Annotated in this window: 53 protein-coding genes and 5 tRNA genes (1 of these 58 running past the window's edge); 18 read left to right on the top strand and 40 right to left on the bottom strand. The window is 55.9% G+C overall.

Going from position 1 to position 57671, the window contains the following annotated elements; genetic code table 11:
- The 6 genes from uvrD to CMQ96_RS25560 all read right to left on the bottom strand — a co-directional run.
- A protein-coding gene (gene uvrD / locus CMQ96_RS25585) for a DNA helicase II (protein ID WP_004127467.1) crosses the window boundary here: on the bottom strand, positions 1-792 show its start. The gene continues 1371 nt to the left of window position 1, outside the view; only the first 792 of its 2163 coding nucleotides appear in the window; the start codon lies at positions 790-792; the stop codon falls past the left edge of the window.
- Between the two features lie 77 nt (positions 793-869).
- Positions 870-1586 (bottom strand): 5-amino-6-(5-phospho-D-ribitylamino)uracil phosphatase YigB, encoded by a 717-nt coding sequence (yigB, locus tag CMQ96_RS25580; RefSeq protein ID WP_004133252.1) that lies wholly within the window; start codon positions 1584-1586, stop codon positions 870-872.
- Positions 1586-2488, bottom strand: coding sequence for a tyrosine recombinase XerC (gene xerC, locus CMQ96_RS25575; protein ID WP_004133253.1), 903 nt, complete (start codon positions 2486-2488; stop codon positions 1586-1588). Before xerC ends, yigB begins: the two co-directional genes overlap by 1 nt.
- Positions 2485-3192: a DUF484 domain-containing protein gene (locus CMQ96_RS25570; protein ID WP_004133256.1), complete on the bottom strand. Its 708-nt coding sequence runs from the start codon at positions 3190-3192 to the stop codon at positions 2485-2487. Before CMQ96_RS25570 ends, xerC begins: the two co-directional genes overlap by 4 nt.
- Positions 3189-4013, bottom strand: a complete 825-nt coding sequence (gene dapF, locus CMQ96_RS25565; protein WP_004127458.1) for a diaminopimelate epimerase — start codon at positions 4011-4013, stop codon at positions 3189-3191. The genes CMQ96_RS25570 and dapF overlap by 4 nt, the downstream gene beginning before the upstream one ends.
- Before the next feature lie 25 nt (positions 4014-4038).
- A complete protein-coding gene (locus tag CMQ96_RS25560; RefSeq protein WP_024360622.1) occupies positions 4039-4242 on the bottom strand; it encodes a lipoprotein in 204 nt (67 codons plus the stop codon).
- A 138-nt stretch (positions 4243-4380) separates the two neighbouring features.
- On the opposite strand from CMQ96_RS25560, the gene cyaY reads away from it, so the two are divergent.
- A complete protein-coding gene (gene cyaY, locus CMQ96_RS25555) occupies positions 4381-4701 on the top strand; it encodes an iron donor protein CyaY (protein WP_082238006.1) in 321 nt (106 codons plus the stop codon).
- Positions 4702-4781: 80 nt separating this feature from the next.
- Here the strand turns inward: cyaY and cyaA are convergent, their stop codons facing one another.
- Entirely contained in the window at positions 4782-7331 is a 2550-nt protein-coding gene (cyaA, locus tag CMQ96_RS25550) for a class I adenylate cyclase (RefSeq protein WP_024360623.1), read from the bottom strand.
- 346 nt (positions 7332-7677) lie between these two features.
- Between cyaA and hemC the strand changes: the two genes are divergently transcribed.
- The 4 genes from hemC to hemY are packed head-to-tail and all read left to right on the top strand — an operon-like array spanning position 7678 to position 11747.
- On the top strand, positions 7678-8619 hold the full coding sequence (hemC, locus tag CMQ96_RS25545; protein WP_064342054.1) for a hydroxymethylbilane synthase: 942 nt from the start codon (positions 7678-7680) through the stop codon (positions 8617-8619).
- The gene (hemD, locus tag CMQ96_RS25540) at positions 8616-9356 is read left to right on the top strand and encodes a uroporphyrinogen-III synthase (protein ID WP_024360625.1); all 741 of its coding nucleotides are present in this window, start codon (positions 8616-8618) and stop codon (positions 9354-9356) included. Before hemC ends, hemD begins: the two co-directional genes overlap by 4 nt.
- Positions 9357-9377: 21 nt before the next feature.
- Positions 9378-10547, top strand: coding sequence for a uroporphyrinogen-III C-methyltransferase (gene hemX, locus CMQ96_RS25535; protein ID WP_098067522.1), 1170 nt, complete (start codon positions 9378-9380; stop codon positions 10545-10547).
- Between the two features lie 3 nt (positions 10548-10550).
- The gene (gene hemY, locus CMQ96_RS25530; RefSeq protein WP_004133271.1) at positions 10551-11747 is read left to right on the top strand and encodes a protoheme IX biogenesis protein HemY; all 1197 of its coding nucleotides are present in this window, start codon (positions 10551-10553) and stop codon (positions 11745-11747) included.
- 459 nt (positions 11748-12206) lie between these two features.
- On the opposite strand, the gene CMQ96_RS25525 is transcribed toward hemY, so the two are convergent.
- The 19 genes from CMQ96_RS25525 to trxA form a co-directional block, all read right to left on the bottom strand.
- A tRNA-Pro gene (locus tag CMQ96_RS25525) sits at positions 12207-12283 on the bottom strand.
- 45 nt (positions 12284-12328) lie between these two features.
- Positions 12329-12415: transfer RNA gene (locus CMQ96_RS25520), tRNA-Leu, on the bottom strand.
- 22 nt (positions 12416-12437) lie between these two features.
- Positions 12438-12513 (bottom strand) — tRNA-His (locus CMQ96_RS25515).
- 55 nt (positions 12514-12568) lie between these two features.
- Positions 12569-12645: transfer RNA gene (locus tag CMQ96_RS25510), tRNA-Arg, on the bottom strand.
- Between the two features lie 102 nt (positions 12646-12747).
- On the bottom strand, positions 12748-14133 hold the full coding sequence (locus CMQ96_RS25505) for an amino acid permease (RefSeq protein WP_004133272.1): 1386 nt from the start codon (positions 14131-14133) through the stop codon (positions 12748-12750).
- A gap of 240 nt (positions 14134-14373) precedes the next feature.
- Complete coding sequence (wecG, locus tag CMQ96_RS25500; RefSeq protein ID WP_004133273.1) at positions 14374-15114, bottom strand: lipopolysaccharide N-acetylmannosaminouronosyltransferase; 741 nt, start codon at positions 15112-15114, stop codon at positions 14374-14376.
- Between the two features lie 11 nt (positions 15115-15125).
- Positions 15126-16472, bottom strand: a complete 1347-nt coding sequence (gene wzyE / locus CMQ96_RS25495) for an ECA oligosaccharide polymerase (RefSeq protein ID WP_004133275.1) — start codon at positions 16470-16472, stop codon at positions 15126-15128.
- A complete protein-coding gene (locus tag CMQ96_RS25490; RefSeq protein ID WP_024360627.1) occupies positions 16469-17548 on the bottom strand; it encodes a TDP-N-acetylfucosamine:lipid II N-acetylfucosaminyltransferase in 1080 nt (359 codons plus the stop codon). The genes wzyE and CMQ96_RS25490 overlap by 4 nt, the downstream gene beginning before the upstream one ends.
- The gene (wzxE, locus tag CMQ96_RS25485) at positions 17545-18795 is read right to left on the bottom strand and encodes a lipid III flippase WzxE (RefSeq protein WP_049086028.1); all 1251 of its coding nucleotides are present in this window, start codon (positions 18793-18795) and stop codon (positions 17545-17547) included. The genes CMQ96_RS25490 and wzxE overlap by 4 nt, the downstream gene beginning before the upstream one ends.
- A 1-nt stretch (position 18796) precedes the next feature.
- Positions 18797-19927 (bottom strand): dTDP-4-amino-4,6-dideoxygalactose transaminase, encoded by a 1131-nt coding sequence (gene rffA / locus CMQ96_RS25480; protein WP_024360629.1) that lies wholly within the window; start codon positions 19925-19927, stop codon positions 18797-18799.
- A 4-nt stretch (positions 19928-19931) separates the two neighbouring features.
- The gene (gene rffC, locus CMQ96_RS25475; protein ID WP_049131541.1) at positions 19932-20606 is read right to left on the bottom strand and encodes a dTDP-4-amino-4,6-dideoxy-D-galactose acyltransferase; all 675 of its coding nucleotides are present in this window, start codon (positions 20604-20606) and stop codon (positions 19932-19934) included.
- Positions 20584-21465, bottom strand: coding sequence for a glucose-1-phosphate thymidylyltransferase RfbA (rfbA, locus tag CMQ96_RS25470; RefSeq protein ID WP_004133281.1), 882 nt, complete (start codon positions 21463-21465; stop codon positions 20584-20586). Before rfbA ends, rffC begins: the two co-directional genes overlap by 23 nt.
- A gap of 18 nt (positions 21466-21483) precedes the next feature.
- Positions 21484-22551 carry a dTDP-glucose 4,6-dehydratase gene (gene rffG, locus CMQ96_RS25465; RefSeq protein ID WP_049086030.1) on the bottom strand — a complete coding sequence of 356 codons (1068 nt, stop codon included), beginning with the start codon at positions 22549-22551 and terminating at the stop codon, positions 21484-21486.
- Positions 22548-23810 (bottom strand): UDP-N-acetyl-D-mannosamine dehydrogenase, encoded by a 1263-nt coding sequence (wecC, locus tag CMQ96_RS25460; protein ID WP_004133284.1) that lies wholly within the window; start codon positions 23808-23810, stop codon positions 22548-22550. The genes rffG and wecC overlap by 4 nt, the downstream gene beginning before the upstream one ends.
- Entirely contained in the window at positions 23807-24937 is a 1131-nt protein-coding gene (wecB, locus tag CMQ96_RS25455; protein ID WP_024360631.1) for a non-hydrolyzing UDP-N-acetylglucosamine 2-epimerase, read from the bottom strand. Before wecB ends, wecC begins: the two co-directional genes overlap by 4 nt.
- A gap of 56 nt (positions 24938-24993) precedes the next feature.
- Complete coding sequence (gene wzzE / locus CMQ96_RS25450; protein WP_064342049.1) at positions 24994-26040, bottom strand: ECA polysaccharide chain length modulation protein; 1047 nt, start codon at positions 26038-26040, stop codon at positions 24994-24996.
- Positions 26041-26061: 21 nt separating this feature from the next.
- Positions 26062-27156: a UDP-N-acetylglucosamine--undecaprenyl-phosphate N-acetylglucosaminephosphotransferase gene (wecA, locus tag CMQ96_RS25445; protein ID WP_004127391.1), complete on the bottom strand. Its 1095-nt coding sequence runs from the start codon at positions 27154-27156 to the stop codon at positions 26062-26064.
- Between the two features lie 242 nt (positions 27157-27398).
- Complete coding sequence (gene rho, locus CMQ96_RS25440; protein ID WP_002883293.1) at positions 27399-28658, bottom strand: transcription termination factor Rho; 1260 nt, start codon at positions 28656-28658, stop codon at positions 27399-27401.
- Positions 28659-28987: 329 nt separating this feature from the next.
- Complete coding sequence (gene trxA, locus CMQ96_RS25435) at positions 28988-29317, bottom strand: thioredoxin TrxA (protein WP_004097507.1); 330 nt, start codon at positions 29315-29317, stop codon at positions 28988-28990.
- Between the two features lie 341 nt (positions 29318-29658).
- Between trxA and rhlB the strand changes: the two genes are divergently transcribed.
- The 5 genes from rhlB to CMQ96_RS25405 all read left to right on the top strand — a co-directional run bounded on the left by rhlB (position 29659) and on the right by CMQ96_RS25405 (position 35416).
- Positions 29659-30924: an ATP-dependent RNA helicase RhlB gene (rhlB, locus tag CMQ96_RS25430; protein WP_024360632.1), complete on the top strand. Its 1266-nt coding sequence runs from the start codon at positions 29659-29661 to the stop codon at positions 30922-30924.
- 125 nt (positions 30925-31049) lie between these two features.
- Positions 31050-32558 carry a guanosine-5'-triphosphate,3'-diphosphate diphosphatase gene (gene gppA / locus CMQ96_RS25420; protein ID WP_162685363.1) on the top strand — a complete coding sequence of 503 codons (1509 nt, stop codon included), beginning with the start codon at positions 31050-31052 and terminating at the stop codon, positions 32556-32558.
- Between the two features lie 18 nt (positions 32559-32576).
- Positions 32577-33497 (top strand): LysR family transcriptional regulator, encoded by a 921-nt coding sequence (locus CMQ96_RS25415; RefSeq protein ID WP_004133290.1) that lies wholly within the window; start codon positions 32577-32579, stop codon positions 33495-33497.
- A gap of 136 nt (positions 33498-33633) precedes the next feature.
- Positions 33634-34632: an amidohydrolase family protein gene (locus CMQ96_RS25410; RefSeq protein ID WP_004133291.1), complete on the top strand. Its 999-nt coding sequence runs from the start codon at positions 33634-33636 to the stop codon at positions 34630-34632.
- Positions 34633-34693: 61 nt separating this feature from the next.
- On the top strand, positions 34694-35416 hold the full coding sequence (locus tag CMQ96_RS25405; RefSeq protein WP_004133293.1) for a DUF554 domain-containing protein: 723 nt from the start codon (positions 34694-34696) through the stop codon (positions 35414-35416).
- A 35-nt stretch (positions 35417-35451) separates the two neighbouring features.
- Here CMQ96_RS25405 and CMQ96_RS25400 read toward each other — a convergent pair whose 3' ends face one another.
- Positions 35452-36237: a GntR family transcriptional regulator gene (locus tag CMQ96_RS25400; RefSeq protein ID WP_049086033.1), complete on the bottom strand. Its 786-nt coding sequence runs from the start codon at positions 36235-36237 to the stop codon at positions 35452-35454.
- A 220-nt stretch (positions 36238-36457) separates the two neighbouring features.
- On the opposite strand from CMQ96_RS25400, the gene CMQ96_RS25395 reads away from it, so the two are divergent.
- Genes CMQ96_RS25395 through CMQ96_RS25385 form a run of 3 tightly spaced genes read left to right on the top strand, consistent with a single transcriptional unit; the run spans position 36458 to position 39854 of the window.
- Positions 36458-37474 (top strand): ADP-ribosylglycohydrolase family protein, encoded by a 1017-nt coding sequence (locus CMQ96_RS25395; RefSeq protein WP_004133296.1) that lies wholly within the window; start codon positions 36458-36460, stop codon positions 37472-37474.
- An 18-nt stretch (positions 37475-37492) separates the two neighbouring features.
- Positions 37493-38908, top strand: coding sequence for a cytosine permease (locus CMQ96_RS25390; protein WP_098067521.1), 1416 nt, complete (start codon positions 37493-37495; stop codon positions 38906-38908).
- Positions 38892-39854 (top strand): PfkB family carbohydrate kinase, encoded by a 963-nt coding sequence (locus CMQ96_RS25385; RefSeq protein ID WP_098067520.1) that lies wholly within the window; start codon positions 38892-38894, stop codon positions 39852-39854. Before CMQ96_RS25390 ends, CMQ96_RS25385 begins: the two co-directional genes overlap by 17 nt.
- Positions 39855-39857: 3 nt before the next feature.
- Here CMQ96_RS25385 and rep read toward each other — a convergent pair whose 3' ends face one another.
- The 4 genes from rep to CMQ96_RS25365 all read right to left on the bottom strand — a co-directional run bounded on the left by rep (position 39858) and on the right by CMQ96_RS25365 (position 44179).
- Positions 39858-41876, bottom strand: coding sequence for a DNA helicase Rep (rep, locus tag CMQ96_RS25380; protein WP_024360636.1), 2019 nt, complete (start codon positions 41874-41876; stop codon positions 39858-39860).
- A gap of 102 nt (positions 41877-41978) precedes the next feature.
- A complete protein-coding gene (gene pnuC / locus CMQ96_RS25375; protein WP_049131533.1) occupies positions 41979-42701 on the bottom strand; it encodes a nicotinamide riboside transporter PnuC in 723 nt (240 codons plus the stop codon).
- The gene (locus CMQ96_RS25370; RefSeq protein ID WP_032711118.1) at positions 42701-43450 is read right to left on the bottom strand and encodes a nucleoside phosphorylase; all 750 of its coding nucleotides are present in this window, start codon (positions 43448-43450) and stop codon (positions 42701-42703) included. Before CMQ96_RS25370 ends, pnuC begins: the two co-directional genes overlap by 1 nt.
- Positions 43451-43474: 24 nt before the next feature.
- Positions 43475-44179 carry a Crp/Fnr family transcriptional regulator gene (locus CMQ96_RS25365; RefSeq protein WP_049086036.1) on the bottom strand — a complete coding sequence of 235 codons (705 nt, stop codon included), beginning with the start codon at positions 44177-44179 and terminating at the stop codon, positions 43475-43477.
- A 194-nt stretch (positions 44180-44373) separates the two neighbouring features.
- Here CMQ96_RS25365 and ppiC (CMQ96_RS25360) point away from each other — a divergent pair, with 194 nt between their 5' ends.
- Both ppiC (CMQ96_RS25360) and ppiC (CMQ96_RS25355) read left to right on the top strand, forming a co-directional pair.
- Positions 44374-44655: a peptidylprolyl isomerase PpiC gene (gene ppiC / locus CMQ96_RS25360; RefSeq protein ID WP_004127352.1), complete on the top strand. Its 282-nt coding sequence runs from the start codon at positions 44374-44376 to the stop codon at positions 44653-44655.
- Between the two features lie 52 nt (positions 44656-44707).
- The gene (gene ppiC / locus CMQ96_RS25355) at positions 44708-44989 is read left to right on the top strand and encodes a peptidylprolyl isomerase PpiC (protein ID WP_004127351.1); all 282 of its coding nucleotides are present in this window, start codon (positions 44708-44710) and stop codon (positions 44987-44989) included.
- A 100-nt stretch (positions 44990-45089) separates the two neighbouring features.
- On the opposite strand, the gene ilvC is transcribed toward ppiC (CMQ96_RS25355), so the two are convergent.
- Positions 45090-46565 (bottom strand): ketol-acid reductoisomerase, encoded by a 1476-nt coding sequence (gene ilvC, locus CMQ96_RS25350; RefSeq protein ID WP_004133304.1) that lies wholly within the window; start codon positions 46563-46565, stop codon positions 45090-45092.
- A gap of 163 nt (positions 46566-46728) precedes the next feature.
- On the opposite strand from ilvC, the gene ilvY reads away from it, so the two are divergent.
- Positions 46729-47619, top strand: coding sequence for an HTH-type transcriptional activator IlvY (gene ilvY / locus CMQ96_RS25345; RefSeq protein ID WP_098067519.1), 891 nt, complete (start codon positions 46729-46731; stop codon positions 47617-47619).
- A 58-nt stretch (positions 47620-47677) separates the two neighbouring features.
- Here the strand turns inward: ilvY and ilvA are convergent, their stop codons facing one another.
- From ilvA to ilvL, 6 genes are all read right to left on the bottom strand, one after another.
- Positions 47678-49222 carry a threonine ammonia-lyase, biosynthetic gene (gene ilvA / locus CMQ96_RS25340; protein ID WP_098067518.1) on the bottom strand — a complete coding sequence of 515 codons (1545 nt, stop codon included), beginning with the start codon at positions 49220-49222 and terminating at the stop codon, positions 47678-47680.
- A gap of 2 nt (positions 49223-49224) precedes the next feature.
- On the bottom strand, positions 49225-51075 hold the full coding sequence (ilvD, locus tag CMQ96_RS25335; RefSeq protein WP_024360642.1) for a dihydroxy-acid dehydratase: 1851 nt from the start codon (positions 51073-51075) through the stop codon (positions 49225-49227).
- Positions 51076-51135: 60 nt separating this feature from the next.
- On the bottom strand, positions 51136-52065 hold the full coding sequence (locus tag CMQ96_RS25330; RefSeq protein WP_004097473.1) for a branched-chain amino acid transaminase: 930 nt from the start codon (positions 52063-52065) through the stop codon (positions 51136-51138).
- A gap of 16 nt (positions 52066-52081) precedes the next feature.
- Entirely contained in the window at positions 52082-52339 is a 258-nt protein-coding gene (ilvM, locus tag CMQ96_RS25325) for an acetolactate synthase 2 small subunit (protein WP_004107599.1), read from the bottom strand.
- Entirely contained in the window at positions 52336-53982 is a 1647-nt protein-coding gene (gene ilvG / locus CMQ96_RS25320) for an acetolactate synthase 2 catalytic subunit (RefSeq protein ID WP_024360643.1), read from the bottom strand. Before ilvG ends, ilvM begins: the two co-directional genes overlap by 4 nt.
- Positions 53983-54121: 139 nt before the next feature.
- Positions 54122-54220 (bottom strand): ilv operon leader peptide, encoded by a 99-nt coding sequence (gene ilvL, locus CMQ96_RS25315; RefSeq protein WP_001311244.1) that lies wholly within the window; start codon positions 54218-54220, stop codon positions 54122-54124.
- Between the two features lie 349 nt (positions 54221-54569).
- On the opposite strand from ilvL, the gene CMQ96_RS25310 reads away from it, so the two are divergent.
- Positions 54570-56090: a YifB family Mg chelatase-like AAA ATPase gene (locus CMQ96_RS25310; protein WP_098067517.1), complete on the top strand. Its 1521-nt coding sequence runs from the start codon at positions 54570-54572 to the stop codon at positions 56088-56090.
- A gap of 23 nt (positions 56091-56113) precedes the next feature.
- Here the strand turns inward: CMQ96_RS25310 and CMQ96_RS25305 are convergent, their stop codons facing one another.
- Positions 56114-56452: a DUF413 domain-containing protein gene (locus CMQ96_RS25305; protein WP_004097464.1), complete on the bottom strand. Its 339-nt coding sequence runs from the start codon at positions 56450-56452 to the stop codon at positions 56114-56116.
- A 118-nt stretch (positions 56453-56570) separates the two neighbouring features.
- Between CMQ96_RS25305 and hdfR the strand changes: the two genes are divergently transcribed.
- The gene (gene hdfR, locus CMQ96_RS25300; RefSeq protein ID WP_024360645.1) at positions 56571-57392 is read left to right on the top strand and encodes an HTH-type transcriptional regulator HdfR; all 822 of its coding nucleotides are present in this window, start codon (positions 56571-56573) and stop codon (positions 57390-57392) included.
- A gap of 82 nt (positions 57393-57474) precedes the next feature.
- On the opposite strand, the gene CMQ96_RS25295 is transcribed toward hdfR, so the two are convergent.
- Positions 57475-57550, bottom strand: a tRNA-Trp gene (locus tag CMQ96_RS25295).
- Positions 57551-57671 lie beyond the last annotated feature (121 nt).

Below are 57671 nucleotides of genomic sequence, written 5' to 3'. Positions count from 1 at the left end.
GATGTTCTCCACCTGCGCGCCGCGCCAGCCGTAAATGGACTGATCGTCATCGCCGACGATCATCACCTTGCCGGTATCGCCCGCCAGCAGGCGGATCCACGCGTACTGAATGTTGTTGGTATCCTGGAATTCGTCGACCAGGATATTGGTAAAGCGCTCGCGGTAGTGCTGCAGAATATGCGGCTTATTCAGCCACAGTTCGTGCGCGCGCAGCAGCAGCTCGGCGAAATCCACCAGCCCCGCCCGATCGCAGGCTTCCTGATAGGCCTGATACACCTTCTGCCAGGTCTGCTCAACCGGGTTGCCGTAGCTCTGAATATGGTGCGGGCGCAGGCCTTCGTCTTTCTGGCCGTTGATGTACCACATCGCCTGACGCGGCGGCCACTGCTTCTCATCGAGGTTCATCGCCTTAATCAGGCGCTTAAGCAGGCGCAGCTGGTCTTCGCTATCGAGGATCTGGAAGTCCTGCGGCAGGTTGGCGTCAAGGTGATGGGCGCGCAGCAGCCGGTGCGCCAGGCCGTGGAAAGTGCCGACCCACATACCGCCCTGGGTGGTGCCCATCAGTTGACCAATACGATGGCGCATCTCCGCCGCCGCTTTGTTGGTAAAGGTCACCGCCATAATGGAGTAAGGGGAACAGTTCTCAACGCTCAGCAGCCAGGCGATGCGGTGTACCAGCACGCGCGTCTTACCGCTGCCCGCTCCTGCCAGAACCAGCATATTCGTACGTGATGCCGCAACGGCTTCACGCTGTTTGTCATTAAGGCTGTCGAGCAGGTAAGAAACGTCCATTGGCACCGCCGGAAATGAGACGCCCGGCAACGTGCAGTTCACCGGGCTACTGTTAATTTATACAGAACTACTGACGATTATATCAGCGAGGTCAGAGATGCCAACCGTGAAATTTCGATGTGCGGCAGCAGACGGCTGTCGGCGGTGCGCATCAGGTCTGCGCCCTGCGGTTTGATCCAACAGGCCTGCATGCCGCAGCGAATGGAGCCCGCCACGTCGGTCGTCAGATCGTCACCGACGTGCAGAATCTGCGCCAGCGGCAGCTCCAGCCGCTCTGCCGCCAGATGATACATATCGGCAAAAGGTTTAGAGCGCCCGTCCGGACCCGCGCGCAGCACGAAGCGGAAGTAGTCGCTCAGGCCAAAAAGTTCCGGCCGGGCATTACCGTTGGTAATGGCCACCAGCGGCCATTTTTCCGCCAGCTTCGCCAGCGTATCGTGCGTCTCTTGCGGGACGTCGATCAGGCTGCGCCAGTGGGCGAAGTTGGCCATCGCTTCATCCGCCCCCGTTTTCGCCAGCGCCGCAGAAAGCCCGGCGTTGAGCATCCCCAGCTCCAGCGCGCGGCGGCGCCACTCGGTGACATCGTGGTAAATTTCCGGCTCTGAGGCCAGCAGCGTCTGGCGCAGCCGGTTGAGTTCGCTGGCGTCAAATTGACTCAGCGACGGATGGTAGCTGCGCACAAAGCTCAGCGACTCATGCAGCGTCCGGTCAATCACCGGGCGGTTGTCATAAAGGGTATCGTCCAGGTCAAATGTCAGTGCTGAAATCTGGCCCAGAGGTCGGTAAAAACGCATTATTTCCCCCGTTTGGCGCGCGGATGCGCCGCATCGTACACCGACGCAAGGTGTTGAAAATCAAGATGGGTATAGATTTGAGTGGTGGAAAGGTTCGCATGCCCCAGCAGCTCCTGCACTCCGCGCAGATCGCCGCTCGACTCCAGCATATGAGTCGCGAAGGAGTGGCGCAGCTTATGCGGATGTACGTGACTGTTGAGGCCCTGCTTAACGCCCCATTCGGCAAAGCGCTTTTGCACATTGCGCGCTGAAATTCGCTTGCCCAGTTTCGATAAGAACAGGGCGTCTTCATCGGCGCCGAACAGGCCGCGCAGGTCGAGCCAGTGCTCAATCCACGCCACCGCGTTGCGGCCAATCGGCAGGCGGCGCTCTTTGCTGCCTTTGCCCATCACCCACACCTCGCCGGATTCCAGATCGAGGTGCTTAATGTCGAGATTCACCAGCTCCGAGAGACGCAGCCCCGCGCCGTACATCACTTCCAGCATCGCCCTGTCGCGTACCGCCAGCGGATCGTTAAGATCGATATCCAGCAGCCGGTTAACGTCGTCGACATCGATATTTTTCGGTAAATGGCGCGGTGTTTTCGGCGCCGAAATCCCCTTTGCCGGATTAGCCGCCAGTTCACCCTGGCTCACCAGCCAGTCAAAGAAGCTGCGTAATGCGGAGAGGCGTAACGCCAGGCTCGCCGGCCCCAGCCCCTGACGACGGCTGCGTACCGCCAGGCTACGGACCTGGGCGGCATCGCACTGCTGCCAGCTTTTCAGCCCGGCGTTTTCCGCCAGCGCGATAAGCGTCTCGAGCTGACGGCGGTAGTTCAGCAGCGTTATTGGGCTAAGCTGACGCTCGACGCCGAGATAGCGTAAAAAGCGCTCTACGGAAGGCAACAGCGGTGAGGCGTTCATGCGCGCTCGATCCAGCGCTCCAGCAATCCCGGGAGCATCGACGCAATTTCCTGCAACAGCTGCGTTCCCTGACCTTGCTGATAGTGCTGGGGATCGCGACTGCTGAACAGCATCACGCCGGGCGCTTCATCACCCCCCAGCAGCGACATCGCCACCGAGCCAACGGCTTTTGCTTCCGGCAGCGCCACCAGCAGTTCCGGACCGTTCAATGGGCCAAGATAGTGGCGCTGCTGGCCAAGCCGCTGGATGCGAATGGGCTCAAACGCCTGACGGCTTATCGCCAGATGGGTGAATTTAGAGGGCGCGCCGAGCCGCCAGCTGTCGGGAAACAGGCGCACCGTCGCGCCCGCCAGCCCTAGCTCGCGCGCCCAGCGATGAAAGCGGTTCAGCATTTCATCAAGGCTATCGGCCGCCGCCAGCCGCGTCTGGAGATCAAACAGGCGCTGAAACAGGCTTTCGTTCGCCGTCGCCTGCGCCATCAGCAGCGACATATTCTCTTCCAGCACGTTGATATGATTCCGCGCCCGCGCCATATGCCATTCCACCAGCGAGACCGAACCACGTACCGGATGCGGAACCGACATGTGCTCCACCAGCGCCGCATTACGAATAAAGAATTCAGGATGTTGCAACAGATAGTCCACCACTGCGCGATCGTTCAGCACGCTGGTGATTTCCTGCTGTTCTTCCCCGACTTGTTTCATAAATGAATAAATCCGTCATAGACATGTGCCGCCGGGCCAGTCATATACAACGGTTGGCCCGGACCTTTCCAGGCGATATCAAGACGCCCGCCGGGTAATTCCACGCGGACCTCCTCGCCCAGTAAACCCTGCTGGATACCTACTGCCGCCGCCGCACAGGCGCCGCTGCCACAGGCCTGCGTTTCACCCGCGCCGCGTTCATACACGCGCAGACGAATATGGGAGCGGCTGACCACCTGCATAAAGCCGATGTTCGCCCGCTCCGGGAAGCGCTCGTGGTTTTCCATCACCGGACCGAGCGTTTCCACCGTCGCGGTTTCCACATCATCGACCTGAATAACGCAGTGCGGATTACCCATCGACACCACGCCGCACAATACTGTCTGTTCAGCGGCGCGCATGATATAGGTCTTTTCCGCTTTGTTCGCGCGAAACGGCACCTGCGACGGTTCGAAGTTCGGCTCGCCCATATTCACGCGCACCAAATCGTCTTCCGTCACGCTTAATACCATACGGCCATTTGACGTACTCACGCGGATATCACGTTTATTGGTCAGGCCTTTCAGGCGCACAAAGCGGGCGAAACAGCGCGCGCCATTGCCGCATTGCGCCACTTCGCTACCGTCTGCATTGAAGATGCGATAGTGGAAATCGAGCTCTGGATCGTAGGGCGGCTCAACCACCAGCAGCTGATCGAAGCCCACGCCAAGATGCCGATCCGCCAGGCGGCGAATCAGTTCCGGGGAGAAAAAAACATTCTGAGTTACCGCGTCAACGACCATAAAGTCATTGCCAAGGCCATGCATCTTAGAGAACTGCATCATCTACTCCAGCAGCGCGGAACTGTCAGTAATTCACCTGGGTCGGACCACCGCTATCGCCGCGATCGTTACGATCCGGCGTAGAGCTCTGGATACCGCTATCAACCGGTTTAGTCGGCGGAGGCGCCGTTTTATCCGCTGGTGGGAAATAAAGCGGCCCTTTCAGGCCACAGCCGGTCAGGCTGAGGACCGCTAATAAAACGGCAAGCGCTGGGAAAACGTTTTTCATGGATAGTTGCCCGTAATTCATTCTTTCTGCTTTCTATCATCGCAGGAGAAGACGTAAAAGCAAGCGTTTAGCATCTCACTGCGCGCGCTTTTGTTTCGCGCTATACTGCCGCCACTATCAAAAAAGCGGGAAAGAACCATGAACGACAGTGAATTCCATCGCCTGGCAGATACCCTGTGGATGACTATCGAAGAGCGCCTCGACGTCTGGGATGGCGACAGCGATATCGACTGCGAAATCAACGGCGGCGTGCTGACTATCAGCTTTGAAAACGGCAGCAAAATTATCATTAACCGTCAGGAGCCGCTGCACCAGGTGTGGCTGGCAACGAAGCAAGGCGGCTACCATTTCGACTTGAAAGGCGACGAGTGGGTGTGCGATCGCAGCGGCGAAACGTTCTGGGATCTACTGGAACAGGCGGCGACCGCGCAGGCCGGTGAAGCGGTGAGTTTTCGCTAAGCGCGCGTGATTCGAGTTCCCCGGATTACGGCTGACGCCTTATCCGGGCTACATAACCCTCTACCGCACGCTACCCTTTCTCAAGAATAGTGCTGCAGCATCGGCGATGATGCAGCATCCTGACCGGCTGAAGCGGTGGCGGCGGCAATCACCTGGCTGCGGAACGGGATCACCTGTTCGCGACCGTCGACGTCGACGATTTGATAAAACTGCGGCAGGTTAAAGTTGATAAAGCTGGAGCCGTAGGTAAAGCGGTCATGCGACGAAGAGTAGAAGCGGCTGACATCGCGCACCAGCTCCTCTTTGCTGCCCTCGCAGTGGTGATACACCTCGGCGCGGTTGCTCTCATCAAGAATATAGATGTTAAATCCGTTATCGTTATCCGCATCTTCAAAGAAGAACTGAATGATCCCTTCGCTGGCAAAACCATCCACCACCTGCGGCAGCCTGACGTGGTTGGTTTCCACCTGCACCGACAGACCATGCAGTTTGTTATGCGAAATCGCGCCGTAGAATTCGATGGCGTTTTCCAGCTTCTGTACCGAGACGTTAAGGCGCTCGAAGAACAGCCCCCAGGTCTGCCCGGAAACGCGCAGCGCTTTAAAGCGGCCGGTGTCCTGACGGGTGCTGGAGAGGCGTAGCTCAACGCATTCAGAAACCAGCTGCTGCACGCGAGTACGGATCAGGCCGCGCAAATGCTGGCTATAGCAGAAGACCTCCACGCTATCCGGCGGCGCGGCGTCCTGATGCATCTTGCCGAGAATCGTTTTCAGCGCTTCGATCATCGCCTGCTCGCCGTTAAAGTGCAGCGTTCGCACCTCGTTCCACGAGTTGCGGTACAGCAGATCGATGCTGCCAATCAGGCACTTTTGCTCTTCGCCGAAGCTGAAAACATCGAGCTTACGGAAGTCAAAATGCACCACCTGATTGCGGAAGGCCGCCGTCGGGTCATATTCGAGATTGACGATAATCGCCAGATGGCGAATTTCGCACGGGCTATACAGCGCTTTCGGCGTCGGGGACGGCAGGCGCAGCGGGAAGTGGTGCGCCACGTCAGCGACCATCTCCTGCAGTTTAGCCAAATCGACAATGCCGTTGCCCTTAATAAACAGGCGAGTGCGTGACGTCAGCAGGCCGTTAAACCAGGCCCAGGCCACCAGCTTATTAAGATAACGGTTATATTCCAGCGGCTGGTGGCTGATGATCGACTCCATATCCGGCGCGCGGTTATAGACATACCAGCCGGTACGGTTGGCACGGCCCGGCGGCACGTGGATAAAGGTCAGATTCGGCTCAGACAGATCCGGCGAAATTTGCGGGTTGACCAGGGTCACTTTCCCCGGCAGCGCTTCAAAGGCGGCGTACAGCTTACGCGTCAGCACGCCAATATCCTGCGGACTGGCGGAAACGCTCAGGTTATTGCGGCGCGCAAAGCGAATCAGGTTACGATAGCTCTGCATCATCGCATCAAGCAGCTCGTTATGCGCTTTACGGACTTCGTCAATCTTCCAGTTGGCCCGGTTATCGAGCATCATCAGACGCTTTTCATCCCAGCCCCACTCTTTCACCAGGTGGCTGACGACTTCGCGACGCCAGCCGACGCAGGCGCGCTCGCGGCTCAGCTTCTCGCAGACTTTTAAATAGAAACATCGACGCACCAGATCGAGGCGCGTTTCATCTTCGATAGCCTGCAGATAGACCGTTACGCGCTCCAGCATCATGCAGTAAGGGTCGAGGCCAAACGATACGATTTCACCGTCATGCAGGCGCTGCTTGATATCTTTTGCCAGCAGGCGGTTGTTGGGATACTCCCAGGAGTACGCTTCCAGCAGCAGCGTCTTCAGCACCGCTTTATAGGGTGAGTCGATGCTTTTATACAGCTGCCACAGGCTGGCGCCGAAGTACTCTTCCGCCGACAGGGAACTCAGGCCGCCGAGATCCAGCCATTCGTTCGGCGTCAGCACGCCCTGCGCGTAGAGGCTCATCACGTAATCATCGTAATGCTCCTCTTCCTCGCACGGCACCATATTCCACAGAATACGCTTCCCGGCAAGGCGCACCGCGGTGCGGTAAAACTCATCCAGCAGCAGGATGTGTTGAGTTGAGCCGCAGTCTTCACCGCCCAGGCTGCCGCTTTCGTTATGGCGGAAGCGGTTTTCGTCGATCAGGAAGAAACTCACCTCAACGCCCAGCGACGCCGCCCAGCTTTCCAGCAGGCTACATTTGCGCTGCAGCAGCTGGCGCTCTTCGCTATCCAGCCACGACTGATGGCAAACCCAGATATCCAGGTCGGAAGAGCAGCTTTGGCCGACGGAAGAAGTACTGCCCATGGAGTAAAGGCCGGTGATCGGCAGCTCGCCTTTCGGCGGTTCCTGGGTCAGCATTCCACGATTGAGTTCAAGCTCGTCAAGGTAGTGACGTTGGGTTTCATCAGGCGTGTAGAGGCAAATGCCACGGGGAACGTTACCGTCAAGGTAACCCGGCATCAGCGGATGATGATAATGTAGTAATGTCGGCAGTAGACTGTAAACCTGCTGGAAAGCGGGTCCCATGGCAGCAAGGGCGCGATCCACGCGCAATTGGTTGATGGCATCCAGTCTCTGTTTCAGTGTCTCAATATAGAGGTACAAGACATATCGCCTGATGTTCAAAAACCCGACGTACAATAGTACGGAGAGTTTCAGTATTTCAACAAAAACCGTCACCATTCGTCGTCGGTGTGGTTGTGATGAGCTGCTGACTGACAAATGGTTTAAAACGTGATCAATCTAACACCTTGCTGATTGACCGTAAAGAAAGATGCGCTACATACAAGTGTAGCACCCTTTACTACGTGTAAATTCTTCACTACGTTTGCGGCAACCCGCAAACGCATGAAAGGCTAAAATGATGGCCGCGACCCTTACCCCCACAAAACTAACATCCCTAAGACAACAATGTTAGGATGGTTAGTGGTCGACTATGACGGTAACAAGCATGTTAGACAAAGTTTTGAGAATTGCCACACGGCAAAGCCCGCTTGCGCTATGGCAGGCACATTATGTGAAAGAGCGTCTGGAAGCCTGTCATCCGGGGCTTTCCGTTGAACTGGTGCCGATGGTCACCCGCGGCGACGTGATCCTTGATACGCCCCTTGCAAAAGTGGGCGGCAAGGGGCTCTTTGTGAAAGAGTTAGAGCTGGCGATGCTGGAAGGTCGCGCCGATATTGCCGTCCATTCCATGAAAGACGTGCCGGTGGAATTTCCCGCAGGACTGGGGCTGGTGACCATTTGTGAACGGGAAGATCCGCGCGATGCGTTTGTCTCGAATCACTACGCTTCCATTGATGAACTGCCGCACGGCAGCGTCGTAGGCACATCAAGTTTACGCCGCCAGTGTCAGCTGGCCGCAGCGCGGCCGGATCTCACCATCCGCTCCCTGCGAGGCAACGTTGGCACCCGTTTAAGCAAGCTCGATAGCGGCGAGTACGACGCGATCATTCTTGCCGCCGCAGGGCTTAAACGTCTGAATCTGGAAGCGCGTATTCGTCAACCGCTGTCACCGGAGCAATCTCTGCCCGCCGTCGGCCAGGGCGCTGTCGGCATTGAGTGTCGCCTTGACGACGAATGGACCAAAGCGCTGCTGGCCCCGCTGAACCATACGGAAACGGCCATACGCGTACGCGCTGAACGGGCGATGAACACCCGGCTTGAAGGCGGTTGCCAGGTGCCTATCGGCAGCTATGCCGAACTGATCGACGGTGAACTATGGCTGCGCGCGCTGGTTGGCGCGCCGGATGGCTCGCACACGGTACGCGGCGAGCGGCGCGGTCGTCCGGAAGATGCCGAAACGCTGGGCGTCTCCCTTGCCGAAGAACTCCTGGATAACGGCGCGCGCGACATTCTCGCCGTCGTTTACGCAGGAGAAGCGCCACGATGAGCATTCTGGTTACCCGTCCGCTGCCGCAAGGCGAAGAGTTAGTCAGCCGCCTGCGCGCGCTGGGACGCGTGGCCTGGAGCTTTCCGCTCATCGAGTTTACCCCAGGCCGACAGCTCCCTGAGCTGGGCAGCCAGTTGGCAAGCCTGGCGGCGGGCGATTTACTCTTCGCGCTATCCCAGCACGCCGTTGAGTTTTCCCACTCTCGCCTCCAGCAGCAGGGGCTGCGCTGGCCCGCTGCGCCCGACTATTTTGCCATTGGCCGCACCACCGCGCTGGCCCTGCATAAAGTCAGCAATCGACAAGTTCGCTACCCGTTAGATCGGGAAATCAGCGAAGTCTTGCTACAATTACCTGAATTACAAAACATTGCGGGGAAAAAAGCGCTCATCCTGCGCGGCAACGGCGGACGAGAATTACTCGGCGACACGCTTCGCGAACGCGGTGCCGATGTCACTTTTTGTGAATGTTATCAACGTAGTGCGAGGCACTATGATGGCGCAGAAGAAGCAATGCGCTGGCAGTCTCGCGGGGTTTCGACGCTGGTTATTACCAGCGGCGAGATGCTGCAGCAGCTCTGGATGCTAATACCACAGTGGTATCGCGAACGTTGGCTCCTGAGCTGTCGCATTTTAGTTGTCAGTGAACGTCTGGCCGAACAGGCCAGGGAATTGGGCTGGCAGGATATCCAGGTTGCCGATAGCGCCGACAACGATGCGCTGCTACGCGCATTACAATAACTCTCAACATTGGAAGCCATAATGACGGAACAACAGAATCAATCCGCCGTGGTTGAAGAGACCAGGGAGGCCGTGGACACGACGCCACAGCCAGAAAATAACGTAGAAAAGAAAAACGGCGGCAGTAAAACCAGCCTCGCTCTGAGCGCCATAGCTATCGCTATCGCCCTCGCCGCTGGCATAGGTCTTTATGGCTTGACGAAGACCCAGGCGGCCCGCCAGAGCGAAGCCAGCGCCGGGCTATCCAGCCAGATCGCCGCGCTGCAAAAAGCGCAGGAAAACCAAAAAAGCGAGCTTGAAGGCATCATTAAGCAGCAGGCCGACCAGCTGACGCAAGCGCAGCGTCAGCAGGATGCTCTGGCGAAGAAGCTGGAAGAAGTGCAGGAGAAGGTCGCGGTCATTTCCGGCAGCGACGCAAAAACCTGGCTGCTCGCGCAGGCTGATTTCCTCGTGAAGCTGGCCGGACGTAAGCTGTGGAGCGATCAGGACGTGACGACCGCCGCCGCGCTGCTGAAAAGCGCCGATGCCAGCCTGGCCGACATGAACGATCCAAGTCTGATTAGCGCCCGTCGCGCCATCACCGACGATATAGCCTCGCTCTCCGCCGTAAGTCAGGTGGACTATGACGGCATCATTCTGAAGGTTAACCAGCTCGCCAACCAGATCGATAATTTACGTCTGGCGGACAATAATGACGATGACACCCCGATGGATTCCGATAGCGATGAGCTGTCCAGCTCCATTAGCGAGTGGCGGGTAAACCTGCAAAAAAGCTGGCAGAACTTTATGGACAGCTTTATTACCGTTCGCCGCCGAGATGAGACCGCCGTGCCGCTGCTGGCACCAAACCAGGACGTCTACCTGCGCGAAAACATTCGCTCGCGTCTGCTGGTCGCGGCGCAGGCCGTTCCGCGTCATCAGGAAGAAACCTACAAACAGGCGCTGGATAACGTCTCAACCTGGGTTCGCGCCTACTACGATACTGAAGACGCGACCACTAAAGCCTTCCTTGAGGATGTGGATAAGCTCAGCCAGCAAAGCATCACCATGAACGTACCAGAGAGCCTGCAGAGCCAGGCGCTGCTTGAGAAGCTCATGCAGACGCGCGTTCGTAATCTGATGGCGCAGCCGGCTGAAACCCAACCCAGCGCACCGGCTCCAGCCCCTGTCCCTGCGCCACAAGGAGAGTAACGCATGTTGAAAATTCTCTTACTCTTCGCGCTGCTGCTTGCCGGGATCGTTGTTGGCCCGATGATCGCCGGTCATCAGGGCTACGTCTTGATCCAGACCGATAACTACAACATTGAAACCAGCGTCACCGGGCTAGCGATCATCATGATCCTCACCATGGTGGTGCTGTTTGCCATTGAGTGGCTGCTACGGCGTATTTTCCGCACCGGCGCGCATACCCGCGGCTGGTTCGTGGGCCGCAAACGTCGTCGCGCCCGTAAGCAAACCGAGCAGGCGCTGCTGAAGCTGGCGGAAGGCGATTATCAGCAGGTTGAGAAGCTGATGGCGAAAAATGCCGATCACGCTGAGCAGCCGGTTGTGAACTACCTGCTGGCGGCAGAAGCCGCTCAGCAGCGAGGGGATGAAGCTCGCGCCAACCAGCATCTGGAGCGCGCCACCGAGCTCGCCGGCGACGACCTGATTCCTGTCGAAATCACCCGCGTACGTCTGCAGCTGGCGCGTAATGAAAACCACGCCGCCCGCCACGGTATCGACAAGCTGCTGGAGATCACGCCGCGTCATCCGGAGGTCCTGCGCCTCGCCGAGCAGGCCTACATTCGTACCGGAGCCTGGAATTCGCTGCTGGATATCATTCCGTCAATGGCGAAAGCCGACGTCAGCGATGAAGAGCACCGCGCCGAACTGGAACAGCTGGCGTGGATTGGTCTGATGGATAAAACGCTGGCCGACGGCGGCAGCGAAGGTTTGCGCGGCTGGTGGAAAAACCAGAACCGTAAAACCCGCAGCCAGGTGGCGCTACAGGTGGCAATGGCGAATCGCCTTATCGAAAGCGACGACCATGATACCGCGCAGCAGATTATTATCGATGGTCTGAAAAAGCACTACGACGACCGTCTGGTCATGCCGATCCCGCGGCTGAAAACCAATAATCCGGAACAGCTGGAAAAAGTGCTGCGTCAGCAGATTAAAACGGTCGGCGACCGCCCGCTGCTGTGGAGTACGCTGGGACAATCGCTCATGCGCCACGGCGAGTGGCAGGAAGCCAGCATTGCGTTCCGCGCTGCGCTCAAGCAGCGCCCGGATGCGTTTGACTACGCGTGGCTGGCCGATACCCTCGACCGCCTGCATCAGCCGGAAGAAGCGGCGACGATGCGTCGCGACGGCCTGCTGTTAACCCTGCAAAACAACCCGCAGCAATAATGCGATTCTCGCCTCCGCCGGGGGCGAGAATCTCTTCTCTTCCCGCCTGAACGCTTTCCGATCCCTGAAAAGAAAAAAACGCCTGCTCTGAAACCAGAGCAGGCGTTAAAACAGGTCTGTTTGACAACAAATTGGGTGCTTCACTCAACGTAGTGTCCATGGTGTTTGATGAGGCTTGCGCGACATCTGTCAGTGGACGATAAGCACCGTAAACGGCTCTGCATCATTCCTGAGTTTATGAGGCACTAAGGCGAACATAAGAGATGGAATGAGCATCTACCCGGTTATTATCGCATAGGATCGGTAGAAAATGCATCTACCCGAACAGGGAATTGGGACTATTCTGGAGAATAAATAGCATTGTGATTAGCGGAATATTATTTGCGATATCAGGAAGATAAAAGAGTTTTTTTTGCAAAATCAGAAAACAAAAAACCCCGCCGAAGCGGGGTTCAAAATTGGTCGGCGAGAGAGGATTCGAACCTCCGACCCACTGGTCCCAAACCAGTTGCGCTACCAAGCTGCGCTACTCGCCGATGTACTGCTTTTTTGAATTTTTAGTTCAATTCTTTATAAAGTCGTGGTGCGAGGGGGGGGACTTGAACCCCCACGTCCGTAAGAACACTAACACCTGAAGCTAGCGCGTCTACCAATTCCGCCACCTTCGCAATATCACAACTTTCTAAATAATGGGGTGGCTAATGGGATTCGAACCCACGACAACTGGAATCACAATCCAGGGCTCTACCAACTGAGCTATAGCCACCACTGCAAATCTTTTACGCGGTATTGAAACCACCGCAGCTCCAGCACCGGGTAAATGGTGCGCCCGACAGGATTCGAACCTGAGACCTCTGCCTCCGGAGGGCAGCGCTCTATCCAGCTGAGCTACGGGCGCTTAGCGCCGTTGCGGGGTCGGATAATACGGACTTCCTACCCCGCTGTCTAGTGCCTTTTTAAAGAAAATTATCGTTTGCTCATGCTTTGTGCGTTTTGTTGCTTATTGCGCCACATTATCAACATTTCCGCGTCGACCAAGGCCAAATACCTTATAAATAAGCGTCACGGCGGCAAGGAAAATTATTCCGACAAAGAGCGACATACGCGTATCGTCGTTAAATCCCATACCTATTAGCACGCAAACCAGGAACGCCATGGTCAAATAGTTTGCCCACGGGAACAGCAGCGAGCGAAACGGATGGCTGGCCATGGCTTCTTTATGCACGAGACGAAAACGCAGCTGGCTAATCAGAATCACAAACCACGGTACCATGCCCGGCAGCACGCTGGCGCTGTAGACGTAGACGAAAACCCGCTGTGGATTAGGGATAATGTAGTTCAGGCACGAACCGACCAGCAGAATCAGGATCGATAGCGCCACGCCCGCCGAGGGTACGCCGTTGCGCGAGACTTTGGCGATGGCCGCAGGCAGCTGACGATTCCTTGCCAGCGCGTAGAGCATGCGTCCGCAGCTGTACATTCCGCTGTTACAGCCGGACAGCGCCGCCGTGAGTACTACAAAGTTAATAATACCTGCCGCCGCGGTGATGCCGATTTTGGCAAAGGTCAGCACGAACGGACTGCCGTTGGAGCCAATCTGATCCCACGGGAAAATAGTGACGATCACGAAAATCGCCCCCACGTAGAAAATCAGGATTCGCCACAGCACTTTGCCTACCGCGCTGCGCAGCGTGACCTGCGGGTTCTTCGCTTCACCGGCCGTAATGCCGATAAGCTCGACGCCCTGGTAGGAAGCGACCACGATACACAGCGCCGTCAGGAAACCCTTCCAGCCGCCGGCGAAGAAGCCACCGTGCTCGGTCAGATTGCCAAAGCCAATAGCGTGTCCGCCGTTGCCAAAGCCAAAGAAAATAACGCCCAGCCCCACCACGATCATCACAATAATGGTGGTGACCTTAATCATGGCGAACCAGAATTCAATTTCGCCGTACAGACGTACCGCCGCCAGATTCGCCAGCGCTACCAGCCCAACCGCGATAAGCGCCGGTATCCACTGCGCCATCTCCGGGAACCAGAACTGGACATAGACCCCGATCGCCGTAATCTCCGATATCCCGACCGCCATCCACATAAACCAGTAGGACCATGCGGTGAGATAGCCGAAAAACGGGCTCATATAGCGGTGGGCATAAACGGCGAACGAGCCGGTTACCGGTTCAAGGAACAGCATTTCGCCCATCGAACGCATGATAAAGAAGACAAAGAGCCCGGCAATAATATACGCCAGCAGAACCGAAGGTCCGGCCCACTTGAGCGTACTTGCCGCGCCCATAAATAACCCCACGCCAATCGTGCCGCCAAGGGCGATTAGCTCAATGTGTCGCGCCTCCAGTCCCCGCTGAAGTTCCGCTTTTTTCTCAGTCATATAACCTCTTGTGTTTGCCCTGCTCCGGGTTTAAGCGCATCCCAACCAGGATGTGTCTATACCGGTTATTTTTATGAATGAATAAAATGGAATAGCCCTGCCTGCGCGACGGTAAACTGACCGTCGCGTTTTAAGCATGCGAATGGTTAATGAATTTGAGGGAAATGGCAAATAAAGTATCAGGCGAGTGAAGACATTACACAGAATACCCAGGTAAACCCGCCCGCTTGCAGTGGAATGTCACAGCTTACCGGTGTAATACCAGCGTAAATAGCGCAGCAGGCGCGCCTGCCTTTTTATGCGGCTCGGCTGCGAAACCAGTCGATAGAACCACTCCAGACCCAGGTCCTGCCAGAACTTCGGCGCCCGCTGCACGTGGCCAGTAAAGACGTCGTAGGTACCGCCCACGCCCATATACAGCGCCTGCGGATAAACGTCCCGACAGTCGCGCATCAGGATTTCCTGACGCGGCGAGCCCATCGCCACCGTGACGATCTTCGCCCCGCTATCGCGGATACGCTCAAATAGCGCCTGACGCTGGTCAGCGGCAAAATAGCCGTCCTGGCTTCCAACGATATTCACATTCCAGCGCTGGCGAAGCTGCTGCTCCGTTTGCGCCAGTACCTCGGGCTTGCCGCCGATCAGAAATACCGGCGTTCCCTGAGCGCCTGCGCGCGCCATCAGGGCTTCCCATAAATCCGCGCCGGCGACGCGCGACACTTGCGACTGAGGATATTTTTTACGTAATGAGCGAACTACGCTGATGCCGTCAGCGTATTTGAATTCTGCGGCTTCGATCAGCGCCCGAACGTCGGGGCTGTCTTCTACCGCCAGCATCTTCTCTGCATTAATCGCCACCAGCGTCCCCGTACGGATCTCGCCGTCGGCGTACAGATAATCCAGAGCGTGTTGCATATCGCGCCAACCAATGAGTTGTAGCCCTCTCAGCAGATACAACGGCGCGGATGTGGTCTCAGTCATGTACACCCTTATCAGACTTGAGGTTGCGTCAGCGGTTTAGCCCGCTTGTGAATCAGCCCCACGCTATCCAGGAACCAGTACAGCAGTTTTGCCGCCAGCAGGCAGATCCCAAAGATGACGAGGAAAAAAACCACGCGGGAACCAAATGAATCCAGCCCTTCACGCGCCAGCACGATCATGTTGAAGATAGCGCCAAAACAGAAACTGTGCAGGATCGCCGCTTTATAGCGGTTCGTCTCCCGGTTGCCAAGCTCGTACAGCCAGTCAAACCATTTAATGATCAGCCCAACCGCTACCGCTCCCAGCGGCACGAACCAGACGCCTCCCATCACTACCAGCGAGCCAATCAGGGTCGGCGAAATCGCCAGGCCAGAATGGTTATTCAGCACGTCCCAGGTGAAATAGTTCGCGGTATTGAGCACCATTGTCGGCCGACCGTGCCACAACCAGCTGGGGATAAAGACATAGAAATCCCGGACGATGGGCGCCAGTCCCTGAAACTCAATCTTGTCGTAGTTTTGCAGCAGCAGGGCCAGGTTCTCCCACGGCGAGAAGGTGTCGCGGGTCAGATAGAGGAAAGTATAAAACGCCTCATCGCCGCTGACGTTCATACCGTAGCGTTTGAGCGCCAGCCAGAACATACCGACGATGCCCAGCACGCCCGCCGCCGCCAGCATCCACAGGCTGATCCAGCCGCGAATGATGCCGATAAACAGGAAAATGGCAAAAGCGATGATAATGTTCGCCCGGGTGCCGCCAACGATGGCGTAGGTCAGCAGGCCAAAGGCGACGGTGCTAACGAGGAAGAATATCCACGCTTTATAATCCTGACGCAGAAAATAGACCACCAGCATTGCCGGGATGAAAAAGTAGAAGAAGCGCTTTAGCGCCACGCCGGAAACTTCGCTGGAGAAGATCTGGCTATAGGAGTTGAGCTTGAATAGCAGAAAGCCGTTGTGCGCAAAGAAGATGCCGACGCAGAGCAGCGCCAGCCCCAGTAAAATGCCCCAGGTCAGATGGGTCTCCACGCGATTCATCGTAAACAGCGGACGATGCGAATGGCCGCGCGTCGCCGAGCGTAGCCGCGTTTTGTAGGTGGCATAGTAAACCGCATAAAAACAGACGGAAACCAACAGGGTTTGCAGCAGAATTTCCGGCGGGGCGACCGCGACGTCAAAGCGAAACACCAGAATACTGGTCAGCGGGAAGCCAAAGAAAAAGGTCAGCAGAAACAGCAGCGAGAAAAAAACGTTGAAGTTGAAGCGCACGCGACGAAATTCAAAGTACGTGGCGGTGGCGATAAAAAGCGTCGACAGCAGCCAGACCAGCAGCAGCCCGCTAAATTGCATTAATGTCATGCGTCCACCCCCGCGGCAATCCGCAACGCTCGTCGCCAGCCCGTCAGATAATTCGGACGGAAGAAGGCGATCTGATTTTTATCCACGCCGGCCAGCTGGCGCTGTGCTTCACGCACAACGCTCACGTCCAGCGCATCGCGGGTAAAGAGTACCGGAATATGCTGCTCCGACATATCCTGCCAGAAGGGATTATCCCGATTCAGCACGCAAGGGATCCCCGCCTGAATCAGCAGGCATAGCGTGCCGATACCCTGCTGGCGGGCAAACAGGAAGTAGCCCAGATCGCAGCGGCGCAGCAGCGCAAGATAATCATCAAACGCCAGCTTGTCGCTCAATACCTGGAGATGCTGTGGGCTGAACAGAGCCGCGCCGGCCTCGCGAACTTCGTTAATGTAGTCGCTATTATTGGCCGGATAGCCCATCGGCACGACAACGTTAACCGTATCGCCAAACTGCTGGCGAATCGCGCGCAGCGCCGCGATATGCTCGTTGCTGCGGTCGCCGGAATTACCCACCAGGATAGTCAGCGTGTCGCCGCGCGGGGCGCTATCGGCGAGCGAATTCAGCGCCGGATCCATGCGGGTCGGGAAGTAGAGCAGCTCACCCGGCACGCCCGAATGGCGGGCGGCGAACCAGCTCAGATCGCCGCGGGTAGCAAACACGCGCCCTACCCGGCCCTGCGCCATGCGCCGCAGGGGATAAAACAGACGAAACTTCAGGCTGGCGGAGTTCTCATACAGGTCCGCTCCCCAGATATGCCAGTTAAACTGCGCCGGGCGGATCCCGCCGCTGAGCAGCGCCAGCCACAGGCCGGTATTGAACTGGCCGTGAAAGAAAAAGCGCTGCTGCCGGTTCGCTTTTGCCAGCGCGATAACCGCCTGCGCCAGCGACTTTTTCCCCGGATAACAGCTGATGGAGAGCGCGGGATAGGCTGCGCGGATCCCTGTCTCCTCACCGACGACCATAAATATACGCGCCTGCTCGTCATCGACGGCCAGCTCATCATTAAAGAACCGCAGCACGGTCTGGTTGTGGTGCGGGATATCCGATCCCAGTACATGTATCAGTGCTGTCATGCCCGTTTACGCCAAAGTAAAAACACGCCGCTACAGAGAGCGAAATAAACAATATAAGTAGCCATATACGCCTGCGCCGCGCCGATTGCGCCATGCACCGGGATAAGCCAGTGCGAGAATGCGGTCAACAGCGCGAACTGGCTGATTTCCGTCAAAATATAAAAACGCAGCGAGGCTTTGGCGATCACCAGATAGCCATAGACGTACGCCCCCACCTTCAGTACATCGCCCACCAGTTGCCAGGCAAACAGGTCGCGCATCGCCGTGAAACGATCGGAAAAAAGTAGCCAGATAGCGAAATCGCGCAGCAGCCACACCGTTAAGCTTGCTGCCGCCACCGCCGGGAGAACAAATTTTAACGCTTTGCCAATTTCGCGGGTGATATCCGCTTTCGCCGTTAGCCGGGACAATGTCGGTAACAGATAAACGCTAAATGAGGCGGTAATAAACTGCAGATAGGCGTCGGAAATGCTGCTCACCCCTTGCCAGATCCCCACCGCGTCCCAACCATAATGGGCCGCCAGCAGGTTACGCATCATCACGTAGGCGACCGGCAGCGTCACCGAGGTAATCAGCGCCATCAGGGTAAATTTGGACAGCTGCCCCGCCAGGCCGTTGTCCCAACGCGGGCGCAGCGCGCTCAGCGGAATATTACCGCGTCGCCACAGTACGAAGGCCGCTGGCACCACCACCAGCGCGGGAACCAGCGCCAGTCCCAGCAATGCGCCCTGGTAGCCGCCGAAACGGTAGCAGGCATAGTACGCCGCCACGCCAATCAGGCTCCCGGCGATAAGCGACAGCGCATTGCCCGCCGCATCGCGAAAACCTTTCATCAGCGCTAACAGGAAATTCGCCCAGGCGATCCCCATCTGCACCAGGGCCACCAGCCGCACCAGGTTCTGATATTGCTGATGGCCGAACAGCCCCTGGCTAATTGGCGCGGCCGCCAGCAGGAAGATCAGCGCCAGCAGGGTGGAGAAACCCAGTACCATCGCCGAAGCGGTGCCAACGACGTTGTACAACTGCCGGCGATCGTCATGATGCTGGGCTACCAGCTTAGTGACGCCGTTAAATATCCCGGCCCCCGCCAGTACGCCAAGTACGGTCACCAGCTGGCGGAAGTTACCCGCCTGCCCTACCCCTGCCGGGCCGAACGACACGGCCAGCAGCTTAACCACCAGCAGACCGGCGCCGATTTTGACCAGCGTGGACGCCGCGGTCCACAGAGACGCTTTTGCCAGCGACATATCAGGAGAAATAGCTCAGCAGCGAGTTAATTACCGTGCGCTGGTTGACGTTCGACAGGTTGTAGAATAACGGCAGACGCAGCAGGCGTTCGCTCTCCTGAGTGGTGTAGCGATCCGTCCCGTGGAACTCGCCGAAGGTTTCTCCGGCCGGGCAGCTGTGCAGCGGGATATAGTGGAACACCGCCAGAATCTCCGCCTCTTTCAGCCAGGCGATCAGCTTGCTGCGATCGTCAATATCGCGCAGCTTGATATAGAACATGTGCGCATTTTGCCCGCAGTCGGCAGGAACGATCGGCAGATCGATACGTCCAGCCCGCGCCAGCGGCAGCAGGGCATCGTAGTAGTTCTGCCACAGCGCCAGGCGCTGCTGGTTAATCCGCTCCGCCGCTTCCAGTTGCGCCCACAGGTAGGCGGCCTGTAAATCGGACATCAGATAGCTGGAGCCGATATCGCGCCAGGTATATTTATCCACCAGACCACGGAAAAACTGGCTGCGGTTGGTGCCTTTTTCACGAATGATCTCTGCGCGCTCGATCAGCTTGCGATCGTTAATCAGCGTCGCGCCGCCTTCACCGCCCGCGGTGTAGTTTTTGGTTTCATGGAAGCTGAAGCAGCCAATATGGCCGATAGTGCCGAGCGCCCGACCTTTATAAGTCGACATCACGCCCTGAGCGGCATCCTCCACCACAAACAGATTATGCTTGCTGGCGATAGCCATAATGGTGTCCATCTCGCAGGCCACGCCGGCGTAGTGGACCGGCACAATCGCGCGGGTTTTCTCGGTAATGGCCGCTTCAATCAGCGTTTCATCAATATTCATGGTATCGCGACGAATATCAACGAAGACGATTTTCGCGCCGCGCAGCACAAAGGCGTTGGCGGTGGAGACGAAGGTATAACTCGGCATAATCACTTCATCGCCCGGCTGGATGTCCAGCAGCAGCGCTGCCATCTCCAGCGAAGCGGTGCAGGACGGCGTCAGCAGCGCTTTGGCGGTGCCGAAACGCTGCTCCATCCACTGCTGACAGCGGCGGGTAAAACCGCCATCGCCGCACAGCTTGCCGCTGCCCATCGCGGACTGCATATAATCAAGTTCGGTTCCCACCACCGGCGGCGCGTTAAATGGAATCATCATGTCACCTGTATAACCAGTACGCGGTGCTTTCGATATTCGCACCGCTAAGAATGTAACGTTTAAGCGCGGCGGTGTTGCCCATCTGGGTCGCCACCCGCAGTGTCGTCAGCCCACGCAGCGCGGCCCAGCGCTGGGCTGCCTGCATTAATTCCACTCCGGCGCCGCGTCCGGCCAGCAGGCCAATCCTCGCCTCGCGCTCGCTGAGTTGGCGCAGGGAGACAAACGCGCGAATATCACCATCAGGGGCGCGAAACACCAGACACTGATGATCGAAAGTCCCGCGCACCGCATTTTCAATCCACTGGGCATAGAAACGACCGCTGGCATCGGCTGCGTACCAGGGGGCACGAAAACGGCTCTGCGCAAAGGCCAGCGCCGCCAGCTCGCGCAGCCGGGGGATATCCACCGCGGTCGCCGGCTCGGCGCCGCTATCATCAGAAGCCGCAGGCGAAAGCGCGAGATCGACCTCGCCCTCCACCAGCCGGAAGCCCAATGCCTGCAGTGCGTCCAGACGCGCGACATCATCCGCCGCGACTTTCGCCTGCACCCGCGACCATCCGGCCAGCGCTTGCGCCGTCAGCGGCGGCGCATCGTCGCCAAAGCGTACGATAGCGCTATTGACGCCGAAGAAGCGGTTTTCCCATTCAAGGGGTTTAATACTGGCGCGGACGGGCACGGAGTAAATCCAGTAAGTATTGGCCGTAGCCAGTTTTTTCCAGCCGTTTCGCCGCGCGCTTTACGCCGTCGTCGTCCAGCCAGCCGTTGCGCCAGGCGATCTCTTCCAGGCAGGCAATCTTGAAACCCTGACGTTTTTCCACCGTTTGCACAAACATGCTGGCCTCGATCAGGCTATCGTGCGTGCCGGTGTCGAGCCAGGCAAAACCGCGGCCCAGCAACTCAACCGTCAGCGCGCCATCGTCGAGATACATTTGATTGATGGAGGTGATCTCCAACTCGCCGCGCGCCGAGGGTTTAACCCGTTTCGCGTATTCCGCGACTTTACCGTCGTAGAAATAGAGGCCGGTTACCGCCCAGTTGGATTTGGGCTGCTTTGGCTTCTCCTCCAGCGAAATCGCGCGGAAATCGTCATCAAACTCCACCACGCCAAAGCGTTCCGGGTCCATCACCTGATAGCCGAACACCGTCGCCCCGGTCATGCGGGCCGCGACGCTACGCAGCTTCGGACTAAACCCCTGGCCGAAAAAGATGTTATCGCCCAGCACCAGACATGATGGTTCACCGTTGAGAAAAGCCTCTCCAATGATAAAAGCCTGCGCCAGCCCGTCCGGGCTTGGCTGTGCGGCGTAGCTTAGCTGCACGCCGAACTCCGAACCATCACCAAGCAGTCGTTGGAAATCACGCTGGTCATCCGGAGTGGTAATGATCAACACTTCGCGGATCCCGGCCAGCATCAGCACCGAGAGCGGATAGTAGATCATCGGCTTGTCGTAGATAGGTAGCAGCTGTTTTGAGACGCCGCGCGTGATCGGATGCAGACGTGTCCCCGATCCGCCTGCCAGAATAATACCTTTCATTTTTCCCCCCTCAAGCGCTCAGCCATGCAGCCCCAGGCGTTCACCCTGATAGCTGCCGTCCAGCACCTGCCGCCACCAGGATTCATTGGCCAGATACCACGCAACCGTTTTGCGCATCCCGCTGGTAAACGTTTCATTCGGCGTCCAGCCCAGCTCCCGCTCTATTTTCGTCGCGTCAATGGCGTAGCGTAGGTCGTGGCCGGGACGGTCGGCAACAAAAGTGATGAGATCGCGATAGCGCGCCAGGCCATTCGGCTTGTGCGGCGCCAGCTCTTCCAGCAGATCGCAAATGGTTTCTACCACCTCGATATTCTTCCGTTCATTATGGCCGCCAATATTATACGTTTCGCCCGGCTCACCGCGCGTTGCTACCTGATAGAGCGCCCTGGCGTGATCTTCAACGAACAGCCAGTCGCGAATCTGCTCGCCATTGCCATAAACCGGCAGCGCTTTACCCGCCAGCGCATTCAGGATGGTCAGCGGGATCAGTTTTTCCGGGAAGTGATACGGCCCGTAGTTATTCGAGCAGTTGGTCACCAACGTTGGCAGTCCGTAGGTGCGCTGCCAGGCCCGTACCAGATGATCGCTGCTGGCTTTCGAGGCCGAATAGGGACTGCTGGGCGCATAAGGCGTGGTTTCGGTAAAAAACGCGCCGCTATCGTGCAGATCGCCATAGACCTCATCCGTTGAGATATGGTGGAAGCGAAAGACCGATTTTTTTTCGTTCCCCAGCGTATTCCAGTAAGCACGCGCCGCTTCAAGCAGCGTATAGGTACCGACAATGTTGGTTTCGATAAACGACGCCGGACCATCAATAGAGCGGTCGACGTGGCTTTCGGCGGCAAGATGCATCACGATATCGGGCTGATAGTGGTGGAAGACACGGTCCAGTTCGGCACGATCGCAGATATCCACCTGTTCAAAGGCGAAACGCGGATCCCCGGCAACAGGCGCCAGCGACATCAGATTTCCGGCGTAGGTCAGCTTATCAACCACCACTACGTTATCAGTAGTTGCAGTGATAATTTCGCGCGCCACCGCCGAACCGATAAATCCCGCGCCACCGGTGACCAGAATCGTGCTCACCGCCACACCCCTTTGGTATCGACGATAAACTGCTGGCTAACGCTATCCCCGCCGACCGCTTTAAATTCTTTGTGATCGACCAGCATCACCAGCACATCGGCGCTCGCCAGCGCTTCGTCCAGCGTCGCCAGAGCGCACAGTCCGTCGAGCTTTTTCGGCAGATGATGAATATTTGGCTCAACGACCAGGGTTTCGCCGCCGTGCCAGCGGGCGATTTGCGCGGCGATAGCCATTGCCGGGCTTTCGCGCAGGTCATCAATATTCGGCTTAAACGCGAGGCCAAAGCAGGCGATTTTTAGCTCGCTGGCGCGTTTGTTGCTCACCGCGAGGCAGTCGGCGACTCGCGCTTTCACCTGGTCGATTACCCATTCTGGTTTGTGATCGTTAACTTCACGCGCGGTCCGGATAAGCCGAGCCTGCTGCGGATTCTGCGCCACGATAAACCACGGGTCGACCGCGATACAGTGGCCGCCAACGCCCGGGCCCGGCTGAAGAATATTGACCCGCGGATGACGATTCGCCAGGCGAATCAGTTCCCAGACGTTAATCCCCTGATCGGCGCAAATTAGCGAAAGTTCATTGGCAAAAGCGATATTAACGTCACGGAAGCTGTTTTCAGTCAGCTTGCACATCTCGGCAGTGCGCGAGTTGGTCACCACGCATTCGCCTTCAAGGAAGATTTTATACAGCTCGCTGGCGCGGGCCGAGCAAACCGGCGACATGCCGCCAATCACGCGATCGTTTTTAATCAGCTCAACCATCACCTGCCCCGGCAAAACGCGCTCTGGACAGTAGGCGATATTGACGTCGGCCGCTTCGCCAGCCTGCTGGGGGAAACTCAGATCGGGGCGCATTTCCGCCAGCCAGCCCGCCATCTGCTCGGTTGCCCCCACCGGCGACGTGGACTCAAGGATAACCAACGAGCCTTTCTTCAGCGTCGGGGCGATAGATTTCGCCGCCGATTCGACGAAAACCATATCCGGTTCGTGCAGATCTTTAAACGGCGTCGGCACCGCAATAAGATAGGCGTCGGCTGCTACCGGCGCGGTGGTGGCGCTCAGGTAGCCCTGTTCAACCGCCGTTTTGACGACGCTCGCCAGATCCGGCTCCACGATATGAATTTCTCCACGGTTAATGGTCTCCACGGCGTGTTGATTGATATCAACGCCGACCACCCGCTTTTGCCGGGAGGCGAACGCGGCAGCGGTTGGCAGGCCAATATATCCAAGGCCAATCACTGAAATGGTAGAAAAATTCATAGCGTTACCTGATTATTTTTAAGTGCAGACAAAATACGATGACACGCTTGTCCATCGCCGTACGGGTTATGCGCCCGGCTCATGGCCTGATACGCGGACTCATCTTGCAGCAAGCGCGTGACTTCATTGACGATGCGTTGGCTATCGGTGCCCACCAGGCACACGGTTCCCGCGCTGACCGCTTCCGGACGCTCGGTCATGTCACGCATCACCAGCACCGGCTTACCGAGCGATGGCGCTTCTTCCTGGATACCGCCTGAATCGGTCAGGATCAACCATGCGCGATTCATCAGCCAGACGAACGGTAGATAATCCTGTGGCTCAATAAGCATGACGTTCTCAACGTGGCCGAGAATACGCTTAACCGGCTCGCTGACGTTCGGGTTCAGATGCACCGGATAGACAATTTGTACGTCCGGATTGTTGGCGGCGATCTCCGCCAGCGCATGGCAGATTTGCTCAAAACCACGGCCAAAGCTTTCCCGACGGTGCCCGGTGACCAGAATCATCTTTTTGCCGTTGGCGAGGAAGGGATAGCGCTGAGTCAGTTCGTTGCGCAGGGCTTCATCGCTCAACACCCGGTCGCGCACCCAGAACAGCGCGTCAATAACCGTATTGCCGGTTACCGCGATCCGATTGTCGGCGATGTTTTCCCGCAGCAGGTTCTGCCGCGAGGTTTCCGTTGGCGCAAAGTGGTACGTTGCCAGATGTCCGGTCAACGTACGGTTCCCCTCTTCCGGCCATGGCGAGCTCAGATCGCCGGTACGCAGCCCGGCTTCCACATGCCCTACCGGAATGCGCTGATAAAAAGCGGCCAGGCTTGCCGCCATCGTCGTGGTGGTATCGCCATGCACCAGCACCACGTCCGGCTTAAACGACTCCAGCACCGGCTTTAAGCCCTCAAGGATGCGACAGGTAATCTCCGTCAAACCCTGCCCCGGCTGCATAATGTTAAGGTCGTATTCCGGAACAATAGAAAAAAGTTTCAACACCTGATCGAGCATCTCCCGATGCTGCGCGGTCACGCAAACTTTCGCCTCAAAATGAGGATCCTTTGCCAGCGCATGAACCAGAGGCGCCATTTTGATAGCTTCTGGTCTCGTGCCAAATACCGTTAGTACTTTCACATCGATTCTCTTCGATTAGGTGATAAAGGCTGAATGTCCTTCACCACGGGCCGCATTCACTGGACACGGCGACGCGATAACGCAACGCCTGCGCCGATGAGCGCGCCCACAATCCCCCACATCACCATCAGAAACACGCGGCGCGGGCTATCGCGTTTTACCGGTTCTTCAGGCGTTCGCAAATACCTGTAAGTCTGAAAACGCGGATCCAGGGTCGGCCCAACGTTTAATGTCGTTAGCATGGCGCGGCTTTGGTCATAATCAAGATCGTACTGCGGCCCCACCGCCTGCAGGTTTTCCAGTCGGGCCTGCAGCATCGGCCGCCCCAGTAAAAACAGCTCTGAATCCGGCAGCTGGTCTGGTGGAATATCGGTTTCGCTGCGGGAGATATTGTGCTGCTGCGCGACTTTCAGCGCCTGTTCCACGCTATGCATGCGGCGATTGAAAATCTCTCGCGCCACCTCTTCCTGGCGCTTCACCTGCGCTTTCATCTGGATGGTACGCGCGGCCCAGGCGCCTTTAAGCTCGTCATTCAGATGCCCTGCCGCACGCTGGCTGGCGAAAGCCACATACTGGCGCAGCAGATTATTGGCATCCGGAGCGGTTTCCGCCGTCAGCTTCACGCTATCGTTGACGCTTTTTAGCGCATCGCCGGGCATAAACTGGATATCGTTGATCAGGTCATCCAGCAGGGCGGCATCGGCGCGAGCGTTACCCGACTGGCGCTGCTTGTAGTAGTCCGTTTGCAGCCAGAAGTCGCGGCGGGTATCCCATGACGCCTGCTGCATGATGAACTCTTTATAAGCTTCATCCATTACCGAAGGCTGATCGACCGAGACGAGATTGGCCTTGATATCGAGATTGCGTAAAAACTGCTGCTGCGAATAGTATCCCCCCAGCATGTTTACCGTTGGCCGGTCGGTAATCGCCGTCGCGCTCCACTCCTGGCGAGCAAAAAAGGTATAAACCAGAACAATCAGTGCAAAGAGCACTGCGATACCTGCTATCCAGCTTTTTCCTGCCCATAAGGCGCGAAACAGCCCGCGAATATCCAGCTCATTCTCAACGTTCACTGTTTGTGCTCCCGGTAATGGTTGAGTCATCACGTCCCCAGATTGACTTGGTTAATTAGGATTATTGCCGCTGTGTCGCCGAATTCTGCGTCTAATGCGCTTAACCATGCGCGCCACTTTCCAGGCGCGTTTAATGCAGTAGCCATAAAGAAAGAAGGCTACCAAAAAGAGTATTAACATCACCCATTCCGGCACAATGCGGGTGTATTCCGCCACCACGCCAACCAGGGCCAGCAGCGCGGCGGCCAGGGTGATCAGGACAAATGCCTGGCGGGAAGTAAAGCCGGCGCGCATGATTAAGTGATGAATATGCTGGCGGTCCGGGGAGAATGGACTCATCCCTTTACGCAGGCGACGGTACATAATCGCCACCATATCCATCAATGGGATAGCAATAATCCACAGCGCCGTGACCGGGCTAATAGGATGCGTTTTTCCCTGCGTGGTCTCCAGCAGGATCCAGATGATAGTAAAGCCAATCATGGTGCTGCCGGCATCACCCATAAAGACCTTATAGCGACGACCAAGCGCACCGAGGTTAAGTAAAATATAGGGCAAAATGGCGGCAATCATCGCAAAACACCACATCGCCAAGCTGTACTGGCCATCAAACCACAGGATGATTCCCGTTGCCGCGAAAGAGACGGAGGAGAGGCCGCCAAGCAGCCCATCGATACCATCTACCATATTGAAAGCATTGATCGCCGCCCAAACGGCGAACAGCGTGAGGAAGAAGCCAAAGGGGCCGAGCACCAGCTCCCAAGAGCCGAATATAAAACCGAGGCTACTAAGATGAAGATTACCCACCATCATCATAATGACGGCGATAGCGGCCTGAATAACGGCGCGAATTTTTACGCTGATATCAAAGCGGTCGTCCAGCGCGCCGACCAGCACAAGCACCCCGGCACACCCCAGGTATAACCTTGCATGGGGAATGTAATAATCGGCGATGGCAAACGTAAAACAAATACCTGCGAAAACTGAAATACCACCGACTAACGGAATCAAACCCTGATGCCGTTTGCGATAGTTAGGTTTATCCACCAGCCCAACTCTTTTTGCCGCCTTGCGGGCGATAAATATAAACAGGGTAGTGAATAAGAAAATACTGATTAATTCAGTAATAGCAGTGAGTAAATTCACAACGCATGTGCTCTCAGCATAGTTAATCCGGGAAGTATAACGATGATGCCTCAACTCCAGAAGGGGCAAAGCAGAACATTACAAATTTATTGTAGAAATTTTAGACTGTTAAAGCCGTCTCTGCCTGCCAGCATTCTGCACACATCATACGTTAATACCCATTTTGTTTTCCCTTGCTGGATCATACAAACCCGGAAAACAAAACGCCACGCAATAGCGTGGCGTTTTCTGGCATTTTTAACTTACGAGCGCTTCATCATGTCGAAGAAGTCATCGTTAGTTTTGGTCATCGCCAGTTTATTGATGAGGAATTCCATCGCGTCGATTTCACCCATCGGGTGAATGATTTTACGCAGGATCCACATCTTCTGCAGCTCTTCCTGAGTGGTGAGCAACTCTTCTTTACGGGTACCGGAACGGTTGTAATCGATAGCCGGGAAGACGCGTTTTTCTGCGATCTTACGAGAGAGATGAAGCTCCATGTTACCGGTGCCTTTAAACTCTTCGTAGATAACTTCGTCCATTTTAGAACCGGTATCGATCAGTGCCGTAGCGATGATGGTCAGGCTGCCGCCCTCTTCCACGTTACGCGCGGCGCCGAAGAAACGCTTCGGACGATGCAGGGCGTTGGCGTCCACACCACCGGTCAACACTTTACCGGAAGCCGGGACCACGGTGTTGTAGGCGCGCGCCAGACGGGTAATGGAGTCGAGCAGGATGATAACGTCTTTCTTATGCTCAACCAGACGCTTCGCCTTCTCGATAACCATCTCGGCAACCTGAACGTGGCGGGATGCCGGCTCGTCAAAGGTCGAAGCGACAACTTCACCTTTAACCAGACGCTGCATCTCGGTCACTTCTTCCGGACGTTCGTCGATAAGCAGTACCATCAGTACGCAATCAGGATGGTTGTACGCAATGCTCTGCGCGATGTTCTGCAGCAGCATGGTTTTACCGGCCTTCGGCGGCGCGACAATCAGACCACGCTGGCCGCGGCCGATCGGCGACGCCAGATCCAGTACGCGGGCGGTTAAGTCTTCCGTTGAGCCGTTACCACGTTCCATACGCAGACGTGAATTTGCGTGCAGCGGGGTTAAGTTCTCGAACAGAATCTTGTTACGCGCGTTTTCCGGCTTATCGTAGTTAACTTCGTTAACTTTCAACAACGCAAAGTAACGCTCACCCTCTTTAGGAGGACGAATCTTACCGGAAATGGTATCACCAGTGCGGAGGTTGAAACGGCGGATTTGGCTGGGGGATACGTAGATGTCGTCGGGACCGGCGAGGTAGGAGCTGTCTGCTGAACGGAGGAAACCAAATCCATCCTGCAGTATCTCCAGTACGCCATCGCCAAAGATATCCTCGCCACTCTTCGAATGCTGCTTGAGGATGGCAAAAATAATATCCTGCTTACGCATACGGGCCAGGTTTTCCAGCCCCATATTTTCGCCGAGAGTAATCAGCTCAGAAACCGGCGTATTCTTTAATTCGGTAAGATTCATAATGGTGTGGGTTCTTAAACTCGGGGTAATTCTCGAACTTAATGTTGTGAATGGTATGGCAGGAACATCCATGCCTGTTAACGGCCTTCATCTCGTGTCTGTACGTTGCCTGGTCACAGGAAAGAACGCAGAACTGAAACGACTAAACGGAATGAGTGATAAGCCCGGATTATAAGCCTCACGCGCATTTTTGCGGGACGCTTTGGGTAAAACAAGATTCAAACAAAGGTATGTTTAAAACGAAGTCTGAGATTAACTTAGCACGACTCTCGCCGGGCGTCCAGAGATCCGCAAAAAATAGGAGGCTGGACGCCGGGAGAGCAAGCCGCTTACGCCAGGTTGGCGTCGAGGAACTCTTTTAACTGGCCTTTGGACAGCGCGCCAACTTTGGTCGCTGCAACTTCGCCATTTTTGAACAGCAGCAGGGTCGGGATACCGCGAATGCCGTATTTCGGCGCGGTGCCCGGGTTCTGATCGATGTTCAGTTTCGCAATGGTCAGTTTGCCCTGATACTCTTCAGCGATCTCATCCAGAATCGGGGCGATCATTTTGCACGGACCACACCACTCTGCCCAGAAATCGACGAGGGTTAGCCCGTCAGCCTTGAGTACGTCCGTGTCAAAACTGTCGTCAGTCAGGTGAATAATTTTATCGCTCATATTTAACTCCACAGGAATAAGCCTGGTGTGTTGGTGTCGCGGCCATCAACGACGTGTCGATGCTACGTTACGCACGCTGTTCTTCAGAATGCCTCTTTTATCGATCTGCGTCACAATGTCCATCATGAACTTTGCCCCGCAAAAGATAAAGCAACCCACGTTCAAACCGGCTTATCGCAGATTTGTCACCCTCGCCTCGCTTAGTAGTCTAAGCTTTCGAAGATTCGTTCAGTTGCCGCAGACGCACCTTGAATAATTTCATACATAGCCAACGAAAGGTTGACGTTATTTCACCGGATACGCTTTCTTAATGCAATAGTTAGCTGATATTCTACCACACTATGAGCAAAACACATTTAACAGAACAGAAGTTTTCCGACTTCGCCCTGCACCCGGCAGTGATTGAAGCCCTTGAAAAGAAAGGGTTTCATAATTGCACACCCATCCAGGCACTCGCCCTCCCGCTTACGCTGGAAGGTCGCGATGTCGCCGGGCAGGCGCAAACCGGTACCGGTAAAACGATGGCGTTTCTGACGTCAACGTTTCATTATCTTCTCACTCACCCGGCGATCGCTGACCGCCAGGTCAACCAGCCGCGCGCGCTGATCATGGCGCCGACGCGTGAACTGGCGGTACAGATTCATGCTGACGCCGAACCGCTGGCGCAGTCTACCGGTCTGAAGCTGGGCCTGGCATACGGCGGCGACGGCTACGATAAGCAGCTGAAAGTACTGGAAAGCGGCGTGGATATTTTGATCGGTACCACCGGTCGCCTTATCGACTACGCCAAACAGAACCATATTAACCTCGGCGCCATTCAGGTTGTCGTTCTTGACGAAGCCGATCGCATGTACGATCTCGGCTTTATTAAAGATATCCGTTGGCTATTCCGCCGTATGCCGCCGGCGAATCAGCGCCTGAACATGCTGTTCTCAGCCACCCTTTCTTATCGCGTCCGTGAACTGGCGTTCGAACAAATGAACAACGCCGAGTACGTCGAAGTTGAGCCTGAACAGAAAACGGGCCACCGTATTAAAGAAGAGCTGTTCTATCCTTCCAACGAAGAAAAAATGCGCCTCCTGCAGACCTTGCTTGAAGAAGAGTGGCCGGATCGCGCGATTATTTTCGCCAATACCAAGCATCGTTGTGAAGATATCTGGGGTCACCTGGCGGCGGACGGCCATCGCGTTGGCCTGTTAACCGGCGACGTCGCGCAGAAAAAACGCCTGCGAATTCTCGATGAATTTACCCGCGGCGATATCGACATTCTGGTCGCAACCGACGTTGCCGCCCGCGGTCTGCATATTCCGGCCGTTACGCACGTCTTTAACTACGACCTGCCGGACGATTGCGAAGACTACGTTCACCGTATTGGCCGTACCGGCCGCGCTGGCGCCAGCGGTCACTCCATCAGCCTGGCCTGTGAAGAGTACGCGCTGAACCTGCCGGCGATTGAAACCTATATTGGTCATTCAATTCCGGTCAGCAAATACAATTCTGACGCGCTCATGACCGAACTGCCCAGACCGCTGCGCCTCACGCGCCCGCGCCCTGGCAACGGCCCGCGTCGTAACGGTCCACCACGTAATCGTCGTCGTTCAGGTTAAAGCAATATGCCATACACAACATCATGCAAGTTGCATCAAGGCGGCAAGAGAACGAATCCCGATGAGCCTACTCAGGTAAGCGCTCCGGGAAAGAGAACGCGGCCAGCGCAGAGGCAGCTTGAAGGATGAAGTGTATGAGTTCCACCTCGCTCTATGCAGCTATCGATCTTGGCTCCAATAGCTTTCATATGTTGGTTGTACGCGAGGTGGCTGGGAGCATCCAGACCCTCAGTCGTATCAAACGCAAAGTCCGTCTGGCCGCTGGCCTTAATGGCGACAACACGCTCTCTGCCGAAGCCATGGAGCGCGGCTGGCAATGCTTGCGCCTGTTCGCCGAGCGTTTGCAGGATATTCCCCCGACGCAAATCCGCGTGGTCGCTACGGCGACGCTGCGCCTGGCGGTTAACGCCGGTGAGTTTCTGGAAAAAGCGCGGGAAATCCTCGGCTGCGCGGTGCAGGTTATCAGCGGCGAAGAGGAAGCGCGCCTGATTTATCAGGGCGTCGCGCATACAACCGGCGGCGCGGATCAGCGTCTGGTCGTGGATATTGGCGGCGCCAGCACCGAGCTGGTTACCGGCACCGGCGCGCAAACCACCTCGCTTTTTAGCCTGTCGATGGGCTGCGTGACCTGGCTGGAACGGTACTTCGCCGATCGCAGCCTGACCAAAGAAAACTTTGACCAGGCCGAAACCGCCGCGCGTGAAGTTTTGCGTCCCGTCGCCGATGTTCTGCGCTATCACGGCTGGAAAGTGTGCGTCGGGGCTTCCGGTACGGTCCAGGCGTTACAAGAAATCATGATGGCGCAGGGGATGGATGAACGCATCACCTTAGCCAAACTACAGCAGCTCAAACAGCGCGCTATTCAGTGCGGTCGTCTGGAAGAGCTGGAGATTGAAGGCCTGACCCTTGAACGCGCGCTCGTCTTTCCTAGCGGACTGGCGATTCTCATGGCCATCTTCAGCGAGCTGAACATTCAGTGCATGACGCTCGCCGGCGGCGCGCTGCGTGAAGGTCTGGTCTACGGCATGCTGCACCTGTCGATCGATCAGGATATTCGCAGTCGTACCTTACGTAATATTCAGCGCCGGTTTCTGGTTGATACCGAACAGGCGCAGCGCGTTGCCCAGCTGGCCGCCCATTTCGTTCATCAGGTGGAAAACAGCTGGGAAATTGAGCCGCTATGCTTCGATTTGCTGCAAAGCGCCTGCCAGCTGCATGAAATCGGCCTGAGCGTGGAGTACAAGCAGGCGCCTTTGCACGCCGCCTGGCTGGTGCGCAATCTGGACCTGCCCGGCTTTACCCCCGCGCAAAAGAAGCTGTTGGCGACCCTGCTGTTAAACCAAACCAGCACCGTCGACCTTTCTTCCCTTCATCAACAAAACGCGGTTCCGCCGAGAGTCGCGGAGCATATGTGTCGTCTGCTGCGTCTGGCTATTCTGTTTGCCAGCCGCCGACGCGACGACCTGCTGCCGATGATTACGCTGGCTGCCGTCGATGAAAATTTGACATTAACGCTGCCCCATGGGTGGATGGAAAATCATCCGCTGGGCCGGGAAATGGTCGAACAGGAGTGCCAGTGGCAGAGCTACGTTCACTGGCCGCTACTGCTGAACGAGGATGGCGCAGCAAAATAGCCCAATCAGGGGAATATCATGCGAGAAGAACTGGACTTCAAATCGCTACGTTTTTTTTCCGCCCTCTTCCGCCTGGGGAATGTCTCTCCTGCCGCCGAAGCGCTCAACGTCAGTCAGCCGACCGGCAGCCTGTTGTTGAAAAAGCTGCGCGAGCATTTTGACGATCCCCTGTTTGTGCGAATCGGGCAACGTATGGTGCCCACGCCTCGCGCCGATGATATCGCCCAGACCATTTTTACCATTCTTCAGCTAGTCGATAACCAACTTCCCGGCAATCCTGAATTTAACCCCCAAACCAATACGCGTAACTTCACTATCGGCATGACCGATATTAGCCAAATGACGTTGTTACCGCCGCTGCAGGCTCTGCTACAGCAGCAGCGCGCCGAAGGCATTACTTTTTCCGTATTGAATATCGACGATCAAACGCTGGGCGCGCTTGAGTCGGGTAAATGCGATTTAGCTATTGGCTATCTGATGCAGCTACCGGATAGCGTTTATCAGCAACGCCTGTTTAATCAATCCTACGTTTGCCTGGCGGCAGAAAACCATCCGCGGATCCGAGACTCGTTTACTGCCGAGAACTGGCGGCTGGAAAAGCATCTTGCCGTTCACGTCAACGGCACAGGGCATGGCGATATCGATAAATTGCTTAATGAGTACGGCATGCCGCGCCGTATCGCCCTCACCCTCCCCAGCTTTTTAGGCGCAGGCGAACTGGTTGCGGATAGCGAATTGCTTGCCGTCGTCCCCGAGCAGCTGGCGAACCATATTATTAATCGCTATCCCTGCTGCAGCTGGCCGTTGCCATTTTCGTTACCGGAAATTGCTATTCGCCAGGTCTGGCATCAGCGTCTACATCGCGATCCGGGGCATATCTGGCTACGGTCGCTGATCGTCAACTTACCCACAACGGGCAGTAACACAACCATCTATTAATTTTTAGACCTCAAATCATAATACTGTATTAGTTTTCCTGATAGTCTGTATTACATTCTGCATATTGCTGCCAATACGTAAAAAATCCTATTCTCCTCGCATCAGATAATATCGAAAACGATTAGAGGAATAGATTATGCGTGGTAAAATCGCTTTAGAAGAGCACGTTTCAACACCTAAAAATAACAGCCTGTGGGATGCAACGGGTGAAGCCTCAAGAAATGGTTCTGAATACATGCAGGACGTTGAGCGCCGCTTATTAGATCGTAGCTATCAGCTGAATGAAATGGCCCAGAGGAATATTGACCATGTTATCCTTTCTTTAACTTCACCTGGGGCCCAATCTATTTTAGATAAAGCGACAGCCGTATCTTTTGCTCGCGAAACCAATGACTATATCATCGAGAACTACGTTAAACCCAATCCGGATAAATTCAGCGCATTCGCTACTTTAGCATTACAAAATCCCGAAGCTGCGGCCGAAGAGCTGGATCGCGCAGTAAAAAAACTGGGAATGAAAGGCGCGCTGATTAACGGTTATACCAATGTCCAGGATAGCGAACACGGCCTGTACCTGGATGATGAATCGATGCTGGTATTCTGGGATAAAGTCAATGAGCTGAACGTTCCCGTTTATCTGCATCCTCGTGAACCATTAGAAGGCGCTGCGCGCGGTATCTACACCGGCTATGAAAGCCTGATCGGTTCCGCCTGGGGGTTTGCGCAGGAAACCGCAGTTCATGCGATTCGCCTGATGATGAGCGGACTGTTTGACCGCTATCCAAACCTGAATCTGGTGCTGGGCCATTTAGGCGAAGGACTGGTCCATATGCTGCCACGAACGCAGCATCGTCTCTATCGCCAGCGTTTCGGCTGCGGCCTCGGCAAAGCAGAAAAACCATTAATGCACTATTTGCAGAATAACTTTATCGTGACCACCAGCGGCCACTTTAATACTTATTCGCTGCAAAATGCGCTTGATATTATGGGCCCGGATCGCGTGATGTTTTCCGTCGATTATCCCTATGAAGATATTCATCAGGCCTGCGATTGGTTCGATCCGCTGGAAATGGATACTGAACTGAAAGATAAAATTGCCTGGGGCAACGCTAGCCGCGTGTTTAATATTAAATAACCCATCCCATTACAACTAAAGGGCCTAATAACAGGCCCTTTTCATTTATGGAGAATATATCATGCCGCTAGGTATTTTTATTTGCAGTGGTTCACTGCTTATCGGTGCCATTTTTGGCGCTTCTCTCAACCGATTTATTCCTGAGCATTTAAAAAAAACCTTACCGCTAATCGCCGGATTAATATCCATCAGTATGGGTGTATTTTTTCTCAATAAGTTGATAAATCTGCCGCCTATTGCTTTGGCAGTCATCGTGGGTACCATTATCGGTAGCCTGCTGCATATCGAAAAGCTTATCGAAAATGCCGCAATGAAGCTTCGGGGTCCTATCGAGAAGGTTTTTCCCACCAACGGCAACTCCGGTATGGAGCCAGAGGATTTTACCAACCAGTTTATCGCCGTACTGATCCTGTTTTGCGCCAGCGGAACCGGTATTTTTGGTGCATTAACCGAAGGAATGACCGGAGATGCGACAATATTGATCACTAAATCTATTCTCGACTTCTTCACCGCCGCTATTTTTGCCTCCGCGCTGGGGTATATCATCGCCGTTATTTTTGTGCCCCAGCTAATTGTATTTGCGATCCTCTTCTTCGCCGCCAGCTTTATTATGGTGTTTATCACTCCGTCAATGATCGCGGATTTTACGGCCTGCGGCGGCATCGTCATGTTGGCGACGGGTTTTCGACTCTGCGGTATTCGCGCTTTTCCAACGGCGAACATGCTACCCTCGCTGCTGCTGGTAATGCCCTTCTCCGCCGCCTGGCAACAATGCATCGCCTGAAGGGCATCTTTACCAGCATCGCCCGGATACTGGCATCACGCCTCTTTTCTGCGTACGACGTCTGGTTTGCCGCCAGGCAACGACTGGAGCTTCACTCTGAAATCAAAATTAAAGTAATTGCTCAGGCAGAAGGCGGTACCGTACTCAAGCACCTCGCCCTGAGCATTACGGCTTTTCAGCGTAATTTTCATCAATGGCACCCCCTGCGGCAAGTCGAGCAAATTCAGCTCTTCCCCCGAAGGAACATGTACCGTCAAGGAGTAATCCTGAAGATCGGGAAAAATAGCATTTTCCGCCCAGTGCGCGTACAGCGACCCTTCAAGTAAATCCGGGCGGGGCAAGAAATGCTCGGGAATAAACATGGTTTCGATAGAAACCGGAAGGGCATCGACCAGACGTACGCGTTTAATTTTCGCCACCCGATCGCCGACCGCGATCTCCAGCTCACGAGCCAGAAAATCATCCGCCGCCAGCTTTTCCCGCACCAGCCATCGATTGGACACCGTTCCTGAATTTTGTAGCTGGGCAGAAAACCCGCCGCTGGCAAGGTTATAGCTTACCGGCAGATTCACCTCGGTCCCTTTTCCATGGCGCTTAATCACCAACCCGGCTTCCAGCAGCGCATCAAGGGCCTTAACCACCGTCACGCGCGATAGTTCCAGCGTCTGCGACATTTTGCGCTCGGAGGGCAGAATGCTGCCGTGCGTCAATAACCGCTCCGTCATCGCAGCTTCAATAGCTTGTTTAAGCTGAATATAAAGCGGCGCGGGAGCCTCTGCATTCAGACGCCCTTTTATATACTCAAGCAACGGTTGCGACATAATTTCGTGGCCTTGCGGAATTCAGTGGCAGTGGATTTATCATAGTGGATCCATACTGGAATCAATAGCCCCATCATAACGTCTCCCCACTATTTTGAGCGCCGCATTTTTCTCTCAGAATGCGCCTGCGATCACAGCATGATGATAAAGGACTTTAACTGGACTTAATCTGGATCTATTTTTAGATTAACTTTTATTCATTTCTTCCTGGGAGCCGACGATGTCTGATATTCGCCCTACCTATATTGCCGAAAGCCGCATCCTTGGCTGTCTTTTTGGGCAAGCCATCGGTGATGCGATGGGCATGCCCTCTGAACTGTGGCCTAAACGTCGAATCATTAACCATTTTGGCTGGATTGAACGCTTTCTTCCCGGACCGAAAGAGAATATTGCTGCCTGCGAATTTCGCGCCGCCGAGTTCACGGATGACACCCATCAGTGCATCGCGCTGATGGATGCGCTTGATGAAAACAACGGCGTGACCGATCCACTGGCCATCGCCAGACACATCCTGCTGTGGGCCCGACGCTGCCAGGCATTTGAGAAAAATATTCTCGGCCCAACCTCAAAGGCTTCTCTGATCGCGCTCGAACAGGGGCAACCGCTGGATGAGATCGCGGCCAACGGCGTGACCAACGGTGCGGCAATGCGCGTGGCGCCGATGGGCTGTCGACTGCCCACCGAGGACAGGGCGTTTTTCATTGAGCAAGTGCGGCTATCCTGCCTGCCGACGCACAAATCCGACATCGCCATCGCCGGCGCGGTGGTCATTGCCTGGGCGATCAGCCGCGCCATTGAAGGGGCCGAATGGCCGTTAATCAAAACGGAGCTGGCGTCGCTGGCAAATGAAACCCAGCGCCATTACGAGTCCACTTTTAGTCCACTTCTTGGGAACCGTATCCACCTGGCGCTGGAAACGATCTCCGGAGAGACTGACCACCTGACAGGTATCGAACGTATTTATGAGGATATCGGCGCCGGTATGGATATTATCGAGTCTGTCCCCGCAGCGATTGCGCTGGTCGAGCTGGCAAAAACGCAGCCCATGAAATGCGCTATGCTGGCAGCCAATTTAGGCGGCGACACCGACACTATTGGCGCGATGGCAACCGCCATCTGCGGCGCGCTTCATGGCATAGAGGCTTTTCCTGAAGAACCTATACAACAGATTAAGCAGGCCAACAGCATCGACTTCGCGCCTTACGCACAGCGGCTTGCAGGATACCGCTTCGCATAATTCACTGAGGGCATCACTATGGACAGCAAAGCTTCATACGATGGAAATATCCAGACGGCAGATCCCGGAATGGCGGAATTAGGGATCGGTCTCGTTCCTCCGGTCCACCAGACCCAACAACCGGTCCAGCTGTTTTTCGTCTGGTGCGCCGCGAATATTGGCATTCTTGGTGTCGTTTACGGCGCGGTCATTGTGGCGTTTGGCCTCTCATTCTGGCAGTCGCTCCTTGCCGCCGTGGCGGGCGTCGCCTCTTTTGCGCTGGTCGGCGTCACCAGCATCGCCGGCAAAATCGGCCGCACCACGACGCTCACCCTCTCCCGGGTCATTTTTGGCAAACGCGGCAATATCGCGCCCACCAGCTTCTGTTGGGTGAATCTGATGGGCTGGGAAGCGGTCAATATCATTACCGGCACGCTCACCCTCGTCGCGCTGTTTGCCGCCATGGGTCTTGAAGAGAGCCTGACCACCACCGCGCTGTCGCTTTTCTTGTTTGGCGGGCTGACCGTACTGGTCAGCGTGCTCGGACAAAATGCCGTGCTGATGATGCAAAAATGGATCACCCGGATCTTTGGCGCCATGACGCTGCTGGTAGTGATCTATTTACTCTTCACCGCAGACTGGCAGGCCATCCTCGCGCTGCCTTCAGGCAGCTGGCTCACCGGCTTTTTGCCAGCGGTATCAATTATTGCCGCGGGCACCGGCATCAGCTGGGCTATCGCCGGCGCCGACTATAGCCGGGATCAGCGTCCCGACGCCGGTGAAAAGCCTATTTTTCTCGCCGTTGTCAGCGGCGCCGCGCTCCCCCTACTGCTGCTGATGCTCACCGGGATACTGCTTACCGCCCAGATCCCCGACCTGGCCTCCAGCGAGAACCCCATTTCAGCGATTGGCAAACTGCTGCCTTCCTGGATGGCAATCCCCTATCTGGCCGCGGCGACCGCCGGGGTCGTGACCATCGCCGTGCTGAGTCTCTATTCCGCCAGCCTTAACCTGTTAAGCATGGGGATTAAGCTCCAGCAGCGCTCCGCCGTAGCCCTTGATGCCGTTCTGGTGCTGGGGATCGCGCTCTATGTGCTGTTTGTCTCGAAAGATTTTCTCGGCCCTTTCATCGCGTTTCTGATTTTCTGCGGCGTATTTCTGGCCGCCTGGGCCGCCATTTTTATGGTCGATTTTTATCGGATTCGCCGCCGAGCCGGATATGCTGAAGCTGATTTATTCAGGGAAAGCGGAGCGAACCGCACCGCGCTGGGCTGCTGGATTGTCGGCGCGCTGGCGGGATTGATGGTATCCAAAACCGGGTTTATCGACGGACCTTTCGCGGTCGGCATTTTCGCGGACTCCAGCCTGGGTCTGTTTGTCTCTTTTATTCTGAGCCTGGCGCTGTATCTGGCGTTCGGCGCAAGAAAGGAGGCCAGCCGTGACAATAACAGCTGACCTGCTGTCGCCGCGGCGGCCGATCGTGGTTATCGGCGCCGCTTTTGGCGACATGATTCTCCATCTCGATGCGCTGCCGCATAGCGGTAGCGATGTTTCTGCCCGCGATGGCGGACGGCAGATTGGCGGCTGCGCGTTTAATGTCGCCCGCGCGCTCTCGCGCCTTGAACTCCCTTTGATAAACGCGATACCGGTGGGCAATGGCGAGTGGGGGCAGGCCGTTGCACAGAAAATGGCGCTGGAAAACCTACCCGTCCTCTTGCGCCACCCCACCCACGATAACGGCTGGTGTCTGGCACTCGTCGAGGCGAACAAAGAGCGGACGTTTATCACCATTGAGGGCTGCGAGCAGCACTGGAACAACGAGCTGCTGGCACAAATTCCGCAGCCGAAGGACGCCATAATTTATGTCTCTGGCTACGAGCTGGCCAGCGAAGCGCTGCGCCAGTGGATTCTGGACCTTACGGAAGATAAAACGCTGTTTGTCGATTTTGGCCCGCGTCTGAACGATCTGGATATTCACTTTATCCAGGCGCTGCTGGGCAAAGCTCCTGTGCTCACTCTGAATCACGATGAACTCAGCGTGCTGTGTGCACGTTTATACGATTTGGATAGCGCGACCCTTGACGCCGCTTCACGGCTCGCCAGCGACTGGCATTTACGGGCGATCTGTCGGTTCGATAAAGATGGCGCGTGGGTGGTTGAACCTGACGCACAACCGCAGCATATTCCTGCCTGCCGCGTGAAGGTCTACGATACGATTGCCGCTGGAGACAGCCACTGCGCCGGTACGATCGCCGGGCTGGCCTGCGGGATGGATCTGCGCCAGGCCGCGCTGCTGGGCAATGAAGTAGCGGCTATTGTCGTCACCCGGCCGGGTGCAGACGGTGCTCCGGGTCGCGAAGAGCTACGTCAGTTCCAGAGTCAGCAGCAAAACGGCCGCTAGCCGCTATTTACGCGCTTTCGCCAGCATCGCCCGGATGTTGGCGACGTTCGCCTGACCTTTATGCATGCGCTCTTCCGGCGAAATCACTTTGCGCTCCTGCTCCCAAATCAGATCATCCTGCGGCAGCTCCAGCAGGAAACGGCTCGGCTCCGGTCGCACCAGCTCGCCGTACTGACGGCGCTCTTTGCACAAGGTAAAAGTAAGCTCTTTCTGCGCGCGGGTGATACCCACGTAGGCAAGACGGCGTTCTTCATCGACGTTGTCTTCATCAATACTGCTCTGGTGCGGCAGCAGCCCTTCCTCCATGCCAACCAGGTAGACGTAGGGGAACTCCAGCCCTTTTGAAGCGTGAAGCGTCATCAGCTGTACCTGATCCGTCTCCTCATCCGACTCGCCGCGCTCCATCATGTCTCGTAGCGTAAAACGGGTCACGACCTGGGTGAGGGTCATCGGTTCATCGATATCGCTGCCCTCCAGCATTTCCGTCATCCACGTGAAGAGCGTATTGACGTTTTTCATCCGCATTTCGGCGGCTTTCGGGCTGGGCGAAGTCTCATAGAGCCAGGATTCATAATCCACGCCGCGGATCAGATCGCGGACGGCGGCAATCGGCTCGCGCTCTGAAAGCTGCTGGATCTCCCGCAGCCAGTGGGTGAAGCGGGTCAAAGACTCATAGCCGCGTCCGTTCAGCGTCTGGGTCAGGCCCATATCGAAGCTGGCAGTAAACATGCTTTTATTGCGCCCCATCGCCCATTCGCCCAGCTTTTGCAGCGTCGCCGAACCGATTTCGCGCTTCGGCGTATTGACGATGCGCAGGAAGGCGCTGTCGTCATCAGGGTTAGTCAGCACGCGCAGATAGGCCAGCAGGTCTTTAATTTCCGGACGGGAAAAGAACGACGTGCCGCCGGAAATTTTGTACGGGATGCGGTTTTGCATCAGCATCTTTTCGAAAACCCGCGACTGATGGTTGCCGCGATACAGGATCGCGTAATCCTTATAGGCGGTTTTATTAATAAAGTGATGGGCGATCAGTTCGCCAGCCACGCGTTCCGCCTCGTGGTCTTCATTGTTGGCGGAGAGCACCTTCAGCTCTACGCCATAGCCCAGCTCGGAAAACAGGCGCTTTTCGAAGACGTGCGGGTTGTTGGCAATCAGGATGTTGGCCGCCTTCAGAATACGCCCGGAAGAGCGGTAGTTTTGCTCCAGCTTGATCACCTGCAGCGCCGGGAAATCCTGGCTTAGCAGCACCAGGTTCTGCGGCCGCGCGCCGCGCCAGGAGTAGATCGACTGATCGTCATCGCCGACTACGGTAAAGCGCGCCCGCTGCCCCACCAGCAGTTTCACCAGCTCGTACTGGCTGGTGTTGGTGTCCTGGTATTCATCCACCAGCAGATAGCGAATCTTGTTCTGCCAGCGCTCCCGCACCTCTTCGTTGCGCTGCAGCAGCAGGGTCGGCAGCAGGATCAGATCGTCAAAGTCGAGTACGTTACAGGCTTTCATATGCGCGTCGTACAGCCCGTAGCAGTGAGCAAAGATCCGATCCCGCTCCCCTTTCGCGCCGGCGGCGGCCTGGGCAGGGGTTTTCAGATCGTTTTTCCAGTTGGAGATCGTGGAGATCAGCTGCTGAAGCACCACTTTATCGTCTTCGATCAGCCCTTCGGTGAGCTCTTTTAACAGCGCCACCTGGTCGGTATCGTCGAACAGCGAGAAGTTGGATTTCATCCCTAACGCAGCGTATTCGCGTTTGATGATATCCAGCCCCAGCGTGTGGAAGGTGGAAATCATCAGGCCGCGCGCTTCTTTACGCCCCAGCGTTTGCCCGACGCGCTCTTTCATTTCGCGCGCCGCCTTGTTGGTAAAGGTAACCGCCGCGATATGGCGCGCCTGGTAGCCGCAGCCGCGGATCAGGTGGGCGATTTTATTGGTAATAACGCGGGTCTTACCGGAACCGGCACCCGCCAGCACCAGGCACGGTCCGGTAACGAATTCGACGGCTTGTTGTTGGCCAGGATTTAAACGCATGGGTGTATTTTGCTCAATCTTCGAACGGGGTGGGGATTGTAGCAGAAAGAGGGGCGGTGAGAGCAACAGGCTGCCCATTCAGGCAGCCTGGAAATCGGTCAATCAGGATGCGGCAAGCGGAGTATAGCCGTTACGCTGCGCGCTCTTGATCCAGCTGTACGAGCCCATCACCGCGATCGCCGTCAGCAGGACATATTCAAGCGACATGGCGTAAACGCCTTGTACCGCGTAGATAACGACGCTAATCACGTCAATAAGTACCCACAGCAGCCAGTTTTCGACGAACTTACGCGTCATCAGCACCATGGCGGCAATCGACAACACCAGCATGGTGGAATCCCAGAACGGGAAGGCATCGGGCTGGAGGTCGGGCATCGCAACCTGCATACCGAAAGTTTGCAGCAGGGCAATCATGATACGAGTGAGCGTCGCGAACACCGGATCGATAAACAACGTCATCAAAATAATCGCCACCGCGCAGACGCCGCCCAGCGCCAGCGTTTGCTGACGGGAAAGCCAGCGTACCTTGAGCGCGGCCTCCTGCGCCTCGTTTTGCCGGCTCCACGCGTACCAGCCGTAAATGTTGGCTGCGAAAAAAAACACCTGCAGCAGCAGGCTGGCATAGAGCTGAATCTGGAAAAAAATGGCCGCAAACAGCGTGACGTTGATCAGGCCAAACAGATAGTTGATGATTTTTTCCCGGCTGGCGCACCAGATACACAACAGGCCGAATATGGTACCGATGGCTTCAATCCACGATAGCGCATAGCCGCCTTCGCCGAGAGGAATGTTGACCATCACATTGTTAATGCTAAAAAAATCCATCACAAACCTCCTTGCTGGCTAGCGGAATAAATGGCGCGTAGCGCCAGGGTAATTTGCCGTTCTTCGCCCTGCTGGCACAGCGCTTCCTGCTGGACATAATCATTGATGCTGCTATCCAGACAACCGTTATGGGCAACAACCACGTTGAGTAATGAAGCCGTACGTAGCCCGCGCAGCGCGCCGATAGTCATCAGGGCGGCGCTCTCCATATCCGCCCCCAGAATGCCGCGCGCCGACCACTGCGCATCCAGTTCCGCCTCACGATCGGTATAGAAACTGTCATGGCTACGCACCAGACCGCACGCGGCCGGGATATTCATCTGCCGCGCCTGCGCCATCAGTTCCCAGGTCAGCTGTGGGTCAGCGCAGGCCGGATAGCCCGCCGGCGCATAGGTTCGGCTGGTACCGTCATCCATCACCGCGGCGTGAGCGATAATCACGTCGCCGAGCGCAAGATTATCCTGCAGTGCCCCGCAGCTGCCGATACGAATCAGAGTGGTTACGCCGATCTGGCGCAGTTCTTCAATGGCGATCGCGGTGGAGGGGCCACCGATTCCGGTGGAGAGTACCAAAATCTCGACGCCCTGATACCAGCCGCGCGCGGCGCGAAACTCCCGGTTCTGACCGAGCGGCTGTGGATTATCAAGAAAATTGGCGATGCGGTCGACCCGCTGCGGGTCGCCCGGCAGCAGCGCGTATCGCGCGCCGGTCATCTCTTTGCTTAACTGGATATGGGGTTGCAGCGACATTCTCCCGCCTCCTTACTCTTGCGGTTATCCGATATCAGCCTCCTGCTTCAGTTTTTCAGGAGCTAACAACACAATGCGTTCACCATCGGTATCAATAATCTGTAGCGCTTTCAGGTCATGCAAAATACGGTTAATACTGCGGGTCGTCGCCGCGAATTCCTGGCTGAGATTTTGCTTATCCAGCAAGATTTCACTGGCGCCATCCTTTTGATAACGCAGCCATAACGCCTGACATACCCGCTGATGCAGCGAGTAAAGATTGTCGCTGCTGGCCTTCTTCGATAGCTGGTAATACTGCTGGCTAAAAAAGCGCAGCATCCGCTGGTTAAAATGGTTATCTAACGCCAGCCAGCGGCAGAAATGTTCCTGCGACAGGCTCAGGAGCTGCACATGACCCACCGCCACCACCGAGCAGATGTAATGACGCGACTCAAAGATCTCGAGCTCGCCCAGCATGTCGCCTTTACGGTAACGGGCCTGGCGGTAGCGGCGCCCGTCTTCAGCCTCATAGAAAACGTCCACCTCACCGGCGATAATCAGCGAAAACCGCTGACACACGTCACCCTGTCGGCAGATAAAATCACCGCGCGGGATCTCTTCGAAGCGCCAGCGCCGCATGATCTCCAGAGGACAATATTTCAGTAATTCATAGAGCAGCGGATCGCTGACAATCTCGCTCAGCCCGGAAAGCCAGCTAACTGAAAAGTCAGGTTTTTTCATTGTGTCCATGTTATCTCGCTCCACGACGTTAAGGACAGGACGGCTGTCCCTGGCAGGGGGGAATACGCCGGATAAAAGTGTTGCTCATCTCCCGCTTCCGTCTATCAGGCGAGACATCTGTCCCGCGATGGCGAAGAGTATATGTCCACGACCAAAGCGGGTGGTAAAGTAACGGGATATCTTTGAGACGTGAGAACAAAATAATGGCAAAGAGCGCAGCAGCCCTGCACATCCTGGTTAAAGAAGAGAAGCTGGCGCAAGAGATCCTCGCCAAACTGGAACGTGGCGTAAGCTTCGATCATCTGGCCAAGCGCTATTCAAAGTGCCCCTCCGGGCGCAACGGCGGCGATCTCGGCGAGTTTAATCAAGGAGTCATGGTTGGGCCGTTCGATAAGGCAGTCTTCAGCTGCCCGCTGCTCAAACCTTACGGGCCGGTCAAAACCAAGTTTGGCTACCACATCATTAAGGTGCTGTATCGCCGCTAGCCCATGCTACTATTGCGCCCTGATTCATCCCCTATTCAATCAAGGTACGATCATGGCAAAAACGGCAGCAGCACTGCATATTCTGGTTAAAGAAGAGCAGCTGGCACTGGATCTTCTGGAGCAAATTAAAAACGGCGCCGATTTCGGTAAACTGGCGAAGAAGCACTCGATCTGCCCGTCAGGCAAACGCGGCGGCGATTTAGGTGAATTCCGCCAGGGCCAGATGGTGCCGGCGTTTGATAAAGTCGTCTTCTCCTGCCCGGAGCTGGAGCCCACCGGCCCGCTGCACACCCAGTTTGGTTATCACATCATCAAAGTGCTGTACCGGAAATAAACAACAAAGCCTTCTCGCTGAGAAGGCCTTGAATGTTTGCTCCCTCTCCCTGTGGGAGAGGGCTGGGGTGAGGGTATCCCCCCACCACCGTCGTTTTTATTTACCCGGCAACCGCAATGCGTTTCATATCAGTCATGTAACCACGCAGTTTCTTACCAACCTGCTCGATAGCATGGCCGCGAATGGCTTCGTTCACGTCGCGCAGCTGAGCGTTGTCTACCGCGCCTTCGGCAATCGCTTTGCCCAGGTCGCCGGTCTGCAGGGTGGTCATGAACTCTTTCAGCAGCGGTACGCAAGCGTAAGAGAACAGGTAGTTACCGTATTCAGCGGTATCGGAGATAACCACGTTCATTTCGTACAGACGCTTACGAGCGATGGTGTTGGCGATCAGCGGCAGCTCGTGCAGTGATTCGTAGTAAGCAGACTCTTCGATGATGCCGGAATCCACCATGGTTTCGAACGCCAGCTCAACGCCCGCTTTCACCATCGCGATCATCAGAACGCCTTTATCGAAGTACTCCTGCTCGCCGATTTTACCTTCAAATTGCGGTGCGGTTTCGAACGCGGTTTTACCGGTTTCTTCACGCCAGGTCAGCAGTTTCTTATCGTCGTTGGCCCAGTCAGCCATCATGCCGGAGGAGAATTCACCGGAGATGATGTCATCCATATGCTTCTGGAACAGCGGCGCCATGATCGTTTTCAGCTGTTCGGACAGCGCGTAAGCACGCAGCTTAGCCGGGTTAGACAGGCGATCCATCATCAGGGTGATACCGCCCTGCTTCAGCGCTTCGGTGATGGTTTCCCAGCCGAACTGAATCAGTTTTTCGGCGTATGCCGGGTCGGTACCCTCTTCCACCAGCTTATCGAAGCACAGCAGAGAACCGGCCTGCAGCATACCGCAGAGGATGGTCTGCTCGCCCATCAGGTCAGATTTCACTTCCGCGACGAAGGAAGATTCCAGAACGCCCGCACGGTGACCGCCGGTCGCCGCAGCCCAGGCTTTAGCAATCGCCATGCCTTCGCCTTTCGGATCGTTTTCCGGGTGAACCGCGATCAGGGTCGGTACGCCGAAGCCGCGCTTGTACTCTTCACGCACTTCGGTACCCGGGCACTTCGGCGCCACCATCACGACGGTGATATCTTTACGGATCTGCTCGCCAACTTCCACGATGTTGAAGCCATGAGAGTAGCCCAGCGCCGCGCCGTCTTTCATCAGCGGCTGAACGGAACGCACAACGTCAGAGTGCTGTTTGTCCGGAGTCAGGTTGACCACCAGGTCAGCCTGCGGGATCAGCTCTTCGTAGGTACCTACTTTGAAGCCGTTTTCGGTCGCTTTACGCCATGAAGCGCGCTTTTCGGCAATCGCTTCTTTACGCAGCGCGTAGGAGATATCCAGACCGGAGTCGCGCATGTTCAGACCCTGGTTCAGGCCCTGAGCGCCACAGCCGACGATGACCACTTTTTTACCCTGAAGGTAGCTTGCGCCATCGGCGAATTCGTCGCGACCCATAAAGCGACATTTGCCCAGCTGCGCCAGCTGCTGGCGCAGGTTCAGTGTATTAAAGTAGTTAGCCATGGTGATACCTCGTGATGTTGTGCTGTCTTATTGTTCGGTTCGCTTGCCGTGTCTGTGCAAGAGAGAATGAACTTACTATATGACAGGAAATTTATTGCGGAAATTGATATATTCACAACGTCACGTTGCAATTTCTGCAATGTAAAATTGTGGAGTGCCGCCGGTGGACTTACGCGATCTAAAAACCTTCCTGCATCTGGCGGAAAGCCGCCATTTTGGCCGCAGCGCGCGAGCGATGCACGTCAGCCCCTCCACGCTTTCCCGGCAGATTCAGCGCCTGGAAGAAGACCTTGGGCAGCCGCTGTTTGTCCGCGATAACCGCACGGTAACGCTTACCGAAGCGGGAGAAGAGCTCCGCACCTTTGCCCAGCAGACGCTGTTGCAGTATCAGCAGCTGCGCCACGCTATCGATCAGCAAGGTCCGTCGCTGTCGGGCGAACTGCATATCTTCTGTTCGGTGACCGCCGCCTACAGTCATCTGCCGCCGATTCTCGATCGTTTCCGCGCCGAACATCCCTCGGTGGAAATAAAGCTCACCACCGGCGATGCCGCCGATGCGATGGAGAAAGTGGTCACGGGTGAGGCCGATCTGGCGATTGCCGGGAAACCCGAGATGCTGCCTGGCGCGGTGGCGTTTTCCATGCTGGAGAATCTGGCGGTGGTGCTGATCGCCCCGGCGCTGCCTTGTCCGGTTCGCAACCAGATCTCGGTGGAGAAACCCGACTGGGCAACGGTACCCTTCATTATGGCCGATCAAGGGCCCGTGCGCCGCCGCATTGAGCTGTGGTTTCGCCGCCATAAAATCAGTAATCCGTCGATTTACGCTACGGTGGGCGGACATGAAGCCATGGTTTCTATGGTGGCGCTGGGCTGCGGCGTCGCGCTGCTGCCGGAAGTGGTGCTGGAAAATAGCCCGGAACCAGTACGCAATCGCGTAATGATTCTGGAGCGCAGCGACGAGAAGACCCCTTTTGAACTCGGCGTCTGCGCGCCAAAAAAGCGGCTGCATGAGCCGCTGATTAATGCATTCTGGAATTTGCTGCCTGGCCACTAGTGCCGGATGCCTGAACCGGCCTACAACCCGATCGTAGGCCAGATAAGCGCTGCGCAGCCTAACCTGCGAGGAAGAACCTGAACGCTGGATTATTGCTCTCGTCGTGACAATCGTAGCCCAGCTCATGCAAGCGGGTTTCAAAATCAGGCTCGTGATCGCCCAGTTCGAATGCCGCCAGCACGCGGCCATAATCGGTACCGTGGCTGCGATAATGGAACAGAGAAATGTTCCAGTGGGTGCCAAGGGTATGCAGGAACTTCAGCAGGGCACCGGGGGATTCCGGAAACTCGAAGCTGAACAAACGTTCCTGCAGCGGCTGCGACGGACGCCCGCCCACCATATAGCGCACGTGAAGCTTAGCCATTTCATCGTCAGAGAGATCCACTACGCTGTAGCCGCCCTCGTGCAGCAGGTTGAGGATCTCTTTCCGCTCTTCCAGACCACGGCTCAGGCGCACGCCGACAAAAATGCAGGCATTTTTCGCATCGGCGAAGCGATAGTTAAATTCAGTGACCGAACGGCCGCCCAGCAGCTGGCAGAACTTGAGGAAGCTACCCTTCTCTTCCGGAATGGTGACCGCCAGCAGCGCTTCACGCTGTTCCCCCAGCTCGCAGCGTTCGGAAACGTAGCGCAGGCCGTGGAAGTTGACGTTCGCGCCGGAAAGCACGTGCGCCAGGCGTTCGCTGCGAATATTATGCTGAGCGATATATTTTTTCATCCCCGCCAGCGCCAGCGCCCCGGAAGGTTCAGCCACCGCGCGTACGTCTTCAAACAGGTCTTTCATCGCCGCGCAGATGGCATCGCTATCGACAGTAACGATGTCGTCGAGATACTCCTGACACAGACGGAAAGTCTCATCGCCGATACGTTTAACCGCTACGCCTTCGGCAAAGAGCCCGACGCGGGGTAAATCAACCGGATGACCCGCATCCAGCGCGGCTTTCAGACAGGCAGAATCCTCGGCCTCAACCGCAATGACCTTAATCTGCGGCATCAGCTGTTTGATCAGCACCGCCACGCCCGCCGCAAGACCGCCGCCGCCGACCGGGACAAATACGCGATCGATATGGGCATCCTGCTGCAGCAGCTCCAGCGCCAGCGTACCCTGCCCGGCAATCACCATCGGGTGGTCGAAAGGCGGTACCCAGGTAAAGCCCTGCTGTTGCGCCAGCTCGATAGCTTTGGCCTTGGCTTCATCAAAGTTCGCGCCGTGCAGCAGCACTTCGCCGCCGAAGCCGCGCACCGCATCGACTTTGATATCCGCCGTGGCGGTTGGCATGACGATCAGCGCCTTCACGCCCAGGCGAGAAGCCGAGAAAGCCACGCCCTGCGCATGATTACCCGCCGAAGCGGTAATCACGCCATGCGATTTTTGCTCTTCCGTCAGCCCCGCCATCATCGCGTACGCCCCGCGCAGCTTAAAGCTGTGCACCGGCTGACGATCTTCACGCTTCACCAGCACAACGTTATCGAGGCGCGACGAGAGCTTTTCCATTTTTTGCAGCGGCGTGATCTGCGCGGCTTCATATACCGGCGCGCGCAGTACCGCTCTGAGGTATTCCGCCCCCTCGGGGGCGGCGGACAGGGGTTGCGACTCGGCCATTATTAACCCCCAAGTTTCGATTTATCACGCACCGCGCCTTTGTCGGCGCTGGTTGCCAGGCTGGCGTAGGCGCGAAGGGCAAAGGAAACCTGACGCTCACGATCTTTCGGCGTCCATGCTTTATCACCGCGCGCTTCCTGAGCTTCGCGGCGCGCCGCAATCTCGGCATCGCTCAGCTGCAGCTGAATACCGCGGTTCGGGATATCGATAGCAATCATGTCGCCATCTTCAATGATCGCGATATTGCCCCCGCTGGCGGCTTCCGGAGAAACATGGCCAATGGAAAGACCCGAAGTACCGCCGGAGAAGCGTCCATCGGTAATCAGCGCGCAGGCTTTACCCAGACCCATTGATTTCAGGAAGGTCGTCGGGTAGAGCATTTCCTGCATCCCCGGACCGCCTTTCGGCCCTTCGTAGCGAATAACCACCACGTCACCGGCGACAACCTTGCCGCCGAGGATTGCATCCACAGCCGCGTCCTGGCTTTCGTATACCTTAGCCGGGCCGGTAAATTTGAGGATGCTGTCGTCAACGCCGGCGGTCTTCACGATGCAGCCATTCTCGGCAAAGTTGCCGTACAGAACCGCCAGACCGCCGTCCTTGCTGTAAGCATGTTCCAGCGAGCGGATACAGCCTTCTGCGCGATCGTCATCCAGGGTATCCCAGCGGCAGTTCTGAGAGAAAGCCTGCGTTGTGCGGATACCCGCAGGGCCAGCGCGGAACATTTTTTTGACCGCTTCGTCCTGCGTGACGGTGATATCGTACTGCTCCAGCGTCTGCGGCAGGGACAAACCAAGCACGTTTTTCACGTCGCGGTTCAGCAGCCCGGCGCGATCCAGTTCGCCTAAAATGCCCAATACGCCGCCCGCGCGATGAACATCTTCCATATGATATTTCTGCGTACTTGGCGCGACCTTACACAGCTGCGGCACTTTACGGGAAAGTTTATCGATATCGCTCATGGTGAAGTCGATTTCCGCTTCCTGCGCCGCCGCCAGCAGATGCAGTACGGTATTGGTAGAGCCGCCCATGGCGATATCCAGCGTCATGGCGTTTTCAAACGCCGCCTTATTGGCGATATTACGCGGCAGCGCAGAGGCGTCGTCCTGCTCGTAGTAACGTTTAGTCAGCTCAACGATACGCGAGCCCGCATTGAGGAACAGCTGCTTGCGATCGGCGTGAGTCGCCAGCAACGAGCCGTTACCCGGCTGCGACAGGCCCAGCGCTTCGGTCAGGCAGTTCATGGAGTTCGCGGTGAACATCCCTGAACAAGAGCCGCAGGTCGGGCAGGCGGAACGTTCAACCTGATCGCTCTGATCGTCGGAGACTTTCGGGTCAGCGCCCTGAATCATCGCATCGACCAGATCGAGTTTAATGATCTGATCGGACAGCTTGGTTTTCCCGGCTTCCATTGGGCCGCCGGAAACAAAAATTACCGGAATATTCAGGCGCAGAGACGCCATTAACATCCCCGGGGTGATTTTGTCGCAGTTGGAGATACAGACCATCGCATCAGCGCAGTGGGCATTAACCATGTACTCCACCGAGTCGGCGATCAGTTCGCGGGATGGCAGTGAATAAAGCATACCCCCGTGGCCCATGGCGATACCATCATCCACCGCAATGGTGTTGAATTCTTTGGCGACGCCGCCAGCGGCTTCGATTTGCTCAGCAACCAGTTTGCCGAGATCGCGCAGGTGAACGTGGCCCGGCACGAACTGGGTGAAAGAGTTCACCACGGCGATAATCGGCTTACCAAAATCATCGTCGGTCATTCCAGTGGCGCGCCACAGCGCGCGGGCACCCGCCATATTACGGCCGTGAGTGGTTGTGGCGGAACGGTACTTAGGCATGCTTTAGTTACTCCCAGTTTCGGTGAAATGGGGCGTTGCGTGTCGCCCCATTTTTTATGCTTATTGATTAACCTGATCCAACCAGCCCCATTTATCCTCGGTTTCACCGGTGAAGAGGCCAAAGAATGCTTGCTGAATGCGCTTGGTGATCGGGCCGCAGCGGCCTTCGCCCACCTGAATACCATCAACGCTGCGTACTGGGGTGATCTCTGCGGCAGTCCCGGACATAAAGACTTCGTCAGCCAGGTACAGGGACTCGCGGGACAATACCTGCTCGCGGACTTCCAGGCCCAGGTCTTTCGCCAGCTTGATGATAGCGTCGCGGGTAATGCCCGGCAGCGCGGAAGAGGTGAACGGCGGAGTAAACAACACGCCGTCTTTAACTTCAAACAGGTTTTCACCGGCGCCTTCAGAGATGTAGCCGTTCACGTCCAGCGCGATACCTTCCTGATAGCCATGGCGACGCGCTTCGCTGCCGACCAGCAGCGAAGAGAGATAGTTACCGCCGGCTTTGGCCGCGGTCGGAATGGTGTTTGGCGCCGCGCGATTCCAGGAAGAAACCATCGCATCGATCCCCTGATCCAGCGCTTCGGCACCCAGGTAGGCGCCCCACGGGAACGCCGCGATGATCACGTCAGTGTTATAGCCCGGAGGCGGGTTGACGCCCATGCCAACGTCGCCGACAAAGACTAACGGACGGATATAGGCGCTGGTCAGGCTGTTTTTACGAATAACTTCGCGACAGGCTTCCATCAGCTCATCGACGCTCTGAGAAACCGGGAAACGATAGATTTTGGCTGAGTCATGCAGACGCTGCATATGTTCACGGTGACGGAACACCACCGGTCCCTTGTGAGAGTCGTAGCAACGGATGCCTTCAAATACGGAAGTCCCGTAGTGCAGCGCATGGGACATCACGTGAACCTTCGCCTCGCCCCACGGAACCATCTCACCATTGAACCAAATGTAGTCAGCTTTTTTCGTCGTCATTATTCTTCCTTTGCGCTCAGGCGCGAATTTGTTGTGATGTAGGTTGCTGGATCTCGACGCAGGCGACGTCCACCAGTTTGCTTAATTGACTAAACAGTAATTCGACGGGCCGCTGGCTGGCAACGGTCAGTTCGATATTAATATTCCGGGCATCGGCGGCGGTTTCCATATTCATCGCGCAAATCTGGAACCCGCGATGGCGTACGACGCGCAGCACGCGTTCTAAGGTTTCAGGGTTAAAGCGAGCCTGCAAGGCGACCTGATGTTGCATCATGATAATTTCTCCAGCATTTCTGCATTACTGGCACCGGGCGGCACCAACGGCCAGACGTTCTCAAGTTCATCGATTGAGACATGAAGCAGGTAAGGCCCCTGGCTCGAAAGCATGGTGTCGAGTGCCGCTTCAACCTGGTCTTTACGGGTGATGTGTTGACCAGGGATGCCGAAGGCGCTGGCCAGAGTAAGAAAATCGGGGTTATCGGTAAGAGTGGTTTCGCTATAACGTTCCTGAAAAAACAGCTGCTGCCATTGTCGAACCATTCCTAAACGCTGGTTGTCCAGTAAGACTATCTTCAGCGGCAGCTGCTTGCGTTTTACGGTGCCCAGCTCCTGCACGTTCATCATGAAGGAGCCGTCACCGGAGATACAGATAACCGTATCATCGGGGCGGGCCACCTGCGCGCCTACTGCTGCCGGCAGGCCAAAGCCCATTGTCCCTAATCCGCTGGAAGTGATGAAATTCTCCGGACGCGTATAGGTCATATGCTGCGCTGACCACATCTGATGCTGGCCCACATCGGTGGTCACGACGCAATCTGCTGGTTTGCGCTCGGAAAGCTGCTTCAGCAGCAGCGGAGCATAGATGGCCTCGCCCGGATGATCGTAGCGCCAGGCGTGCTCGGCGCGCAGCTGCGCATTACGTTGACGCCAGGCATCAATAGACAGCGGCTGCTGCAGCGCGGGCAGCATTACATTCAAATCGCCGGTCAGGCCGATATGCGCCTGACGGAGCTTGTTCAGTTCAGCCGGATCGATATCCATATGGATAACTTTGGCGTGCGGGGCAAACGTATTCAGCTTGCCGGTGACGCGATCGTCAAAGCGGGCACCTACCGCGATCAGTAGGTCACATTCCTGTACCGCCAGGTTGGCCGCCTTGGTGCCGTGCATCCCCAGCATCCCCAGATAGTAGGGATAATCCGCCGCCACCACCCCCAGCCCTTTCAGGGTGGCGGTCGCTGGCATTTGCGTGACGGTAAGAAATTCGCGCAGCGCCGGAACTGCCTGCGCCATCCCCACGCCGCCGCCAACGTATAACATCGGCTTCTGCGACTGAGTCAGCATCTGCAAAGCGTATTCGATATCCGCATATGGAAAATCAACGTCGTCGGCTACCATGGAAAAATGCGGATCGAGATCGCCCTGAGCCAGCTGGATGTCTTTTGGGATATCGACCAGCACGGGACCGGGGCGCCCGGAGTTTGCTACGTGGAAAGCTTCGGCAATGATGCGCGGCAGTTCTTCCAGCGACTGCACCAGGAAACTGTGCTTGGTGCATGCCAGCGATAAACCGAGAACATCAACTTCCTGGAATGCGTCGGTGCCAATGAACGGGGCCGCAACCTGGCCGGTGATAGCAACAACGGGAACGGAATCAAGCAGCGCGTCGGCGAGGCCGGTGATCAGGTTGGTTGCGCCAGGCCCCGAAGTGGCGATACACACCCCGGTTTTGCCGGTAGCCCTGGCATAGCCGATAGCCGCCATAGCCGCGCCCTGTTCATGCCGGCACAATAGGTGTTCCACGCCGCCGTCATACAATGCATCGTAAACCGGCATAATTGCTCCACCCGGATAGCCAAAAACGGTATCGACTCCCTGTGCTCGCAAAGCATGTACTACCCACCGCGCCCCATTCATAGTTACTTCCCCGTCGTAGATCGAGAGAAACAGAATTTTATGCTACCAGCCATCGTCTGCTCCTCTTTTCTGTTTTTAAGTTATAAAAAAACCCCCGGACCTTTCGGTGCGGGGGTCTTAGTTCGTTAAGGCTTGTTTTTTAAGCCTTTCCTCGTCCAAGTGCAGCCCCGCACGGTGGGATAATAATCACCACCACGCTAATCACGACCAGGCTAATCACTCGTAGAAGGGCTGTCATTTTATGTTCTTTCTGGCTTCATGTTCGAAGGAATACCTAAAGAGGTACCACAGACATCACGTTAAACACAAGATTTTTTTATGACCGCATTTCTTACCTTGCTAACCATTTACGAAAAAACAATTGTTTTTAATAGAAAAAATATGAAATGAAAATATTTCAATTTGTGGCGTACTCCACAGCACTTTTTCTGTTCCTGACTGACAACCGTGTTTTGCGAGCCAGTATCCAAAGCGAGTGCAAAGTGGCAATGGGCCAAAAATTGGCTGGAAGCAAGCATGTAAAATTTAATATTGCCGAATTACTCGATAACAGATCCCCGACATAATCCTGGCTCTCAGGAGGTTTTATGTCACTCGCCATTGTTTACACCCGCGCCGCTCTCGGGATCGGCGCACCGCTTATCACGGTTGAAGTTCATATCAGCAACGGACTCCCTGGCCTGACCATGGTAGGGCTGCCGGAAACAACGGTGAGAGAAGCGCGTGACCGGGTACGTAGTGCGATTATCAACAGCGGCTACGCTTATCCGGCGAAAAAAATCACCATTAATCTGGCTCCGGCCGATCTGCCAAAAGAAGGTGGAAGATATGATTTACCTATCGCTCTCGCGCTTCTGGTGGCCTCAGAGCAGCTAAATGCTACCAGGCTAAATCAATATGAGTTTGTCGGCGAGCTGGCGCTTACAGGCGCTCTGCGTGGCGTTCCTGGTGCCATATCCAGCGCCATGGAGGCAATAAAAGCGGGTCGGAAGATTGTTATCTCTAATGAGAATTCTCCGGAGGTAGGATTAATCGGCGGCAGTGACTGCCTTATCGCCACCGATCTCCAGGAAGTCTGCGCTTTTCTCGAAGGTCGCAATCCCCTCACTCATCCACTCTCAGAAGGAGAGTATTCGGATGATACACCGGTTGACCTGCGTGATGTTATTGGCCAGCAGCAGGGGAAACGCGCGCTGGAAATTATCGCCGCAGGTGGCCACAACCTGCTGATGATAGGCCCGCCCGGCACCGGTAAAACGATGCTCGCCAGTCGATTACCGGGACTGCTACCGCCGTTGAGTAACCAGGAGGCGCTGGAAAGCGCGGCAATACATAGCCTGGTCGATTCCACGCGTGCGACGAAAAATTGGCGTCGCAGGCCCTTTCGCGCCCCGCATCATAGCGCCTCCCTGGCGGCCATGGTGGGTGGCGGCTCAATTCCGGCACCAGGAGAGATCTCGCTGGCCCATAATGGCGTCCTGTTTCTGGATGAGCTGCCTGAATTCGAACGCAGGGTACTGGATGCGTTACGAGAACCGATTGAGTCAGGGGTTATCCATATCTCTCGCACGCGCGCCAAAATTGATTATCCGGCCCGTTTCCAGCTTATTGCAGCGATGAACCCCAGCCCGACAGGGCACTATCAGGGCCAGCATAATCGCGCCTCGCCACAACAGACGCTACGCTACCTGGGCCGTTTATCCGGCCCGTTTCTCGACCGGTTCGATCTCTCTCTGGAGATCCCACTTCCGCCGCCGGGAGTACTCAGTCAGGGAACACACGAGGAGGAAAGTAGCGCCAGCGTGCGTCAACGTGTTCTGGCCGCACGCGAAAGACAGCTATCACGACAGAAAAAACTTAATGCGCATCTGGGAAATGATGAGATGAAAATCTGCTGCCGGCTTCATCAAGATGACGCTATCTGGCTGGAGCAGACGCTAACTCAGCTTGGACTTTCAATCCGCGCCTGGCAACGCCTGCTTAAAGTTACCCGGACTATTGCGGATATTGAAGCCGTCGATTGCATCGAACGTCATCATCTGCAGGAGGCTCTCGGCTATAGGGCAATAGACAGAATGTTGAGCCATCTACAAAAAATGATGGCGTAAAAAAAGGGCTTACGCCCTTTTTCTTAATCATCGCTTTCTGTGTAATCTTCCGTACCTTCCACCTGCGGCTTGCCGCCGGACAGAGTATGGAAACGCTTCGGACGCTTAATGCGCGCCATGTACTTAATCCAGACGCGTTCTGCTTCCGTTGCGGGCTCACGTTCACCACGGCATACCGAAACAAACTGTTTTTCATCGTCGGTGACAGGCTCGCGTTTACCTAGTTCGAGTTCATTAAAGGCATAACCATGACGTTCCAGCAGTTGCGCCTCTTTGATGGTGAAATCTCCATGACGGGAAAACCCGCGCGGATAATTTTTATTGTCGAAAAAACGATTAGTTGTCGTAAAGCTTTCCGCCATCCTACACGCTCCTGATTCTTTGGCCGAGCTAATTATGGCGCGGAGTATTAGTTACGCTTGACAGAGCGTCAAACAAAACATTTAAATCATCACGACAAATAATTTTGCGGAGAAGAGTGTGGATACGGAATTGCTGAAGACTTTCCTTGAGGTGAGCAGAACTCGCCACTTTGGCCGAGCCGCAGAGGCGCTTTATCTGACGCAGTCAGCAGTTAGCTTTCGTATTCGTCAGCTGGAGAACCAGCTGGGGGTGAACCTTTTTACCCGTCATCGTAATAATATCCGTCTGACTTCAGCCGGAGAGAAACTGCTGCCCTACGCCGAAACCCTGATGAATACCTGGCAAGCTGCGCGCAAGGAGGTCGCGAATGCTTCCCGACATAATGAATTTTCGATCGGTGCCAGCGCTTCTCTCTGGGAATGTCTGCTTAACGGATGGCTGGGCAAGCTCTATACGGAGCCCTATAACCTCCAGTTTGAGGCGCGGATTGCGCAGCGCCAATCGCTGGTCAAACAGCTGCATGAACGCCAGCTTGATCTCTTGATCACGACAGAATCGCCGAAGATGGATGAACTAAGCAGCCAGTTACTGGGTAATTTTACATTAGCGCTTTATTGTTCATCACCGGCTAAGTACACGAATGAATTGAATTATTTACGCCTGGAATGGGGGCCGGATTTTCAACAAAATGAAGCCGGATTGATCGGAAATGATGATATTCCTCTGCTGACCACCAGTTCTGCCGAATTAGCGTACCAGCAACTCAGCGCCCTTAAGGGCTGTACATGGTTGCCCGTGCTCTGGGCGCAGGAGAAAAATAACCTGCATACGGTGACCGACAGTGCGACGCTTTCAAGACCCCTCTATGCAATTTGGCTACAAAACAGCGACAAACAAGCGCAGATTCGTGAGATCCTGAAGCACAATATATTGGGATAGACGCACTCCTCCAGGGACGGAGGAGGATCGGCGGGAAATTTAAAGCAAAAAAAATCCTTTGCCTGAGCAAAGGATTATTATATGGCAGGGGCGGAGAGACTCGAACTCGCGACACCCGGTTTTGGAGACCGGTGCTCTACCAACTGAGCTACGCCCCTAAATTTTCTTATCATTAAGCCTGCATTATCAGCAGGCTTAATTTTTTTAATAAGTGGCGGAACGGACGGGACTCGAACCCGCGACCCCCTGCGTGACAGGCAGGTATTCTAACCGACTGAA

The sequence above is a fragment of the Klebsiella sp. MBT K-1 genome (assembly GCF_002556465.1).
Lineage (GTDB): Bacteria > Pseudomonadota > Gammaproteobacteria > Enterobacterales > Enterobacteriaceae > Klebsiella > Klebsiella grimontii.
The sequence above is the reverse complement of the archived record's forward strand: the minus strand, read 5'-3'. Positions and strand labels throughout refer to the sequence as shown.

Bases quoted from the DNA above. Each gene is read 5' to 3' on its own strand.
- yigB (WP_004133252.1), bottom strand. From the start codon at position 1,586: ATGCGTTTTTACCGACCTCTGGGCCAGATTTCAGCACTGACATTTGAC.
- xerC (WP_004133253.1), bottom strand. From the start codon at position 2,488: ATGAACGCCTCACCGCTGTTGCCTTCCGTAGAGCGCTTTTTACGCTAT.
- CMQ96_RS25570 (WP_004133256.1), bottom strand. From the start codon at position 3,192: ATGAAACAAGTCGGGGAAGAACAGCAGGAAATCACCAGCGTGCTGAAC.
- dapF (WP_004127458.1), bottom strand. From the start codon at position 4,013: ATGCAGTTCTCTAAGATGCATGGCCTTGGCAATGACTTTATGGTCGTT.
- CMQ96_RS25560 (WP_024360622.1), bottom strand. From the start codon at position 4,242: ATGAAAAACGTTTTCCCAGCGCTTGCCGTTTTATTAGCGGTCCTCAGC.
- cyaY (WP_082238006.1), top strand. From the start codon at position 4,381: ATGAACGACAGTGAATTCCATCGCCTGGCAGATACCCTGTGGATGACT.
- hemC (WP_064342054.1), top strand. From the start codon at position 7,678: ATGTTAGACAAAGTTTTGAGAATTGCCACACGGCAAAGCCCGCTTGCG.
- hemD (WP_024360625.1), top strand. From the start codon at position 8,616: ATGAGCATTCTGGTTACCCGTCCGCTGCCGCAAGGCGAAGAGTTAGTC.
- hemX (WP_098067522.1), top strand. From the start codon at position 9,378: ATGACGGAACAACAGAATCAATCCGCCGTGGTTGAAGAGACCAGGGAG.
- hemY (WP_004133271.1), top strand. From the start codon at position 10,551: ATGTTGAAAATTCTCTTACTCTTCGCGCTGCTGCTTGCCGGGATCGTT.
- CMQ96_RS25505 (WP_004133272.1), bottom strand. From the start codon at position 14,133: ATGACTGAGAAAAAAGCGGAACTTCAGCGGGGACTGGAGGCGCGACAC.
- wecG (WP_004133273.1), bottom strand. From the start codon at position 15,114: ATGACTGAGACCACATCCGCGCCGTTGTATCTGCTGAGAGGGCTACAA.
- wzyE (WP_004133275.1), bottom strand. From the start codon at position 16,472: ATGACATTAATGCAATTTAGCGGGCTGCTGCTGGTCTGGCTGCTGTCG.
- CMQ96_RS25490 (WP_024360627.1), bottom strand. From the start codon at position 17,548: ATGACAGCACTGATACATGTACTGGGATCGGATATCCCGCACCACAAC.
- wzxE (WP_049086028.1), bottom strand. From the start codon at position 18,795: ATGTCGCTGGCAAAAGCGTCTCTGTGGACCGCGGCGTCCACGCTGGTC.
- rffA (WP_024360629.1), bottom strand. From the start codon at position 19,927: ATGATTCCATTTAACGCGCCGCCGGTGGTGGGAACCGAACTTGATTAT.
- rfbA (WP_004133281.1), bottom strand. From the start codon at position 21,465: ATGAAAGGTATTATTCTGGCAGGCGGATCGGGGACACGTCTGCATCCG.
- wecC (WP_004133284.1), bottom strand. From the start codon at position 23,810: ATGAATTTTTCTACCATTTCAGTGATTGGCCTTGGATATATTGGCCTG.
- wzzE (WP_064342049.1), bottom strand. From the start codon at position 26,040: ATGACTCAACCATTACCGGGAGCACAAACAGTGAACGTTGAGAATGAG.
- rho (WP_002883293.1), bottom strand. From the start codon at position 28,658: ATGAATCTTACCGAATTAAAGAATACGCCGGTTTCTGAGCTGATTACT.
- trxA (WP_004097507.1), bottom strand. From the start codon at position 29,317: ATGAGCGATAAAATTATTCACCTGACTGACGACAGTTTTGACACGGAC.
- rhlB (WP_024360632.1), top strand. From the start codon at position 29,659: ATGAGCAAAACACATTTAACAGAACAGAAGTTTTCCGACTTCGCCCTG.
- gppA (WP_162685363.1), top strand. From the start codon at position 31,050: ATGAAGTGTATGAGTTCCACCTCGCTCTATGCAGCTATCGATCTTGGC.
- CMQ96_RS25415 (WP_004133290.1), top strand. From the start codon at position 32,577: ATGCGAGAAGAACTGGACTTCAAATCGCTACGTTTTTTTTCCGCCCTC.
- CMQ96_RS25410 (WP_004133291.1), top strand. From the start codon at position 33,634: ATGCGTGGTAAAATCGCTTTAGAAGAGCACGTTTCAACACCTAAAAAT.
- CMQ96_RS25405 (WP_004133293.1), top strand. From the start codon at position 34,694: ATGCCGCTAGGTATTTTTATTTGCAGTGGTTCACTGCTTATCGGTGCC.
- CMQ96_RS25400 (WP_049086033.1), bottom strand. From the start codon at position 36,237: ATGTCGCAACCGTTGCTTGAGTATATAAAAGGGCGTCTGAATGCAGAG.
- CMQ96_RS25395 (WP_004133296.1), top strand. From the start codon at position 36,458: ATGTCTGATATTCGCCCTACCTATATTGCCGAAAGCCGCATCCTTGGC.
- CMQ96_RS25390 (WP_098067521.1), top strand. From the start codon at position 37,493: ATGGACAGCAAAGCTTCATACGATGGAAATATCCAGACGGCAGATCCC.
- rep (WP_024360636.1), bottom strand. From the start codon at position 41,876: ATGCGTTTAAATCCTGGCCAACAACAAGCCGTCGAATTCGTTACCGGA.
- pnuC (WP_049131533.1), bottom strand. From the start codon at position 42,701: ATGGATTTTTTTAGCATTAACAATGTGATGGTCAACATTCCTCTCGGC.
- CMQ96_RS25370 (WP_032711118.1), bottom strand. From the start codon at position 43,450: ATGTCGCTGCAACCCCATATCCAGTTAAGCAAAGAGATGACCGGCGCG.
- CMQ96_RS25365 (WP_049086036.1), bottom strand. From the start codon at position 44,179: ATGGACACAATGAAAAAACCTGACTTTTCAGTTAGCTGGCTTTCCGGG.
- ppiC (WP_004127352.1), top strand. From the start codon at position 44,374: ATGGCAAAGAGCGCAGCAGCCCTGCACATCCTGGTTAAAGAAGAGAAG.
- ppiC (WP_004127351.1), top strand. From the start codon at position 44,708: ATGGCAAAAACGGCAGCAGCACTGCATATTCTGGTTAAAGAAGAGCAG.
- ilvC (WP_004133304.1), bottom strand. From the start codon at position 46,565: ATGGCTAACTACTTTAATACACTGAACCTGCGCCAGCAGCTGGCGCAG.
- ilvA (WP_098067518.1), bottom strand. From the start codon at position 49,222: ATGGCCGAGTCGCAACCCCTGTCCGCCGCCCCCGAGGGGGCGGAATAC.
- ilvD (WP_024360642.1), bottom strand. From the start codon at position 51,075: ATGCCTAAGTACCGTTCCGCCACAACCACTCACGGCCGTAATATGGCG.
- CMQ96_RS25330 (WP_004097473.1), bottom strand. From the start codon at position 52,065: ATGACGACGAAAAAAGCTGACTACATTTGGTTCAATGGTGAGATGGTT.
- ilvM (WP_004107599.1), bottom strand. From the start codon at position 52,339: ATGATGCAACATCAGGTCGCCTTGCAGGCTCGCTTTAACCCTGAAACC.
- ilvG (WP_024360643.1), bottom strand. From the start codon at position 53,982: ATGAATGGGGCGCGGTGGGTAGTACATGCTTTGCGAGCACAGGGAGTC.
- ilvL (WP_001311244.1), bottom strand. From the start codon at position 54,220: ATGACAGCCCTTCTACGAGTGATTAGCCTGGTCGTGATTAGCGTGGTG.
- CMQ96_RS25310 (WP_098067517.1), top strand. From the start codon at position 54,570: ATGTCACTCGCCATTGTTTACACCCGCGCCGCTCTCGGGATCGGCGCA.
- CMQ96_RS25305 (WP_004097464.1), bottom strand. From the start codon at position 56,452: ATGGCGGAAAGCTTTACGACAACTAATCGTTTTTTCGACAATAAAAAT.